The sequence below is a fragment of the Curtobacterium sp. NPDC088465 genome (assembly GCF_044753165.1).
Lineage (GTDB): Bacteria > Actinomycetota > Actinomycetes > Actinomycetales > Microbacteriaceae > Curtobacterium.
Genome location: NZ_JBIVMR010000001.1, coordinates 1,287,656 through 1,343,929, shown reverse-complemented (window position 1 = coordinate 1,343,929; position 56,274 = coordinate 1,287,656). Strand labels below are relative to the sequence as shown.

Below are 56,274 nucleotides of genomic sequence, written 5' to 3'. Positions count from 1 at the left end.
CGGCCTCGACGGCCCGGTCGAGTGCGAAGGTCGCACCCTTGTCGTGGAACGAGTCGGGCGTGCGGTTCACGATCGCCATGACGGCGATGCGGTGGTCGAAGTCGAAGGTGCGGCGCCCGATGGTGCGGACCGGGTCGCGCAGGGCCGGCACGACCCAGCCGGGTGCGGGTGTCACGGCCTGGAGGCCCGTGGTCGGCTGCTCGCTCGTCATGCGTCCGCCCCGTGGTCGTCACCAGCACCGGCACCGATGAGTGCGATCGCCTCGGCCCGCCCCGCCGCGTCGGCCAGGGAACCGGTCGCCGCGACGGTCACCGTCGACGAACCCGACTGCCGTTCGCCGCGAGCGGTCACGCACTGGTGCGTCGCGTCGAGCACGACGAGCACGCCGTCGGCGTCGAGCCCCTGGGCCACCGCCGATGCGACCTGCTCGCCGAGCCGCTCCTGCAGCTGCGGACGCGAGGCCACGGCGTCGAGCACGCGCGACAGGGTCCCGAGGCCGATGAGCTGCTCGCCCGGCGCGTACGCCAGGTGGGCGACGCCGATGAACGGCAGCAGGTGGTGCTCGCACATCGAACGGAACCGCACGTCGCGGACGACCACGAGCTGCCCGCGCTCCCCGTCCTCGGAGTGCACGGCGCCGGAGCGTGCGATCGCGGTGGCGTCGACCCCCATGCCGGCGAAGAACTCGGCGTACGAGTCGGCGACGCGTGCCGGGGTCCGTTCGAGCTCGGGGCGGTCAGGGTCGTCGCCGACGGCGAGGAGGAGCTCACGCACGGCGGCTTCGACCCGCGCGCGGTCCAGACGTTCGTTCACGCTCTCATCCAACACCGTCGGATGGCCGCAGAACGCGGCCGCCTGTCGGACGCACCGTCCCCCGGGTCGGTGACCCGCGCCTCCAGGCCGGTGCCCTGCAGCGACACACGAGCCGCTCGGACTCCCAGCGTTCTGTAAACTCGTTCGGTGAGCGCCCAGCAGACCGACACCCCGCCCCGGAACCGCTTCGCATCCGGCCTCGACCGCTTCTTCTCGATCACGCACCGCGGGTCGAGCATCCCCCGTGAGATCCGTGGTGGTCTCGTCTCCTTCGTGACGATGGCCTACATCGTCATCCTCAACCCGCTGATCCTCGGCGGGTTCAGTCAGGACCAGGCGCCGCAGGACGTCCTCGGCGGCTGGCTGCAGAACGCGCAGGTCGCCGCCGCGACCGGCCTCGTCGCCGGTGTGATGACGATCGCGATGGGCCTCGTCGCGAACCTGCCGTTCGGCATCGCCGCGGGCCTCGGGATCAACTCGTTCCTCGCCGTGAGCGTCGTGCACCAGGTCACCTGGGCCGAGGCGATGGGCCTCGTCGTCATCAACGGCGTGGTGATCGTGATCCTGGCGTTGACCGGCATCCGGACGATGATCTTCACGGCCGTGCCCGCGCAGCTCAAGGCCGCGATCACCGTCGGCATCGGTCTGTTCATCGCGTTCATCGGACTCGTCGACTCGGGGTTCGTCCGCACCACGAAGAACGCCTCGCCGCCGCTGCAGCTCGGTGAGGACGGCTCCGTCGCGGCCCTCCCCACGATCGTGTTCCTGATCGGCCTGGTCATCATCGGCACGCTCATGGCCCGCCGGGTGAAGGGCGCGCTGCTCATCGGCATCATCGGCACCACCGTGATCGCCATCATCCTGCAGGCGATCTTCAAGGTCCCCACCTCGGTCGACTCCCCCACCGGCTGGAACCTCAACGCCCCCGGCCTGCCGAACGCCCTCTTCGCGCTGCCGGACCTGTCGCTCGTCGGGCACGCCGACGTCTTCGGAGCGTTCACCCGCATCGGCCCGGTCGCCGCGTCGATGCTCGTCTTCACCCTCGTCTTCACGAACTTCTTCGACGCGATGGGCACGATGACCGGGCTCGCGAAGGCCGCCGGTGTCGCGAAGCCCGACGGCACCTTCCCCCGCCTGAAGTCGGCGCTCGTCGTCGAGGGTGCCGGCGCCATCGCCGGTGGTGGCGCCTCGGTGTCGTCGAACACGGTCTTCATCGACTCGGCGTCGGGCATCGGCGAGGGAGCCCGCACGGGCATGGCCTCGGTCGTGACGGGCCTGCTGTTCCTGGCGTCGATGTTCCTCACGCCCCTGACCCAGGTCGTCCCGCTCGAGGTCGCGGCCGCCGGACTCGTCGTCGTCGGTGCGCTCATGGTCGCGCAGGTGAAGGACATCGAGTGGAGTGACTTCGGTGCTGCGCTGCCGGCGTTCCTGACGATCGTCGTGATGCCGCTGACCTACTCGATCGCGAACGGCATCGGCGCCGGCTTCATCAGCTGGGTGCTCATCAAGCTGCTGTCCGGCCGCGGCCGCGAGGTCTCCTGGCTCCTCTACGTCGTGGCGGCGGGCTTCCTGCTGTACTTCGCGCGCGGGCCGCTCGAGGCGTTGCTCGGCGTCGGGTAGCGCGCTCCCGCTTCCGCGTCCCGCGCTTTCCAGGCGCAACGTGGGCGGTCCTTCGCAGCGACGTTCCGCTGTGAGGGACCGCCCACGGTGCGTTCCGCGAGAGTGCGTCCGGTACGTCCGGTAGGTCCGGCCGGGAGGCGCTGGGTCAGTCCCGCAGGTCGGCCGGCTTGGCCTCGTGGCGGCGTCGGCCCGGGGTGCGCCGGTCCTCCTTCATGCCCGCCTCGTACAGGTGGCGCTTGCCGCCGACGAGCTGGTCGCGGGCGGTCTGCTCGAGCTCCTTGGCGAGGGCGTAGTAGTTGTCGTCGTAGTCCTCGACGATCTGGAACGTCCACCGTCCGTCGATGACGTTGCGGCCGACCAGCTCGGTGTCGATCCGCTCGGCGAGCTCGGTGTGGCCGGCCTTCCGGAGCTGTTCGACGGCCTCGCCGAGGTTCAGGTCCGCGGTCCCGGTGAGTCGGTGGAACCCGTAGAGCAGGCCCCGTGCGTGCTCGAGCACCTCGAGTGCGGCCGACAGCGTGCCGAGCGCCTCGACCGTCGCCTCGGACACCCCCTCGGGCACCACGTGTGCGTCGTCCGGTCCCTGTCCGTCTGCTGCCTGGCCGTCTGCGTTGCGCTCGTCCGTCATGCTCCTCGTCTACCGGAGCGTCGCTCGGGTCGCTCCGAGCAAGTGCGGGACGGCTACTTCGTCGCATTCGGGTGGTGCGTGTGCACAGCGATCACGCCGACGGTGCGCTGGGACTCGTTGACGGTGAACCAGATCCTTGCCCCGCGCTTCAACTCGAGCTGCCGCCGCGTCCACTGCCGGCCGGAGTGCACGACGATCCCCAGTTCTCCGCGGAGTGCGTGACACGCCAGGTCCTCCGTGAGCGGATCCGTCGCCAGACGGTCCCATGCGTCCGCCACGGCGTTCCGCTGCGTCGCCACGAGATCGCGCCAGCCCACTTCCGCTGCCCGGGTCAGGAACACGATGGAGTACTCCGTGGTGCGCACCGGCCGTGGCACCGTCGTCCGTCGGCCCACGGCTCGGTCAGGGGCGCTCGACGGCGATCGGCTCGTCGAGCAGCTGCGGTTCCGAACGGCCCCACCCGGCAGCGAGCGCCTCGGCAGAGTTGCGCCACGCCTGCATCTCGAGCAGGAGCGTCCGCGGTTGGCGCAGCGAGAAGGAGCCGCGCGCGATCTCGGTGATCTCCTTGGCGAAGCGCACCTGGTCGTCAGCACTGAGGAGCTTCAACCACGGGTAGGGGATCGCAAGTCGGTCCTGCAGCGGGAGTTCGACGTTGACGGTCATGGCCGCGATCAGCTGCGCCGCGATGTCGAGGACCGCCTCATCATCGTCAGAGCGCTCCTTGGTCGTGAGGACGAGCGGTTTGCCGTCACGACGTGTCACCTCGAGCGGCTCGACCTCCGCCGCCGCGAACACGTCCTTCGCATGGCGGGACAGATCGGACGACTGGACCGAGCGGCGTCGACGAGTGGGAGCGAGGAGGGTCATGTCCCGAGCTTATTCAGAACGCGTTCTGAACACAAGGGCTCAGTGCGAGACAGCGGAACGCTCAGCGAGCTTCACCCCGGACGCGTCGGCGGCAGCCGGCTGCCGCTCCATGAGCCGCCAGGACCCACCGAGCAGCGGCGACAGCGTGACGATCGTGTAGACCACGGCCACGATCGCGAACGTCCCGGTCACGCCGATGCCGTCCGCAGCGATGCCCCCGAAGAGTCCGCCGAGCGGGATGCCCGCCCACGACCCCGCCGACAGGAGCCCGAACACCCGGGCCCGCATGTGTGACGGGATGCGCTCGAGCTCGACCGCCCCCAGGATCGGGTTGAGCGCGCCCGCCGCGAAGCCCGACAGCACGCACGCGCCGAGCACCCACGGCAGCCCGAGCCCGAGCGCCGGCACCGCGAGCGACGGCCCGCCGGCCAGGACGAAGCACACCACGAACGTGATCCGCCGGGGCACCCGGTGCGCCACGTACCCGAACGCGAGGGATCCGAGGAACGCCGCACCACCGAAGGTCCCGCTGACGATCCCGAGCGACTGCGCGCCGTCGAGCACTCGGTCGGCGTAGAGCGGGAGCAGCGCTGTCGAGCGCGCCGCGTCGAGCAGGTTCGTCACGAGCACGAGCGTGATGACGAGCCGGAAGAGCGGGTCGCGCACGCAGAAGCGCAGCCCGGCGCCGAGGTCGCGCCAGTACCCGGCGGACGGCTCGGCGGCGCCCGCGTCGGTCGCGGGAGCGACGACGACACCCCGCAGCGTGACGGCGGCGAGCACCGCTGCCGCCCCGAACACGGCGGCGGTCACGGCCAGTGCGGGCAACGGCCCGACGGCGCCCACGAGCAGTCCCGCCGCGGGGGCGCCGAGCAGCACCGAGAAGCGCACCGACGCCTCGAAGTGGCCCACGGCACGCTCGAGCGGGATCCCCGCCGCCGTCGCGAGTCCCGGCAGGAGCACCCGCCGGCCCGACTCCCCCGGGGTGTCGAACAGGCCGCCGAGGAACACGAGCACGAGCAGCGCCCAGGCCGGCAGCCCGACGGTCCACGCCAGGAGCGGGATCGCGACGAGCGTCGCGGCGCTGACCAGGTCGGACGCCACGCTCGACCGGACGAACCCGAAGCGCTCGACGAGCACGCCGCCGAAGGCCCCGCCGAGCACGATCGGGATCGTCGCCGCGAAGGCCGCGATGCCGACGTCCGTCGCCGACCCGCCGCGGGAGAGCACCACGAACGGCACCGCGATCGTCGTCGCGACGTTCCCGGTCCGCGAGACCACCTGGACGGCGAGCAGCGACCGCAGCCGCCAGTGCGCGTTCACGGGCGCGCCGACCGGTAGCTCTGGACGACCGCGGTGACCCGCTCGGCACCGTCGCCGGGTTCGTGCTCGGCGCTCCGCGCCTCCCACCGGTCGAGGACGCCCTGCAGCTCCGACCCGAGGGCACGCAGCTCGTCGACCGTCAGCCGGAGGGTCCGGTCACCGCTGTTCGACGCCGCGACCCACTCGCGCCCGAAGGCCGGGACGTGGTCGAGGAACGCCGTGTACTCGTCGGCGTACGCCTGCGCGACGGTCCGGTCGAGCGCAGTGCCGGCGACCATCCGGTCGGGGTCGTCGAAGCCGTCCGCGAGGTCCCACGACGTGTGCTGCGCGACCGCCCGCCACCAGCGCTCACGTCGGTCGGTGCCGAGCTCGGGTGCGGGCTCGATGAAGCCGGCGTCGGCCAGGCGCTTGCAGTGGTAGCTGATCGTCCCCGGTGCCTCGTCGACCTGCTCGCCGAGCATCGCCGCGGTCTGCGGGCCACCGGTCCGGAGCAGCCCGACGAGCCGCAGCCGGGTCGGGTGGGCGAGCGCGCGCATCTGCGCCGCGTCGTCGAGTCGCTGCACGTCCATGGCTCGACCATAGGTGCACAACACGTCTTGTGCAACGTTTCTTGCGCAATGGTCGTTGCGGATCAGTCGGGAGGCTCGCCCCACCGCCGCCGGGCAGGCTACGGTTCCGGCATGGCCAGGTGGGTCGCGCTGCTGCGTGGGGTGAACGTCAACGGGATCACGATCCGGAACGCCGAGCTCGCGGCGCTGTTCGGGGGTCTCGGGTACACCGACGTGCGGACGGTGCTCGCCTCGGGCAACGTCGTGTTCACGGCACCGGGCGACGCGTCGGCGGTGCAGACCGCCGTCGAGCAGGCCCTGCGGGACCGCTTCGGGTACGACGCCCGGATCGTCCTCGTCCCGCACGAGCGACTCGCCGAGGTGGTCGACGGCTTCCCGTTCGACTCCGCCCCCGACCGGCACGACCACGTCGTCTTCGGCTCCGACGACGCCGCCCTCGACGGCCTGGTCGCCGACCTGTCGCTCGACGACGGTGTCGAGCGGGTGGCCCGGGGCGTCGGTGTCGTCTACTGGTCCTGCCCGAAGGGCTCGAGCACCGACACCGCGTTCGCGAAGCGGGCCGCCGCCGCGCGCTTCCGGCGCACGACGACGACCCGCAACACGAACACCCTGCGCAAGCTGCTCTGAGCCGCGCGTCGGACGGTCAGGACTGCGCGGGCTGCCCGTTGCTCGCGGTCGTCCCGCCGTCGACCGGCAGGATCGCTCCCGTGATGTAGGACGCAGCGTCGCTGGCCAGGAACAGGACCGCTGCAGCGACCTCCTCCGAGCGCCCGCCGCGACCGAGCGAGACACGCTCCGCGAACGCGTGCTGGAGCTCCTCGTCCTCGGCCTGCTGCTGGGTCATGTCCGTCCAGATGAGGCCCGGCGCGACCGCGTTCACCCGGACACCGAACTGCCCGTTGTCGAGCGCCGCGGCCTTCGTGAAGTTCGAGACGCCGCCCTTCGCCGCGTTGTACGGGCTCATCCGCCAGTCGGCGTCCATCCCGGAGACCGATGACGTGTTCACGACCGACCCCTTGGTCTCCCGCAGGAACGGCAGCGCCGCCCGCGTGCCGTAGAACACGCTCGACAGATCGGTCTCGATGACCCGGTGCCACTCGTCGGGCTCGATGTCGGTGATGTCGCCGGAGGTGAAGGTGCCGGCGTTGTTCACGAGCACGTCGACGCGGTCCCACCGATCCACCGCGTTGGACACGATCGTCTCCCACGCCGCCGGGTCGGCCACGTCGGCCTGCAGCGCGACCGCACAACCGGTCGGCAGGCTGTCGGCGACGGCACGGACCTTGTCCTCGACACTGTCGACGAGCAGCACGGCAGCTCCCTCGCCGACGAACGCCCGCGCGGTGGCCTCGCCGATGCCCGACCCGGCTCCCGTGACGATCGCGACCTTGCCCTCGAACCGCTTGTCCATGTGTGTCTCCTCTCGATGCACTGCTCGTGCCGCAGGAGACGCCGTCGGCCCGGGGGCACGGACGACCACGGTGCCCGCACCCGCCTGGGCGCGTGTGCAGGCGGGACGGAGGCGGCACCGGTGCCGGTGTGGAGGGTACGGAGACGACGGGAGGCGCGGCGCGGGGCGGACCCGCACCGCGCCTCCCGGCCGGACGATCAGGCGGTGGTCTCGTCGAGGTCGAGGTTCCGGTCCAGCGAGATCATCGGGATCGACGCCGTGATGACGGAGCCGTCCGCCCGGAGCGTGCCCTGGATGTCGCTCGTGGTGGGCGCGTGCCCGCTCATCCGCGGCCCGTGGTGGGCGAGCGGCACGACCGTCGGCGCCCCCGCGGTGACGTCCCACTGCTGGTTGTGCACCCACGCGGTGAAGCCCTCGCCGGTCTCCACCGTGAAGGTCATCGCGTCCTCTTCCAGGTCGACCCGGACGCGCGAGCCGTGCACCTGGATGCGGTAGGTCAGGCGCTCCCAGTCCTTCGGCAGGCGCGGGTTGAACGTCATCCGGCCACCGTGGTCGCGCATGCCGCCGAAGCCGTTCACGAGCGCACCCCAGATGCCGCCCGTCGACGCGATGTGCACGCCGTCCGCGGTGTTGCCGTGCAGGTCGGCGAGGTCGACGTAGAGCGCCGTCAGGAAGTACTGCGCCGCCAGGTCGTGGTACCCGACCTCGGCCGCCATGATCGACTGGACCACGGCGGAGAGCGTCGAGTCACCGGTCGTCAGGGCGTCGTAGTAGTCGAAGTCGCGACGCTTCTCGGCCGCGGTGAACTCGTGGCCCTGCAGGAACAGCGCGAGCACGACGTCGGCCTGCTTGAGCACCTGGAACCGGTAGATCACCAGCGGGTGGTAGTGCAGCAGCAGCGGCCGCTTGGACTCGGGCGTGTTCTCGAGGTCCCAGAGCTCCTTGTCGAGGAACTGGGCGTCCTGCGGGTGGATGCCGCGGTGCGGGTCGAACGGGATCTCCATCGACTCGGCGGCGTGCTCCCACTCGGTGACCTCGTCGTCGACGAGCCCGGTGCGCCGGACCATGCGGCCGTACTCCTCCGGGTCGTCGGTCGCGAGCTGCCGGCAGGCGTTCACCGCGAACCACAGGTTGGCCCGCGCCATCACGTTCGTGTAGAGGTTGTCGTCGACGACCGTCGTGTACTCGTCGGGCCCGGTGACCCCGTCGATGTGGAACTTCCGGTCGCCGTTCGACCGCCAGAAGCCCAGGTCGGACCACAGGCGGGCGGTCTCGACCAGGATGTCGATCGCCCCGCGCTTCAGGAAGTCGGTGTCGCCCGAGGCCCGCACGTACTGCATGAGCGCATGGGCGATGTCCGCATCGATGTGGTACTGCGCGGTGCCGGCCGCGTAGTACGCGCTCGACTCCTCGCCGTTGATCGTCCGCCACGGGAAGAGCGCCCCGCGCTGGTTCAGCTCCCGCGCCCGCGACCGAGCGGCGTCGAGCATGTTGTAGCGGAAGCGCAGCGCGTTCCGCGCGACGATCGGCGCCGTGTACGACAGGAACGGCAGGACGTAGATCTCCATGTCCCAGAAGTAGTGACCGCCGTACCCGGAGCCCGTGACGCCCTTCGCCGCGATGCCGTGTCCGTCGGTGCGGGCGGTGGCCTGCGCGAGCATGAACAGGTTCCACCGGACCGCCTGCTGGATCGCGGGCTGCCCCGGGATCTCGACGTCGCTGCGCGTCCAGTAGTCGTCCATCCACGCACGCTGCTTGGCGAAGGTCTCCTCGACCGTCTCGGCGCGCGCACGGTCGAGCGTCCGCTCGCACCGGTCGGCGAGCTCCCGCGCCGGCACCCCGCGGGACGTGTGGTAGACCATGTGCTTCACGAGTCGGATCGGCACCCCGGCGCGGGCCTGCACGCGGTAGACGTGCTTCGCGAGGTCGTCCTCGATCGACGACGCCTCGTCCCACGAGTTCTCGGTCTCCAGGTGGTGCTCGACACCGACGCAGATCGTCATGCCCGAGCTCGACGCCTGGTAGCCGAGCAGCGAACGGCCGCCCGTGCTGCGCTTGAGCTTCGGCTCGAGCACCCGCTCGGTGAACGCCTCGGCCTTGCGGGGGTCGAAGGCGTTCGCCGCAGCCCGCATGCCCGCGTGGTACTCGTCCTGCACGTCCTGCCGGTTGAGGATCTGGCTGGACAGCAGGATCGAGGCGTCCCCGTCGAGCACGGTGACCTCGTAGTCGATGACGGCGAGGTGCCGGTCGGTGAACGACACGAGTCGACGGGCACGGATGAGCACCCGCTTGCCGGACGGCGTCGACCACTCCGTCTCGCGGTACAGGTAGCCGCCGCGGAACTCGAGCCGACGGGTGTGCCGCAGGATGTCGGCCTCGGCCAGGACCAGCGGCTCGTCGTCGACGTACAACCGGATGACCTTGGCGTCGGGCGCGTTGATGATCGTCTGCCCGGTCTTGGCGAAGCCGAAGGCGTCCTCGGCGTGCCGGATCGGCCAGGTCTCGTGGAAGCCGTTGACGTACGTGCCGTACTGCACGCCGCCGCGGCCCTCGTCGAGGTTGCCGCGCAGGCCGAGGTAGCCGTTGCCGACCGCGAAGTTCGTCTCCGCGACGCCCTGCTCGTCAGGGGCGTACTCGGTCTCGACGAGCGCCCACTCGTCGACCGGGTAGCGGACGCGGTCGAGGGGGTCGGAGGTGATGGGGTTCATGGCGTGTGCTCCGTGGGAGGGAGGAGTCGTGCGGTGGTCGGACGGTCTGGCCACGCCGTCGGGGCCGTTCCGGTGGGACGGGAGGCTAGCTGGTGCGCGGGGCCGGGAGCTGGTCGACGAGTTCGGCGAGGTCCTGGACGACGACGTCCGCGCCGTGCTCGCGCAGCGCGTCGGCTCCGGCGCCGCGGTCCACGCCGACGACGAGCCCGAAGGCACCGTTCCGACCGGCCTCGACCCCGCTCGTGGCGTCCTCGACGACGACGCACTCGGCCGGGGCCAGCCCGAAGCGCCCGGCGGCGTCGAGGTAGGTGTCCGGCGCGGGCTTGCCGGCGAGGCCGTCCTGACGCGCGACCAGGCCGTCGACGACCACCGGGAAGTGGTCGAGGATCCCCGCCGTCCGCAGGACCTGCGTCGCGTTCGCCGAGCTCGACACGACGGCGACCTGCATGCCGGCGGCGATCGCGGCGACGAGGAACCGGAGCGACCCCGGGTACGGCTCGACGCCGTGCTCGGTCAGCTCGGCCGTGAACTCGGCGTTCTTGCGGTTGCCGAGCGCGCACACGGTGTCGCTCCCGGGGGCGTCGTCCGGCGCGCCCTGCGGGAGCTCGATGCCCCGGGACGCCAGCAACGAACGGACCCCGTCGTAGCGGGGCTTGCCGTCGATGTGGTCGAAGTAGTCCTGCTCCGTGTACGGCGCAGCGCCGTGCTCGGACAGGAACGACGTGAACAGGCGGCTCCACGCGCGCATGTGCACGTCGGCGGTGGGCGTCAGCACGCCGTCCAGGTCGAACAGGAGTGCCCGCGTGTCGGCGAGTCGTGCGGGCGTGCGCCGGTCCGGCATCGTCATCGGAGTTCCTCTGGTCTCGGTGGTCGGTTCGGCTCCGATCGAGTCTAGGACCGCCCCGGCTCGGACGCTCAGGCTCGGGAGGACCCGTGTCGACCGCGCCGAGCGGACCTTCCGGGAGCGCTCGGACCGCTCCCCGTCGAGGTTGGGCGTGACGGAAGGCACCACATGAGCACCACCACGACGGCCCAGGACGGCTCGGGCTCGAAGCTCAAGCAGGCGATCACCGGCCCGCTCCTGTTCCTCTTCATCCTCGGCGACGTGCTCGGCGCCGGCATCTACGCCCTCATGGGCACCCTGTCGAAGGACGTCGGCGGCGCGCTCTGGGCACCGCTGGTCCTCGCGCTGCTCCTGGCCCTGCTGACCGCGGGCTCGTACGCCGAGCTCGTGACGAAGTACCCGAAGGCCGGTGGCGCCGCGGTGTTCGCCGAGCGGGCGTACAAGACGCCGATCGTGTCGTTCCTCGTCGGCTTCAGCATGCTCGCCGCCGGTGTCACGAGCGCCGCGGGGCTCTCGCTGGCGTTCGCGGGCGACTACCTCGGCACCTTCGTGGACCTGCCGCCGGTGCCGACGGCGATCGTGTTCCTCGCACTCGTCGCCTGCCTGAACGCCCGGGGCATCTCCGACTCGCTGCGCAGCAACGTCGTCATGACGATCATCGAGGTCTCCGGCCTGGTCATCGTCATCGTGGTCGTCGCGGTCATGCTGGGCGGTGGCGGCGGCGACGTCTCGCGCATCGGCGCCTTCCCCGCCGAGGCGAACCCCGCACTCGCGACCCTGAGCGCCGCGATCGTCGCCTACTACTCGTTCGTCGGCTTCGAGACCTCGGCGAACATCGCCGAGGAGGTCCGCGACGTCCGTCGCATCTACCCCCGCGCGCTGTTCGGCTCCCTCGCCACCGCCGGCGTCGTCTACGTGCTCGTCGCGCTCGCGAGCTCGATCACCCTGCCCGCCTCGGAGCTGTCCGGGTCGAGCGGCCCCCTGCTGGCCGTCGTGTCGGCGACCGGCGTGCCGATCCCCGACTGGGTGTTCAGCCTCATCGCCCTGGTCGCCGTCGCGAACGGCGCGCTCCTCACGATGATCATGGCGAGCCGCGTCACGTACGGCATGGCGGAGCAGCGGCTCCTGCCCGCCCTGCTCGCGAAGGTCCTGCCGAACCGGAAGACGCCGTGGGTCGCCATCGTCGCGACCACCGTCGTCGCGATGCTCCTGACGCTCGTCGGTGACGTCGGAACCCTCGCCGAGACCGTCGTGCTCCTGCTGCTGTTCGTGTTCATCAGCACGAACGTCGCCGTGCTGGTGCTGCGGAAGGACAGGGTCGAGCACGACCACTTCCGTGTGTGGACGTGGGTGCCGGTGCTCGGGGTGGCGTCCTGCATCCTGCTGCTCACGCAGCAGAGCGGGCAGGTCTGGCTGTACGCCGCCCTGCTGCTGGCCGTCGGCGTGGTGCTGTACTTCGTCGCCCGCGCGACGGGTCGCCGGACCGGTCGCGACCACGAGGCGGGCCGCATCCACTGATCACTCCCCGATCAGCCGACGGTCTGGAGGCTCGGTGCCGGCTGGCACCGAGCCTCCGGTCTGTCGTGTGGTCGCGTCAGCCCAGGGTGCGCACCCAGTCCTGGACGGCCGCGCTGATCTGCGCCCGCGCGTCCTCGCGTGAGATCGTCGCCGTGCGGTCGCCGGGCTGGTCGCCGTACGCGCCGAAGTCGGCGTGGTTCGCACCCTCGATCTCGACCATCCGCGCCGTGGAGGGGAGTTCGTCGCGGGCGGCGGCGACCTTGTCGGGCGTCGAGAGGCCGTCGCGGGAGCCGGAGACGCTGAGGACCTGGACGTACGAGCGAGCGATGTCGTCCGCGCAGTAGCTGCCGAGCAGCAGCAGACCGTCCGCGTCCTGCGCGAGCTGGCACGCGCGGACGCCGCCGAGCGAGTGGCCGCCGACCGCCCAGGTGCGGACACCGGGTGCGTGCGCCTCGAAGGTCGCCAACGGGCGGGTGTCGAAGAACGCCAGGTTCAGCGTCGGCTTCGTGATGACGACGGTGGTGCCCGAGGCGACGACCTGGCGGAAGGTCGCCAGGTACGCGAAGGGGTCGACCTTCGCGCCCGGGATGAAGACGATCCCCTTGCCGTCATCGCTGCCCGTCGGGGTCATCACGACGCTGTCGCCCACGTCGCGCACGGCCACACGATCATCCCGCCAGACCTGCAGCGCAGCGCTCCTGGTGCCCTGCATGACGATGTTCGCGTACACGAGGAAGACCACCGCGAGCAGCACCACCACGGTGACGACCCAGGCGGTCCATCGGAGTGCTCGGTTCACGGTCGGTCCTCCTCGTCGGGCTGGTCCTCCTCGGGCCGACGGGCCGTCACGGTCAGCCAGCGCTCCTCGGCGCCGGGGCGGGTGGTCTCACGGACCCGGACGTCGTGCCACCCGGCGGTCGTGACGGCTGCCGCGAGGGCGTCCTCGTCCCAGTAGGTGAACCAGCGGGGGTCGTCGAGCTTCCGGTCGCTCCAGCCGTCACCCTGGCCGTCACCGTCGCCCCGCTTCACCGTCGCCGCGAGGACGCCACCGGGGCGGACCGCCCGGCGCGCGCGCTCGAGCACGGCGGGGGTGTCCGACCGCGCGACGTGCAGGAGGACCGCGTTCGCGACGACGGCGTCGTACGGGCCGCCCCAGCCGTCGCGGCGGACGTCGAGCACGCGGGCCTCGTGGCCGGCGGCGCGGAGCCGGTCGACGAACGCCGTGGTGCCGTCGGTCCGGTCGACACGGAGGCCCGCTGCCTCGAGCGCGTCCGCGTCCCGACCTGGGCCGGAGCCGAGTTCCAGGACGTGGGCGCCGCCGGGCACGAGGCCGAGCAGGTCGTCGACGAGTCCCGCGCGGTGGTCGTCGGTCCGTTCCGTCCAGCGGTCAGCGCCGCGCTCGTACGCGAGGAGCGTGCGCTCGGCGCTGAGGTCGCGGCGCATCACGGTCTCGGTCCGGCCGTCCGGAAGCCGGTCACCGGGGGTGTCCGTCGCGCTGAACCCGATGCGCTCGTACGCCCGGCGAGCGCGGTCGTTGTCCGGCATCACCGAGAGCTCGAGGTGTTCGGTCCCCTGCACGACGAGCACGCGGGCGACCTCGTCGACGAGGCGTGCGACGAGTCCCCGACCGCGGGCGCCCGGCGCGACCCACATCGAGATCAGCTCGGCCAGCGCGGGGTCGTCCGGGTCGGGGACCCCGCTCGCCATCCCGACGGTGTCGCCCTCCTCGACCGCGAGCAGGTCGACCGCGCCCGGCAGCGACAACCGGGTGCGCCAGCGGTGTTCCGGAGCGTCCTGCCAGTCCTCGAGGCGGGAGCCGAACGCCTGCGGCGCGTCGGTGAGGGCGGCGAGGCGGACCGGGCGCCAGACGGCCCAGTCCTCGGCGGTCACCCGGCGCAGCTCGATGGTCACGGATCGACGGTACCGCCCGCTCGTGTCCGGGGGACGCGGGCGGTACCGGCGGTGTCCGTGGTCAGGACGCCGGCGTGAGGTCGTACATCGTCACGCCGTCGACCGTCGTCGGCTCGTAGTGCGCGGCGACCCACTCGGCGATCTCGGCTGCGGCGTCGCTCCCGCTGCTGCTGGTGCTGGTGCTGGTGCTGGTGCTGCCACCGACGAACCAGTGCACCTTCCCCGCGGCGACGAGTGTCCGGAACTCCGCCAGGGTCGGGGCCGGGTCGGTGCCGTTGTAGCCGCCGATCGCCATCACGGGGTCGCCCGTCGCGAGCTGGTACGTGGCGGCGCTGTTCGACCCGACGGTCGCGGCGGCCCAGGTGTACTCGTCGGCGTCCGCGGACAGCGCGGCGACGACCTCGTCGGACACCTCGGTCGAAGCGCCGAGCAGGTTCGTGCCGCCGCCGGGGGCGTTCGTGGCGCCGTCGGCGCCGCCCGCGGTCCCCGGGCCGTTCGCGTTCTGGCCGTTCGCGTTCTGGCCCGTCCCGTTCTGGCCGTTCGCGTTCTGGCCCGTCCCGTTCTGGCCGCCCGGTGCTCCGCCGGGGCCGCCCTGACCGCCGGGCGCTCCCTGACCGCCGGGCGCTCCCTGGCCGCCGGGGCCACCCTGACCACCGGGCGCGCCGCCGCGACCCCCGCCGAACCCGCTCGTCGTGACGCTCGGCCCGGCCGACGGGAGCGCACCCGTGTGCCCGACCGTGGTGGTCTGCACCGAGAACGCCGTCGGCCCGAGCAGCGCCGCGACGAGCACGGTCGCCACCGTCGCCCCCGCGAGGCCCCGACCGCGCGGCGGCAGCAGGACGAGGACGGTCCCGACGACGGCCGCGACGAGGACCACCCACCGGATCCACGGTTGCCACGACGACGCCTGGGACAGCAGCGCGGACGACCACGCTCCGGAGAGTGCGACGACGCCGGCGGCGACGGTGCGCCAGGCGAGCACCGCGCGGCGCTGCCACAGGAGCCCGGTGCCGATGCCGACCACGCCCGCGATGTACGGCGCGAGCGCCACCGTGTAGTACGGGTGGAAGATCCCGCCCATGAAGCTGAAGACCAGCCCGGTGACGAGCAACGAGCCGCCGAGCACTAGCACGGTCGCGAGCCGCGGGTCACGGCGGCGACGGACCCCGAGCGCCACGAGGGACACGACGAGCAGCACGAGCGCGGTCGGCAGCAGCCAGGTCACCTGCGTGCCGAACTCCGAGCCGAACAGCCGGGTCAGGCCGGTCGAGCCCCACGACCCCGCCCCGGTCGTCCCGCCGGGCACGACGCTCCCCGTCTCGTCGCCCGTGACCCGGCCGAGCCCGTTGTAGCCGAAGGTCAGCTCGAGGAAGCTGTTCGTCTGCGACCCGCCGACGTACGGCCGAGCCGAGGCCGGCACGAGTTCGACGATCGCGACCCACCACCCGGCGGAGACCACCACGGCGAGCGCCGCCGCGGACAGGTGCCCGATCCGCCGGAGCACCGGGCGGGGCGACGCGAGGAGGTACACCCCGACCAGGGGCGGCAGCACGAGGAACGCCTGCAGCTGCTTCGTCAGGAAGCCGAGCCCGACGAGCACGCCGGCCCAGACGACCCACCGCATCCGCCCGGACTCGATCCCGCGCAGCGTCAGGGCGATCGCCCCGACGGTGAGCAGCACGAGCAGGGCGTCCGGGTTGTCGTAGCGGAACATGAGGGTCGCGACCGGGGTCGTGGCCAGGACCGCACCCGCGGTCAGGGCGGCACCGGCCGGGAACCGGCGCCGGACGATCCGGTACAGGACCGCCACCGACGCGACGCCCATCAACGCCTGCGGCACGAGGATCGACCACGAGTTCAGCCCGAACAACCGGACGGAGATGCCGATCACCCAGAGGAACGCCGGCGGCTTGTCGACCGTGATCGCGTTCGCTGCGTCGGAGGAGCCGTAGAAGAACGCCTCCCAGCTCTGGCTCCCCGCCTGCACCGCTGCCGAGTAGAACGCGTTCGCCCAGCCGTTCACGCCGAGGTTCACGACGTAGAGGACAGCGGTCACCAGCAGCAGCCCGAGGAACGCGGGGCGCTCCCACCGCGCGGTGTCCGCACGGCCGCGGACGAGACCGACCAGGCGGTCGCGGACGCCGTGCGGACGGATGGGTGGCGGGAGCAGGCGCGGGCGCTCGGCGGGGATCGTCTGGGTCATGCCCCCGAGGGTGCGATCCCGACGTGCGCGGATCGTCGGCGCAGCCTTGGACGCCCCTAAGGGACCGGTACGGGCGGGACCAGCAGCCGGCTCCACGCGACCTCGTCCCCGAGCTGCCCGGTTGCGCGGAACAGCTCGACCTGCGTCGTGCCGGCGAGCACGGTCGCGAGCTCCGCGCGATCGGCCGGCGCGAAGCCGAGGCCCTGCCAGAACGGCCCGGACCGCCGACTGAACAACCACGCCCGTCGCGCCCCGCCCGCCGTCGCCTCCGCCATCGCGAACCGAGCGAGCGCCGCACCGCGACCCGAGCCGCGCAGCGCCGGTCCGACGGCGACGCTGCGGAGGAGGGCGTGCCTCCCGTCCGGCCCGGTCTCGTACCCGGTGGTACCGACGACGGCGCCGCCCGGACCACGGAGCGCCCAGAGCCGGACGCCCGGGTCCGACAGCCCCGCGACCGTCAGATCGCACGCCGACAGGAAGGCGTGCACCTCGTCGACGTCGTCCGGCCCGACGCGGACCGGCGTCGGCTCAGCGAGCGGCACGGACCGGCACGCTTGTCGCCGACGACAGCGGCCAGCGCCGGTCGAGCCAGGGGCCGAGCACCGAGTCGAGCAGGAACCGTCCGGCCAGCCGCCCGACCACCCAGTACGCCCCGACGAGCAGGAACACCAGCGAGGACCACACGTGCAGGACGAGGAGCAGGACCGTGACGATCCCGAAGGCGATCCCGACCGCGGAGTACAGCGACCAGAACCCGCCGACGAACCGGTCACGCGCGGCCTGCTCCGACGCAGCTGCAGCCGCGGCGGCCTCGGTCCGCTCGTCGAGCCCGCGCACGCCCGGCTCCAGCTCCGCGGGGTCGTCCTGCGCGAAGAGCTCCCGCACCGGGACCTCGAGTGCACGGGCGATCGCGGACAGGGTCTCGAGGCTCGCGTCGTTCCCGCCCTCGAGTCGTTGCACGGTCCGGACGGCCACGCCGCTCGCCTCGGCCAGCCGTTCCTGGGTCCAGCCGCGCTCACGTCGGAGGGTGGCGATCCGCATCTCGTTCATGGTGCCGAGCCTAGGAACGCCCGGGGCGACAGCACCACGACACGGACACGACACGCACCCGCCAGTGCCCCGTCACGGCCCGTCAGACCCCGCTCGGGTCGAACCGGTACCCCATGCCCGACTCGGTCACGAGGAACCGCGGGTGCGACGGCTCAGGCTCGAGCTTCCGCCGCAGCTGCGCCATGTAGAGCCGCAGGTACCCGGAGTCGTTGCCGTGCGTCGGACCCCACACCTCGGTCAGGAGCATCTCGCGGGTCATCAGCCGCCCGGGGTTCGTGACGAGGACCTCGAGCAGCCGCCACTCGGTCGGGGTGAGCCGGATCGCGGGGCCGGTCGGCGGGGTGACCTGCTTCGCGACGAGGTCGACGACCAGGTCGCCGATCGTCACCGTCGGCGTGACCCCCGCGGTCGCCGCGGCCGACGCCTGCCGCCGTCCGAGGGCTCGGAGTCGGGCGAGCAGCTCGTCCATCTGGAACGGCTTCGTGACGTAGTCGTCCGCTCCGGCGTCGAGCGCGTCGACCTTGTCCGACGAGTCGGTCCGCCCAGAGAGCACGAGCACCGGCACCTGCGACCACGCGCGGATGCCCTCGAGCACCCCGATGCCGTCGAGTCGGGGCATGCCGAGGTCGAGCATGACGATGTCGGGGCGCTCGGTGATCACGGCGTCGATGGCGGCCCGACCGTCACGGGCGGTGGCGACGTCGTACCCGCGCGCGGCGAGCGTGACGGACAGGGCGCGGACGAGCTGTGCGTCGTCGTCGGCGATGAGGACCTTCGTGCTCACTTGACATCCACTCCCAGGTGTCCGGCGATCGGCAGCCGCACGACGACGGTGAGCCCGCCGCCCGGGGTGTCGTCGACCTCGATGGTGCCGCCCATGCCCTCGGTGAACCCGCGGGCGAGGGCCAGCCCGAGGCCGAGGCCGGTCTCGTTGTCGGTGTCCCCGAGCCGCTGGAAGGGCTGGAACACCTCGCCGCGGCGGTCCTCGGGGATGCCGGGTCCGTGGTCGGCGACACGCAGCTCGACCCCGCCGCCGAAGGCGCTGGCGGCGACCCGGACCCGGGTGCCCTCCGGCGCGTAGCGCTGCGCGTTCGCGAGCAGGTTGACGACGACGCGCTGCAGGAGCACCGGGTCGGCGAGGACCGGCGGCAGGTCGGCGGGCAGGTCGAGGTCGACGTCGTCCGGCCCGAGTTCGAGCTCGTCGAGCGCGGGGGCGACGACCGTCTCGAGCGCGGTGGGCAGCGGGGTGACGGCGAGCACCCCGGCCTGGACCCGGCTGACGTCGAGCAGGTCGGCCAGCAGGACCGCCAGCTGACCGAGGCTCTCGTCGGCGGTGGCGAGCAGTGCCTCCCGGTCGGGTGCCGACAGCTGGATGTCGGACGCCCGCAGCGTCTGCACGGCGGCGGAGGCCGCCGCGATCGGCCGGCGCACGTCGTGGCCGACGGCCGCGAGGATGGCGCTCCGCACGCGGTCGGCCGCCGCGATCCGCTCGGCGTCGACCGCGGTGCGGGTGAGTCGGCGGTGCTCGACCGCGGCGTCGAGCTGCTGCTCGACGACGCGCAGCAGCCGGCGCTGGGTCGGGTCGTCGGGAGCGCCGGAGAACTCCAGGACGGCGCCGGACGGGAGGCTCGTGGTCGCGTCCGGCCCGTCGGCGAACGTCCCCGACGTGGCCGGGACCTCCTCGCCCTGCCGGATCCGCACGCCGGTGAACCCGAACGCCTCGCGGGTGCGGTCGAGCAGCGCCTGCAGGGCGTCGTCGCCGCGGAGGACGCTGCCGGCGATCCCGACGAGCAGCCCGGACTCGGCCGCCGCGCGACGGGCGGCTCGACTGCGGCGGGCGGACCGGTCGACCACGAAGCTGACCAGGACGGCACTGATCACGTACATCACGAGGGCCACCAGGTGCCACGGTTGCTGGACGGTGACCATGTAGAGGGGTTGCACGAAGAAGTAGTCGAGGCTCAGGCCGGAGAGCACCGCGGTGAAGACCGCCGGCCACATCCCGCCGGTCAGGGCGACGACGAGCACGAGCAGTTGGTACGACAGCACGTCGACCGTGATCGAGTCGGGGTCGCTGCCGAGCGACAGCAGCCAGGTCAGCAGCGGGCCGAGCAGCAGCGAGACCGCGAACGCCGCGGCGATCCGGCCGCGCGAGAGGCTGCCGCCGAGCTTCGGCAGGGCGAACCCGCCGCCGGCGCGCTCGTGCGTGACGACGTGCACGTCGATGTCGCCGGACTCACGGACCACCGTGTTGCCGATGCCCGGCCCGGTCAGTGCGGCGGCGAGGCGGCTGCGACGGCTGACGCCGATCACGATCTGGGTCGCGTCGACCGACTTCGCGAAGCGCACGAGGGTGCTCGGCACGTCGTCGCCGACCACCTGGTGGTACGTCCCGCCGAGCTGCTCGAGCAGGGCGCGCTGCTTGCCGAGCGCGCCGGGGTGGCGCTCGCGCAGCCCGTCGTTCGTCGTGACGTGCACGGCCGCGAGCTCTCCACCGGCACTGCGGGCGGCGATGCGGGCACCGCGGCGCAGCAGGGTCTCGCCCTCGGGACCGCCGGTCAACGCGACGAGCACGCGCTCCCGGGTCTCCCACCGGTGGTCGATGCCGTGCTCGGCGCGGTAGGCCTTGAGCGCGTCGTCGACCTCGTCGGCGAGCCAGAGCAGTGCGATCTCGCGGAGCGCGGTGAGGTTGCCGAGGCGGAAGTAGTTCGAGAGCGCCGCGTCGATGCGAGCGGCCGGGTAGACCAGCCCGTCCGAGAGCCGTTCGCGCAGGGACGCCGGCGACAGGTCGACGACCTCGATCTGGTCGGCGGCGCGGACCACGGTGTCGGGGACGGTCTCGCGCTGCACCGTGCCGGTGATCTCGCGGACGACGTCGCCGAGGGACTGCATGTGCTGGATGTTCACGGTCGAGATGACGCTGATGCCGGCGGCGAGGAGCTCCTCGACGTCCTGCCAGCGCTTCTCGTTCGGGCTGCCCGGGGCGTTCGTGTGCGCGAGTTCGTCGACGAGGGCGACGTCGGGTGCCCGTGCCACGACCGCGTCGAGGTCCATGTCGTCGAGTGCGACGCCGCGGTGCTCGACGACGCGGCGGGGCACGAGCTCGAGACCGTCGACCAGGGCTGCGGTGGCGGCTCGCTCGTGGGTCTCGACGACGGCGACGACGACGTCCCGGCCCTCGGCACGCAGCCGGTGGCCCTCCTCGAGCATCGTGTACGTCTTGCCGACACCCGGAGCGGCGCCGAGCAGCACTCGGAGTTTCCCGCGCTTCACGTGCTCATCCTCCCGCGGTTCGGTGTGGTGTGGTGGTGGTGGTGCGTGGTGCGACGTGCTGCCGAACAACCGGAAGCACGTCGCACCACGCGGTTCCGCGGCGCGAGGTGCTTCCGGTTGTGCTGGCGGCTCCGCCCTCGGGCCGGACCGGGCCGGCCACGGCCAGGCCGAGCCAGACCGGCCGGACCGGCCGGCCGGCCGGCGTCAGCGTTCGGCGGCCAGGGCCAGGTTCAGCTCGAGGACGTTCACGACCGGCTCGCCGAGGAACCCGACCTGCCGGGACTCGGTGTGCTGCTCGACGAGCGTGCGGACCGTCGACTCCGACAGACCCCGGGCGTCGGCCACCCGGGCCGCCTGCTGCAGCGCGTACTCCGGGCTGATGTCCGGGTCGAGCCCCGAGCCCGAGGCGGTGACCGCGTCGGCGGGCACGTCGGCAGCGCTGACCCCGTCGGCCTCCGCCACGGCGGCCCGCCGCTCCTCGATGCTCTTGAGCAGGTCGGGGTTGTTCGGCCCGAGGTTCGAGCCGGACGAGGCGTTCGCGTCGTAGCCGTCCTCGCCCGCGGCACTCGGACGCGACTGGAACCAGCGGTCGGCCCGGGCCCCCGCGAAGGACTGCCCGATCAGGGACGAGCCGACGACCTTCCCGGAGGAGTCGGTGACCATCGAGCCGTTCGCCTGGTCGTGGAAGGCCGCCTGCCCGACGCCCCACACCGCGAGCGGGTAGGCGACGCCGAGGACGACGGTGGACAGCAGGGCGAGACGGATCGCCACACCGGTGGAACGGAGGAAGGAGCGTGATGAGGAAGCCATGGTCTAGAACCCCGGGATGAGACCGACCACGAGGTCGATCAGCTTGATACCGATGAAGGGGACGATGACGCCGCCCAGCCCGTACACGAGCAGGTTGCGTCCGAGGACGGACGATGCCGAGGCGGCGCGGTAGCGCACACCCCGCAGCGAGAGCGGGATGAGCGCCACGATGACGAGCGCGTTGAACACGACGGCCGACAGGATCGCCGACGCCGGGCTGTGCAGCCCCATGACGTTGAGCGCCGCGAGGCCGGGGAACGCCGCCTGGAACATCGCCGGGATGATCGCGAAGTACTTCGCGACGTCGTTGGCGATCGAGAACGTGGTGAGCGCCCCGCGGGTGATGAGCAGCTGCTTGCCGATCCGGACGACGTCGATGAGCTTCGTCGGGTCGGAGTCGAGGTCGACCATGTTGCCGGCCTCCTTCGCAGCGGTCGTGCCGGTGTTCATCGCGACGCCGACGTCGGCCTGAGCCAGGGCGGGGGCGTCGTTCGTGCCGTCACCGGTCATCGCGACGAGGTTCCCGCCCTCCTGTTCCTTCCGGATGTAGGCGAGCTTGTCCTCGGGCGTGGCCTCGGCGAGGAAGTCGTCGACGCCGGCCTCGGCGGCGATCGCGGCCGCGGTGCGGGGGTTGTCGCCGGTGATCATCACCGTGCGGATGCCCATCGACCGCAGCTCCGCGAAGCGCTCGGCCATGCCGTCCTTCACGACGTCCTTCAGGTGCACGACCCCGAGCAGGTCGACGGCGCCCGAGGCCGAGCGACGGCCGACGACGAGCGGCGTCCCGCCCTGGTCGGAGATCTCGGCGACCGCGGTGTCGACCGCGGCGACCACGGCGGCGTCGGCAGACCCCGCCCAGGCGAGCACGGCGGCCGCTGCACCCTTGCGGATCTGCGATCCGTCGGCCAGGTCGAGCCCGGACATGCGGGTCTGCGCGGTGAAGGGCACCTCGAGCGCACCCGCCGGGGTGCCGGGCGTGATGCCGTCCTGCTCGGCGAGCGTGACGATGGAGCGGCCCTCCGGCGTGCTGTCCGCGGCGCTCGACAGGGCTGCGGCCTCCATGAGCGTCGCGACCGTGACGCCCGGGACGGGCACCACGCGCGATGCCTGCCGGTTGCCGTACGTGATCGTGCCGGTCTTGTCGAGGAGCAGCGTGGTGATGTCCCCGGCCGCCTCGACCGCGCGCCCGGACATCGCGAGCACGTTGTGCTGCACGAGCCGGTCCATGCCGGCGATGCCGATCGCCGAGAGCAGCGCGCCGATGGTGGTCGGGATGAGGCAGACGAGCAGGGCGATGAGCACCGGCACGCTGACGGTCGCACCGACGAGGCCGGCGATGGGCTGCATCGTCAGGCAGACGATCACGAAGACGATCGACAGCGACGCCAGCAGGATGTTCAGCGCGATCTCGTTCGGCGTCTTCTGCCGCGCGGCACCCTCGACGAGCCGGATCATCCGGTCGATGAAGGTCTCGCCGGGCGTCGAGGTGATGCGCACGACGATCCGGTCGGACAGCACCCGCGTCCCACCGGTGACGGCGCTGCGGTCGCCACCGGACTCGCGGATGACGGGCGCCGACTCGCCCGTGACCGCGGACTCGTCGACGCTGGCGATGCCCTCGACCACGTCACCGTCGCCGGGGATGACCTCGCCGGCGACGACCACCACGACGTCGCCCTTCGCGAGGTCCACTGAGGCGACCTCCTCGGTGTCGTTCGACAGCGCGGCGGCGTCGGACGCATCCCATCGCAGCACCCGGCGGGCGCTGGTCGTCGAGCGGGTCTTCCGCAGGGTGTCGGCCTGCGCCTTGCCCCGGCCCTCGGCGACGGCCTCGGCCAGGTTCGCGAAGACGACGGTCAGCCAGAGCCACACCGCGATCGCGGCGGTGAACACCGACGGCTCGACGAACGCGGTCACGGTGGTGAGCGCGGCGCCGACCTCGACGATGAACATGACGGGGTTGCGCCACATCAGGCGCGGGTCGAGCTTGCGGAGGGCGCCCGGGAGGCCCGCCGCCAGTTGACGGGGACCGAACGCGGACGATCGGGCGACCGGCCGGGAGGCACTGCTCGCCTCCGGCGCGCTGGTCACGGTGGACGAGGGGGTCGGGGTGGACACGGGTTCGGTTCCCATCAGGAGAGGGCCTCCGCGAGCGGGCCCAGGGCGAGCACGGGGAAGTAGGTGAGTGCGGTGACGATCACGGCGACGGCACCGAGCAGGCCGATGAACAGCGGCCGGTGCGTCGGCAGGGTGCCGACGGTCGCGGGCACCTTGTCCTGTGCGGCCAGGGACCCGGCGAGCGCCAGCACGAGCGCGATCGGGATGAACCGGCCGAGCAGCATCACGACGCCGAGCGCCGAGTTCATCCACGTGGTGTTCGCGGTGAGACCGCCGAACGCCGAGCCGTTGTTGTTCGCGCCGGAGGTGAAGGCGTAGAGCAGCTCGGACAGCCCGTGGTTGCCGGGGTTGAAGATGCTCGTGCCGAGGACCTGCTCACGGACACCCGGGATCACCAGGGACAGTCCGGTGCCGAGCAGCACCAGGGTCGGCGTGACGAGGATGTACAGCGCCGCGAAGGTCATCTCACGGGCGCGGATCTTCTTGCCGAGGTACTCCGGGGTCCGGCCGACGAGCAGTCCGCCGATGAACACCGTGATCACGGCGAGCACGAGCATGCCGTACAGGCCGGAGCCGACGCCGCCGGGGCTGATCTCGCCGAGCATCATGTTGAGGAGCGCCATCATCCCGCCGATCGGCGTGAAGCTGTCGAACATGCCGTTCACGGCGCCCGTCGACGTGGCGGTCGAGGTCGTGCCGAAGAGCGTCGTGCCGAGGATGCCGAAGCGCATCTCCTTGCCCTCCATCGCCGCACCGGCCGCCTGCGTGGCGCTGCCGCCGCCCGCGAGCTCGGCGATCGACATCACCGAGAGCGACACGAGGAAGATCGCGCCCATCACGGCGAGGATCGCGTACCCCTGGCGGTCGTCACCGACGAGCCGCCCGAACGTGCGGGGCAGCGAGAACGGGATGACGAGCATGAGGAAGACCTCGACGAGGTTCGTCCACGCCTGCGGGTTCTCGAACGGGTGCGCCGAGTTCGCGTTGAAGTAGCCGCCGCCGTTCGTGCCGAGCTCCTTGATCGCCTCCTGCGACGCGACGAAGCCGTCGGGGATGTGCTGGGTGCCACCCGCGAGCGTGGCGATGTCCGTGCCGCTGCCCCACGACTGCACGACGCCGCCGGCGACCAGGACGATCGCGAAGACGAACGCCCCGGGGAGCAGGAGCCGGCCGGTGCCGCGGACGACGTCGACCCAGACGTTGCCGAGCGTGCCGCTCCTCCGCCGTGCGAACCCGCGCACCAGGGCCACGGCGACCGCGAGCCCGACCGCGGCGGACAGGAAGTTCTGCACCGCGAGCCCTGCCATCTGCACGGAGTACCCCACGGTGGCCTCGGGCGAGTACGACTGCCAGTTGGTGTTCGCGACGAAGGACGCGGCGGTGTTGAACGCGAGCGACGGGCCGACGTTCGGCAGCCCGAGGTCACCGGGCAGCACGACCTGGATGCGCTGCAGCAGGTAGACGAGCAGCACGCCGACGGCGCTGAAGAGCAGCACGCCGCGCAGGTACGCGGGCCAGGACTGCTCGGCGTCGGGGTCCACACCGATCACGCGGTAGACGCCGCGCTCGATGCGGGCGTGCTCCGTGGGCGTGTAGACACGCGCCATCCAGTCACCGACCGGGCGGTACGCGACCACGAGGAGCAGGACGAGGGTGGCGACCTGGGCGATCCCGGCCCAGGTGTCGGCAGCGCTCATCAGAACCGCTCCGGGTGCACGAGCGCCCACACGAGGTAGACGACCGAGGCGATGCCGAGGACGGCGGCGGCGATGGTGACGACGATCACAGCCGCTCCACCCCCTTGGCGATGAGTGCCACGACACCGAACACGGCGAGGACACCGGCGACGACGAAGACGTCGAACACGAAGGACTCCGTTGGTTGCTGCGGGTCCGACGCCGGGCGGCGCGGACCGCACCACGTGTGGTGCGGTACTGATGCTGGTTCCGGCCGTGTGCCTCCAGGCCGGTCCTCACGGAATCCTCACGCCGTCCTGACGGACGCGTGCACCGCCCTAACGCGCAGGGCACGAGGGAGCTTCACCGTTGCCCGCCGTGGACGGCTCGGCTATCCTCGGAGCATCACGATCGGCCCGCTCGCCTCACGGCTCGGGCCGATTTTCTCGTCTCGGGGTGGGAGGACGAGGTGTCGTACGCGAAACCGTGGCTGTCGATCGACGAGCAGATCGCGTTGCTGCGCGAGCGGGGTCTGTCCATCGAGGACCACGACCGCGCGGCAGCAGCGCTTCGCGAGAGCGGCTACTACCGCCTGAGCGGCTACCTCCACCCGTTCCGTGTCTCCGGAACGGAGATCGACGAGAGCGGACGCCACACCACCGTCGTGCTCGAGCAGTACCGTCCCGGTGCCGACCTGGACGCAGCCTGCGAGCTGCTCACCTTCGATCGGTCACTGCGCCTGCTCGTCCTCGAGGCGGTCGAGCGCTTCGAGGTCGCCTTCCGGACGTGTCTTGCACACGTCCTCGGGGCGGTGTCTCCGTTCGCCCACGAAGATCCAGCGATCTTCAACACGGCCTTCTGCGCACCGCGGAACGGGGACGACCCGAGGAGCGAGCACGCTCGGTGGCTCGACCGCCTGGAGGACCGGAAGACCCGGTCGGACGAGTCGTTCGTCGCGCACTTCCGCGAACACTACGACGGTCGGATGCCCATCTGGGTGATCGTCGAGCTGCTCGAGCTCGGTCAGGTGTCACGCCTGTACGGAGGACTGCGGAACGACCTCGCGACGGAGGTCGCTGCATCCTTCGCCGTCCCGACGAAGCAGCTGATGCGGAGTTGGCTCGCCTCGGTCAACTACGTCCGCAACGTCGCGGCCCACCATTCGCGACTCTTCAACCGCAAGCTCGTCACCGCACCGAAGCGGGCGAGCGCAGAGCAGGTCCCAGCGCTCGCACATCTCGTGGTCGGCCGGGCACCGAAACGCTTCGGCGTGTACGAGGTCCTGGCAGTCCTGGCGTACCTGCTCGATTCCGTGCCGTCGAACGTCGACTGGCAGGTCCGTACCGCAGAACTCCTGTCCGCGTTCCCGGCGGTCGACGGGATCGACGTCGGTTCGATGGGTCTCGTCCCCGCCTGGCTCGACGAGCCGATCTGGAGCCGACGCCTGAGGGAGGACGGTCCGGTCAGTCCCTGAACGATCGGCGCAGTCGGGTGGCGAGCGCGTCGACAGCGGCGCGGAGTTCCTCCGGCCCCTCGACCACGAACGGCACCGTCAACCCGGCGATCGCGCCGGCGAGACCGTCCCACGACCAGGACCCGAGCGTCAGCCGTCGACGGTCGTCGTCGGCATCCTCGAGCACGGCGCCCTCCGGCAGGAACGGGGCGACCCGCGCGGCGTCGGCAGCGGTCAGCGAGACCGACCCCGTGCACGGCCACGCGTCGTCGCGGTCGGACCCCTTGAAGCGGGCCGCCACGAAGGCTGCCACGTCCCCACCGGGTACGGGTCGCTGCACGAACGGGAGCCGCGTCCGCATCCGCGGGGCGATCCGGTCCACCCGGTAGGTCCGCCAGTCGTCGTGCTCGGGCTCCCACGCCAGCAGGTACCACCGACCGTGCCGGGCGACCACCGCGTGCGGTTCGACCCTGCGGGGACGGTCGTCCGTGCCGTACCCGAACCGGAACACCTCGTGGCGCTGCACGGCCTCGCTGACGGCCACCAGCACGTCCGGATCGACCCGCGGGGCGGACGATCCCACGACGGCATCCACCAGGTCCACCCGGTTCCGGAGCCGTTCGGGCATGACCTGTCGCACCGTCGCGAGCGCGCGGGTGGCGGCCTCGGCGATGTCGGCACCCGATGCCGGCGCCACCGCGAGGGCGAGGGCGATCGCCACCGCCTGGTCGTCGTCGAACAGCAGCGGCGGCAGGTCCGATCCGGCGGCGAGTCGGTAGCCGCCGGCCGGACCGCGGACGGAGTCGATGCGGTAGCCGAGGTCCCGGAGGCGATCGACGTCGCGGCGGAGGGTGCGCGGACTCACGGTCAGGCGACCGGCGAGCTCGTCGCCCGTCCACTCCCGGTGCACCTGCAGCAGGGAGAGCAGCGCGAGCATGCGCGAGGAGGGTCCGGACACGTCGTCCATCCTCGTCGGAGAAGCGGTCACGATCTGACCGCAACGCTCGCGACACTCGATCCATGAGCATCGAGACCATGACCCACCTCAACTTCGACGGACAGGCCCGCGAGGCCCTGGACCACTACGCATCCGCGTTCGGCGGCACCGTGACCGCCGCCACCTACGGCCAGATGGGCGCGTCCCAGGACCCCGCCTGGGCGGACCGCATCGTGTTCGGTCAGGTCAACACCGAGGCCGGCTTCCGGATCATGGCGTTCGACGTCTGGCCGGACCAGCCGTACGACCAGGGCACGAACGCCTGCTACGTCTTCGTGCACGGCGACGACGCGGACGAGGTCACCCGGTACTGGGAGGCGCTGTCCGAGGGTGCCGAGGTGCGACAGCCGCTCGCGCCCTCGCCGTGGGCCCCGCTCGCCGGGCAGCTGCGCGACCGGTTCGGCGTCGTGTGGCAGTTCGACGTGGCGGTGCCGCAGGGCTGACACCCGACCCCGGCACGTGGACGGCCGACGGCAGCGCCTCAGTGCTGCCTGGCGACCGTCCACGTGCTCACGGTCACCGCGGCCGTCACGGCCGTCGGCGCGAACACCCGGTCCGGATCGACGTGGTGGTGGCTCGGGCCCATGTGCACCACGTCGTGCACGTCCTCCGCGGACAGCTCCATCGTCCACGTGAGGTCCTCGGACCCCTGCAGCGCGAACGTCGGCTCGAGCGACTCCCGCAGCCGCCGCTCCTTCTCCGGGTCGACCGCGATGGTCGCCTCGGCGAGCTCCGCCAGGTGTCCGGTCCGTGGCGTCACGACGACGAGCACGCCGTCCGGGTGGAGCACCCGCGCGTACTCCCGCTGGTTGCGCGGGGCGAAGACGTCCAGCACGACGGCCGCCGCGTCGTCGACGACCGGGAGGCGCTCGGTCACGTCCCCGACGACGGCGCCGGCCCGCGGGTGGACGCGTGCCGCCCGCCGGATGGCGACGGGTGACAGGTCCAGCGCGACCCCGAGGCGGGCAGCGACGGGGCCTGCCGGGGCCGAGCCGGGCCTCCCGGCCGACGCAGTCTCGTCCGGTCCGTCCGCGTCCAGCACGTGCGCGAGGTAGGTGCCGGGGCCGGAGCCGACGTCGAGGACGACGCCCGGCGCCTCCGTGGCGGCGACCACCGCGGCGAGCGCCCGCTCGACCGGTGCGTAGTGCCCCCGCCCGAGGAACCGGATCCGCGCGTCGACCATGTCCGGGGTGTCCGCGGTCAGGGCGCGGCGCTTTGCGGGCAGGAGCGTGAGGTGGCCCTGCTTCGCCTCGTCGAACCGGTGGCCGCCGGCGCAGCCGACCTGCCCGCCGTCGACACGGGCGAGGGGCTCGGCGCAGACGGGGCAGGCGAGCACGGGGAGCAGGTCGTCGCGCACCGACCCAGCGTACGGGCGTCGGTAGCCTGGCCCGATGGCACTGGAGCAGCTCTTCGGCCTCGACGGACGCCGTGCACTGGTCACCGGGGGCAGCTCCGGCATCGGTCGGGCGATCGCGCTCGCCCTCGCGGACGCGGGTGCCCACGTGCTGGTCGCCGCGCGCACGCGGGAGGCGATCGACGAGACCGTCGCGACGATCACCGCCGACGGCGGATCGGCCGCCGGTGTCGTCGCGGACCTGTCGACCCGGGCGGGCGCCCACGCGCTCGCGGACGCCGTCGGCGAGGTGGACGTCCTCGTCAACTCGGCCGGCATCAACCTGCGACCGCCGATGCCGGACCTCGACGAGGGCACGTGGGACGCGACGATGGCCGTCAACCTCGACGCACCCTTCATGCTCGGCCAGCGGCTCGCGCCCGGCATGGCCGCACGCGGGTACGGCCGGATCATCGGCATCAGTTCGCAGCAGGCCCACCGCCCCTTCGCCGCGAGCGGCGCGTACGGGGTGTCGAAGGCCGGCCTGGAGGCACTGGCACGCTCCCAGGCGGAGGCCTGGTCGGGCAGCGGCGTCACCTCGAACGTCCTGGTCCCCGGCTTCGTGCAGACCGCGCTCAACAGGCGACTGTCCGCCGACCCCGAGCGGGTCGCGGCGCTCGCCGCGCGCACGCTCGTCGGACGCAACGGCGAGCCGTCGGACTTCGCGGCCGTGGCGGTGTTCCTGGCCGGACCGGGGTCCGCGTACGTCACGGGCCAGTCGATCGCGGTCGACGGCGGCTTCTCGGTGCACTGACCCCGTGCACTGACCTCCGCGCCCTGACCTCCGCGCCCTGACCGCCGGGCACTGACCGCCGTGCGGCGGGCCGACGGTGGAAGCCGAGGTCTGCTCGGTAGCGTCGGTGCATGGCCGTCATCCACCGCGCAGAACTCCGACCGTCCAAGGCCGAGGCCCTCGCCGCCTGGCTGCCAGCGCAGCCGTGGAGCGGCCTCACCGCCGGTGCCGCCGTCGAGATCGTCACCCGCTTCCGGTTCGACGACCCCGAGGGCGAGGTCGGTGTCGAGGAGATCGTCGTGCGGACGCCCGAGGGACGGCTCCTGCACACGCCGCTGACCTACCGCGGCGCTCCGCTCGACGGCGCCCGGGGCTCCCTGGTGTGCGAGATGCACCACTCCGTGCTCGGGCAGCGCTGGGTGTACGACGCCGTCGCGGATCCGGTGTACGCCGACGTCCTGCGTCGTGCGATCGCCACCGGCGGGCACGAGGCGGAGCTCGAGCGCGCCGACGGCTCCGGACGGTTCGACAAGGAGGGCACGGCGGTCGGCAGCGGGTCGGCGCCGGACTCCCCCACGGTGACGTCGGCCACGGCCAGCACCGACGGGACCGAGACGACGGTGCGCACCGACCACGGCGACCTCGTCGTGCTGCGGGTGATCGGGCTGCCCGTGCCGGACGGCGAGACGCTGACCGCGACCTGGAACGACCGCTCCGCCGTCGTCGCGGTCCTGCCCGCCTGACGGACCCGGTCGCGGCCGCTCCGCGACGTGCCCCGTCCGGGGGACTCGGAGCTTCCGGGCGTCTGATTGCAATGTGCAACTTCAAGGCGGGACCGACTGGGTGGGGCTGCTCCCCGCCTCGGTGGTCGCCGCCGCTGCCGACCACGACCTGAGCGGCCCCCTCGCCGACGAGGAACGCGCGGCGATCGCCCGTGCCGTCCCGGCGCGGCGTGCCGAGTTCCGGACCGGCCGCCTGCTCGCCCGCCGCGCCCTGACGGCGATCGGCACCCCGGTGACGGCACTGCCCGTGGGTCGGAGCGGGGCTCCCCGCTGGCCCGAGGGCGTGGTCGGCACGATCACCCACTGCCCCGGCCTGCGCGCCTGCGCCGTCGCCCGGCGCGACGACCACGCCGGCATCGGCATCGATGCCACGCCGGCACGTCCCCTGCCGCCGGGAGTGCTCCGACGCATCGCGGACGTCACGGACGACCGTGTCGCGCGGGGTCTCACCGCACTCCGGCGAACCGGGGTTGAGAGTCCGGACAGCGTCCTGCTCGCCGCGACCGAGGCCGTCGCCAAGGCCCGCTCGGCCGCGCACGACGGCTGGTTCGGCATCGACGGTGCCCACGTGGAGCTGCGCCCGGACGGGACCTTCACGGCGAGCGAGCGTCGCGGCCCGGCGTTCGCGGCGACGGGACGGTGGGCAGTGGACCGGGGGACGGCGCGTGCGGGCATCGTGCTCGCCGCGCGCTGAGAGGCCGCGCGCGGGGGCGCGTCGGACGAACGAGGAAGGGAACCACCATGGTGCAGCAGGACGAGGACACCTCCGTCGAGGCGGTGTTCGACCGGTACGCCGACCGAACGGCGATCCGACAGCGGGACGGCGAGGTCGTCACCGACACGAGCTTCCAGGAGCTCCGGGACCGTGCGCGGGCCCTCGCGGCGGTGCTCGGCGAGTCCGTGGCCCCGGGTGACCGGATCGCGGTGCTCGGTCCGCCGAGCGCCGACGTCGTGACCCTCGAGCTCGCGTGCTCGGTGCTCGGCGCGGTGAGCGTGCCGCTGCAGACCAGCGCGGCCGTCGAGCAGCTCCGTGCGATCGTCGACGAGACGACGCCGGTGTGGCTGGGCGTCACCGCCGACCAGGCCGCGACGGCCCGGGCGGTCACCGACGCGGCCGCCGCCGAGGTGCACACCGTCCTGCTCGACACGACGGGTGCGGCCGGCGCGGCGACCGGGGCCGAGGGCACCGACGGTGCGGCGGCGCTGCCGACGCTCGCCGACCTCGTGGCACGGGGCCGCGAACTGCCCCAGCCGACCCCGTGGCGACCGGCGCCCGACGAGGACCCGCTCACCCTGCTGCTGTACACCTCGGGCAGCACCGGGACCCCGAAGGGCGCGATGTACACGCGGTCCATGGTCGAGCGGCTCTGGCACGCCCTCCCGCCGGACCACCCGGACGCCGTGACCGTCGGCTACGCCTACCTGCCGCTGAGCCACCTGACCGGTCGCGCGGCGCTGCTCGCCACGCTCGGCCGCGGCGGCACCGTGGCGCTCGCGACCTCGACCGACCTGTCGGCCCTCTTCGAGGACCTGCGGGTCTACGCACCGACCGAGCTCGTGCTCGTCCCGCGGATCGCCGAGATGGTCCGCCAGGAGGGCGCCCGAGAGGAGCAGCGCCGACTCGCGGCCGGAGCCACCGACGCCCCGGCCGTGCGTGCTCAGGTGCAGGACGACCTCCGGACACGTGCCTTCGGTGGTCGCGTCGGGCAGGCCGTCTGCGCCAGCGCCCCGCTCACGCCCGAGCTCCGCACGTACCTCGAGGAGTGCCTCGGCGTCCCGCTGCACGACCTGTACGGCTCGACCGAGGCGGGCAGCATCCTGCGCGACGGCGTGGTGCAGCAGCCACCGGTCACCGAGCACAAGCTGGTGGACGTCCCCGAGCTCGGCTACCGCACCACCGACCGACCGCACCCGCGCGGCGAGCTGCTCGTGAGGAGCACCGCGGTGATCCCCGGGTACTTCCGCCGCCCGGACGTCACCGCCGCGGTGTTCGACGAGGACGGGTTCTACCGGACCGGCGACGTGATGGCGCAGACCGGTCCGGACACGTACGAGTACCTCGACCGCCGGAACAACGTCATCAAGCTCTCGCAGGGCGAGTTCGTCGCGGTCTCGGCCCTCGAGGCGACCTTCGGTGGGACGCCGGAGGTCCGGCAGATCGCCCTGCACGGGGACAGCAGGCACGCGTTCCTCGTCGCGGTCGTCGTGCCCGTCGACCCGGACGCCACGGAGGGCGACCTGCTCGCCGCCCTGCAGCGCACCGCCCGCGCCCACGGACTCGCCCCGTACGAGGTGCCGCGAGCGATCGTGGTCGAACCGGACCCCTTCACGGTCGACAACGGCATGCTCTCCGATGCCCGCAAGCTCCTCCGCCCCCGGGTCACCGTCCGCTACGGGGACCGGTTCGCGGCGCTCTACGACGCGGTCGCCGAGCAGCAGAGCGGCACCCTCGTCGCGACGCTGCGCGAGCACGTGGGTGACGAACCGACCATCGACACCGTCGTCCGTGCCGCCCGTGACCTGCTCGGTGCCGAGGTCAGCACGGAGACCGCCTCGGCCGCCCGGTTCTCGGACCTCGGCGGTGACTCGCTGTCGGCCCTGACGTTCTCCGGGGTCCTCGAGGACGTCTTCGAGACCGAGGTGCCCGTCGGTGTCATCACCGACCCGACGAACGACCTCGCGGCCGTGGCCGCGTACGTCGAGCGTTCGGCCGCCGACGACCGGCCGACCGTCGCCCGCGTGCACGGCGCCGACCCGACGGTGCTGCGGGCGTCGGACCTGCGGGTGGACGACCTGCTCGGTGCGGTCCCCGCGCCGGTGGCACGCGCACCCCGCCCCACCTCGGACGGGCCGCGCACCGTCCTGCTCACCGGCGCGAACGGCTACCTCGGCCGCTTCACCGCGATGGACTGGCTCGAGCGGCTCGCACCGGTCGGCGGCACGCTGGTCTGCGTCGTGCGCGGGTCGGACGACGCCGCTGCCCGCCGTCGACTGGACGCCGCCTTCGCGGCCGATCCCGCGTTCGCCGACCGGTTCGCCGAGCTCTCGGGGTCGCTCGAGGTGGTCGCCGGGGACGTCAGCGAGCACCTGCTCGGCCTCGAGGGACCGCGGTGGGAGGACCTCGCCGCGCGGGTCGACCTCGTCGCGCACGCCGCCGCCCTGGTGAACCACGTCCTGCCGTACACCGCGCTGTTCGGGCCCAACGTCGTCGGCACCGCCGAGGTCGTCCGGCTCGCGATCGCCGCCGGGAGCGTCCCCGTCACCTTCGTGTCGAGCGTCGCCGTCGCCGGTGGAGCCCGCCCGAGCGCAACCGAGGACGTCGCCCCCGACGCCCCTGCGGCACTCGACGAGCGAGCGGACCTCCGGTCGACGATCCCCGAGTGGACGATCGCCGACGAGTACGCGAACGGGTACGGCGCGAGCAAGTGGGCGAGCGAGGTGCTGCTCCGCGAGGCGCACGAGCAGCACGGCGTCCCCGTCGCGGTGTTCCGCTCCGACATGGTGCTGGCGCACCCGCGCTGGCGCGGCCAGGTGAACCTGCCCGACGTGTTCACCCGTCTGGTCTGGAGCGTGCTCGCGACCGGGCTGGCACCCGTGTCCTTCGTGCAGCGGACCCCGGACGGCCGGGTGCAGCGCTCGCACTACGACGGCCTGCCCGCCGACTTCACGGCCGCCGCGATCGACGCCATCGGCGCGTCGGTGGTCGACGGCCACCGGACGTTCAACGTCGTCAACCCGCACGACGACGGCGTCTCGCTGGACACCTTCGTCGACTGGCTGGTCGAGGACGGGTACGCGATCGAGCGGGTCGCGGACCACGCCGAGTGGGTCGAGCGCTTCCGGTCCGCACTCGAGGCGCTGCCGGACGAGGACCGTGCACGCTCGGTGCTGCCGCTGCTGCACGCGTTCGCGACCCCGGAGGTGCCGCACGCCGGGTCCGCGATCCCCGCGGACGCGTTCGCGGCCGCGGTCCGCTCGGTGCGTCCGCTCGGCTCACCGGACATCCCGTCGCTCGACCACGCGCTCGTCACCAAGGTGGCGGACGACCTGACGTTCCTCGGTCTGCTCGGCCCGGCCGCGTCGCCCATGCGCTGAGCACCGGACGGGAGGCGCGGTGCCGGTCCGGCACCGCGCCTCCCGTCCGTCACCCGGTCGCATCGGGCGTGACTGCCGGGCGCGGCCCGACGGGCACCGGCAGGGCCTCTCTGCGCACGGCGAGCTGCTGGCAGGATCGAGCGCGTGAAGACACTGGAGTTGCCACAGACCGACCTCACCGCGTCCGACGTCGTCGTCGGCCTCATGCGGATCAACGACATGAGCGACGAGGACATCCGCGAGCTGTACACCGCCTCGCGCGACGCCGGCGTCACGATGTTCGACCACGCCGCCGTGTACGGCGTCTGGCACGGGTGCGAGCAGCGCTTCGGTTCCGCCGTCACCCTGTCGCCGTCCGAGCGCGCCGACATCCAGCTGCAGACCAAGGTCGGCATCCGCCCGACGCCGGACGGCGCGTACTTCGACTTCTCGTACGAGCACATCATCGAGTCCGTGCACGAGTCCCTCGAGGCGCTGCGGACCGACTACGTGGACGTGCTGCTCCTGCACCGTCCCGACGCCCTCGTCGAGCCCGAGGAGGTCGCCCGGGCGTTCGACGAGCTGCACGCCGCCGGCAAGGTGCACCACTTCGGCGTCTCGAACCACACCCCCGGTCAGGTCGAGCTGCTGAAGCGGTCGGTGCGGCAGCCGCTCGCGTTCAACCAGGTGCAGCTGAGCATCACGCACGCCAACGTGATCACGCAGGGCCTGACGGCGAACATGGCCGGGCTCGACCAGTCGATCGACCGCGACAACGACATCCTCAACCACGCCCGCCTGAACGACGTCACGCTGCAGGCCTGGTCGCCGTTCCAGAAGGGCTTCTTCGACGGCGTCTTCCTCGGCGACCGCGAGCAGTACGCCGAGCTCAACGACGTGCTCGAGGAGCTCGCCTCGGCACACGGCGTCACCCCGACGGGGATCGCGGTCGCGTGGATCACCCGACACCCCGCGCACTTCCAGGTCGTCCTGGGCACGACGAACCCGCAGCGGGTGCGGGACTCGGCCGCGGGTTCCGACGTCCGGCTCTCGCGCGAGGAGTGGTACCGCGTCCTGACGGCGGCGGGGCACACCGTCCCCTGACCGGGCTGCGGGGCTGGCCCTGAGCGTGCCGCGCTCCGGGGCTGGGCCCTGACCGTGCCGGGCTCCGGGGCTGGGCCCTGACCGTGCCGCGCTCAGCACAACGGGGAGCACGTCGCGCCACGGAAGTCCGTGGTGTCGCGTGCTCCCCGTTGTGCTGACGCACGTCGTGCCCCCAGGCTGCTCGGCTCGGCTCGGCTCGGCTCGGGCGGGATTGGGCGGGCGGTCAGTCGTCGGTGGTCGGTGCGCTCGGCACGCGCACGTCGACGGGTGAGACCCGTGACGGGTCGGCCGACGCGCCGCCGACGACGTCGAACGAGATGCCGAGCTCGGCGGCGGTGTCCTCGTCGAGCTCGAGTCCGTCCTCGGTGACCTGGTCCTCTGGGATGGCGCGACCCTTCGACGGGTCCCACGCGTTCGCGAACGACATGCGCACGAGCTTGCCGTCCCCGACCGACAGGACGCCGTGAGCGCCGTCGGCGGCACCGGCACCCCCTCCCCAGAGCGGGGGACACGCCTGACATTTCATCGTATCCGCATTACGATCCTCCTCGGTTTCGGAACGCAACACAGAGGAGTCCTGATTGGACGAGCGGCAGGGCAGCCGAGCAGCAGGACTCCGCGGACGGTCCGAGGAGGTCAGGGGCGGCCCCGGCGCACCCGTGGTCGTCTCCGTGCGGGACGTGTCGAAGCGGTTCACGATCCGCAAGGACAACTCGCTCAAGGAGCGGGTGGTCACCTTCGGCCGTGCAGGCCGCCGGCACAGCGAGGACTTCTGGGCGCTCCAGGGGGTCGACCTCGAGATCCCGGCCGGCAGCACGGTCGGCCTCATCGGACCGAACGGTTCCGGCAAGTCGACGCTGCTGAAGATGATCGGCGGCATCCTCGAGCCCACGACCGGCGTCGTCGAGCGCCGCGGTCGCCTCGCCGCCCTCATCGAGCTCGGCGCCGGGATGCACCCCGACCTGACCGGCCGCGAGAACGTCTACCTGAACGCCTCGGTGCTCGGCATCCCCCGCGACGAGGTCGACGCCCGGTTCGAGGCGATCCTCCAGTTCTCCGGCATCGGTGACTTCATCGACACGCAGGTGAAGTTCTACTCGTCGGGCATGTACGTCCGGCTCGCCTTCGCCGTCGCGATCAACACCGACCCCGACGTGCTGCTGGTGGACGAGGTGCTGGCCGTCGGCGACGAGCAGTTCCAGAAGAAGTGCATCGACAAGATCAAGGAGTTCCAGGCGCAGGGCCGCACGATCGTGCTCGTGTCGCACTCGCTCGGCCAGGTCCAGGAACTCTGCGACACCGCGGTCGTCCTCCACCACGGTGAGGTCAAGTACCACGGGCCCGCCCGCGAGGCGGTGCAGAACTTCCGCGAGATCCTCGAGGGCCGCCGACTCGCCGAGGCCGAGGCCGAGGACCCCGACCAGGACCCCACGCCGGGCAGGGTCACGGACGTCGACGTCCGCGTCCCAGGACGCGAGCCGCAGGAGATCGTCCGCCCGGGAGACCCGCTGCGCATCACGGTCCGCTACGAGCACGCGACGCCGCTCGACCGCTGGAACGCCGGGTTCCTCATCGAGAACTCGCTCGGCAACCTCGTGTACGGCACCGACACGGGTCGCGTGGAGAAGGTCCTCTCGCCGCTCGACGGCTCCGCGACGGTCAGGTTCGACCTGGACGCCGTCGTGTTCGGGAACGGACCGCACTTCGTGCACGCCTTCCTGTCGGACGAGCGCGGTGAGTACATCGCCCTCCGACGCGACGCCGCCCGGTTCGTCATGGAGGACGACCCGACCCACCTCGGCACCCACCGCATCCCGACCCTGATCAGCGAGGACCACACCGCATGACCCGACCGATGGTGACCATCCAGTCGGTGCTCTACCACTCCGACACGGAGCGGGTGGAGCGCGCACTCGAGAGCCTCGACAACGCCGCACGCTGGGCACGGTTCGACGACCGCGTCGCCGGGGTCCGCGTGCGCTACGGCGACTGCTCACCGGCGGCGACCGTCGACCCGGCCCTGCTCGAGCGCTGGCGCCGGGCGACGCCGAACCTCGCCTCGCTCGACTACGTGTCCTTCGGCGAGAACCTCGGGCACGGCGGCGCGCAGAACCGCCTCGCGGCCGAGGACGACTCCGAGCTGCGCATCATGGCGAACCCCGACGTGATCATCACCGGGGACACGCTCAGCCAGTTGGTCGAGCGCATGGACGACACCACGATCGGCGCGGTCGAGGCGAAGCAGCTCCCCCTCGAGCACCCCAAGGACTACGACGTCCGGAGCGGCATCACCTCGTGGGTCGCCGGTGCCTTCTGCATGGTCCGCTCCGCGCTCTTCGACGAGCTCGGCGGGTACGACCACGAGTCGTTCTTCATGTACTGCGACGACGTCGACCTGTCCTGGCGCATCCGGGAGCGCGGCTTCGGCGTGGCGATCGTCCCCGCAGCCCTCGCGTTCCACGACAAGCGCATCGGGTCGACGAGCGGCGTCCTCGAGCCGACGTCCGCCGAACGGTACTACTCCGTGGAGTCCGCCCTGCTGCTCGCCGACAAGTGGTCCCGGCCCGACATCAGCGAGGACATCCTGCGGTTCTTCGACGCGAACCCGGAGCCGGAGGCCACGCGTGCGTGCGCCGAGTACCGGCGCCGGCGCGACGACGGTCTGCTCGCGGACCGCCACGACCCCGACCACACGACCGCCGAATTCACCGGCGGCAACTACGCGGAACACCGGTACGGACTGTGAACGACGAGGCACGCTACGACAACGCCTACTCCGAGGAGAACACCTACGGGGCCGTCCTCCGCCTCCTGCGACGCTCCGTGGTCACGTCGGGCGAGCCGGCGGTCCTCCTCGACCTCGCCTGCGGCTACGGGGCCATCGCCGCGGCGGTCGAGGACCAGCTCGGCGCGACGTACGTCGGGGTCGACGTCGACGCGGACGCCGTGACGGCGCTGCGCGACGGTGGCTTCGAGGCCCACGTCGGCGACGTCGGCGATCCCGAGGCGGTGCGCGTGCTGCTGCGCGACGTCGTCGGCGACCGCCGCGTGCTCGGGGTCACCATGCTCGACGGGCTCGAGCACCTGCCCGCCGGACGGGCCGTGCTCGCCGAGGTGTCGACGTTCCTCCGCGACCACAGCGCTCCGCTCGTGCTCAGCGTGCCGAACAACACCCACCGCGACGTCGGGTTCAAGCTGGCGTTCGGCGCATGGGAGTACACCGACACCGGGCTGCTGGACGACACCCACGTCCACCTCTACAGCGAGCCCGAGCTCGAGCGCACGCTCCGTGCCGCCGGTCTGCACCGCACGGACCGCGAGGACTTCCTGCTGAGCAAGAGCGACCAGCACTTCCCGCTCGACCACCCGGCGCTCATGCGTGGCACCACCGTCAACCAGTGGATGAACGCGCTGCGCGACCAGGCCGCGCCGAACGCCCGCGTGAACCAGTTCGTCTGGGCCTGCCTGCCCGGGCCGGTCCCCGCCGCCGCGGTCACCCGGACGTCGACCGAGGACGACCCGTTCCTCACGGTCGTGATCCGGACGCAGGGGCGTCGTCCGCAGCAGCTCGCCGAGGTGTTCTCCTGCCTGGCGGGCCAGACGGACCAGGACTTCGAGGTGCTCATCATCGGCCACCACGTCGACGTCGCGACGCAGATCGTGCTCGAGCGGTTGATCGAACGCCAGCCGCCGTCGATCGCCGGCCGCACGCGCTTCGTCAAGGTCGACCACGGCTCGCGCGCCACGCTCCTCAACGAGGGCTTCCGACTGGCGACCGGGCAGTACGTCGTGGCGCTGGACGACGACGACCTGGTCTTCGCGCACTGGGTCTCGGCCTTCCGGGACGTGCACCGCAAGCACCCGGGGATGGTGCTCCGCAGCGTCGGGTCCCTGCAGGCGGCCGACGTCGTCAGCACGAGCGGCCACTGGGGCGTCCGTACCGAGGGGCCGATCACCCGGCCCTACGACGCCGAGTTCTCGATGGTGAAGCACCTCGTGCTGAACCAGACGCCGTTCATGACGGCGGCGTTCCCCCGCGGGCTCTTCACGAACCTCGGACTGCGCTTCGACGAATCGCTGACCACGACCGAGGACTGGGACTACCTGCTCCGTGCCGCGTCGCTCGTCGGTGTCGCGGACTCCCTGCAGCTCACCGCGATCTACCACACGTGGGTGTCGCAGGACGGCTCGCGCACCGACCACGACATCGCGGAGTGGCTGCTGAACCAGTACTCCGTCGACCGCAAGATCGACGCCCTGCCGATCCTGCTGCCGGCCGGCGAGACGCGGCGCATCCGCGAGCTGGTGAAGCTCGCCGAGCAGCCGGCTCCGCCCCCCGCACCCGTGGCGCAGGAGTCGGCCGTCGACCACGGTGAGCGCTTCGCACTGGCGCAGCGACTCATCTCCCTGCTGGAGTCGCGGTCGTGGCGCGTGAGCGCTCCGCTCCGAGCCGTCTCACGCCTCCGCGGGACGAGCGGCCCCGTGCGGGCATCGGCCTTCGTCGACCCGGCCACCGACGAGCAGATCCTGCGCGACGCGATCGACGCGGTGCTGCGGTCGCGGTCGTGGCGGTCGACCCGTTGGCTCCGGCGCGGCGGCGTCTGAGCCGCAGCACCACGACGGGCCGCCCCTGGATCGTCCGGGGGTAGCCCGTCGTCGCGTCAGCGGTCGTCAGCGGGCCCCAGTGGGCCGTCCGGGCGAGGTCGGTCAGCCGTCTCGGGTCACCGGGCGACCGGGCCCCCACCGGCCTCGTCTTCGTCCTCGTGCGGGGCCGGCGAGACCGACGGGTCGACCGAGTCCGGGCCGACGTCGGCGCCGCGGTCCTCCTCGACCTCGATCTCGGTCTGGTCGTCGCCGTCCACGGGGAGGTCGGCGCCGGGCTGCTGCGGATCGAACGGTGTGCTCATCGACATGCTCCGAGCGTGCTCCCGCGACGGTGGGCGTCGGCTCGACGCTGTCCGTCCACCGCGCCGGGGTCAGCAGCGACCGCGTCAGCCGCGGCCGGGGCCCGTCGCCGGCCCCTGGGTGAGCGACCCGACGGTGGTGTCGACCGTCGTGTCCGCCGCACCGGATCCCTTGCCCTTGCCGCTGTTGCTCCCGGGACCGTTGCCGTTGCCGTTGTTGCCCGCGCCGCCCTGCGGGGCCTCGACGGGGTTGGACGCCGGACCGCCCGGTCGGGGGCCGACGCTCGGGTCGTCGGCGGGCTGGCTCGGTTCCTGCGCGGGCTCGCTCGGCTGCTGCTGCTCCTGGCTGGGCTCCTGCGCCGGCTCGCTCGGCTCCTGCGCGGGTTCGCTCGGCTGCTGCTCCTCCTGGCTGGGCTGCTGCTCCGGCTCGCTCGTCTGCTGCTCCGTCGGCGACGAGGGCTCGCTGGAGTCGGTCGGCGCGGGCGTCGAGTCGTCTCCTCCGCCCAGCGCGATCAGCGCGACGCCGATCCCCGCGAGGACGAGGATCCCGACGACCACCGCGGTGATGATCCCCGCACGCCGTCGCTTCGGTCCGTCCGTACCGGGACCGCCCCGTCCTGCAGCCCCCGCTGGACCACCGGCTCCTCGCGACGCGGCACCACCGGCCACCGCACCACCGCCAGCAGCAGCGGCGGCGCCCGCTCCACCGGCGCCCCGCTGCGCACCGAGGACCGTCGTCGCGACGTCGTCCTGCGCACCCGTCCGGTCGTACGCCCGGGTCGCGGCGTCGGCACCGCCGGCGGTCGGCATCGCCCGCGTGGCCTGGTCGCCGTCCGCAGCGCCCGGCACGGCCCGGGTGGCCTGGTCGGCGTGGGCTGCGTCCGGTCCCCCGGCACCGAGCGCGGCACCGGCGAGACCGGCTCCGGCACCGGCCGCTCCGCCGGCAGCACGGGTGAGCGTGCCGGGTCCGCCCGGGAGCAGCTGGGTCGCCGGTGCCGTCCCGTCGCGTTCGAGGGCACGGAGACGTCGGGCCGCCTCGGCCGCGGTCGGGCGCTCGGCCGGGTCCTGCGCCGTCATCACGTGCAGCAGCGTCCGCCACGCGGTGGGCAGGTGCTGGTCGATGTCGGGGCCCCGCGTGAGCCGCGCGGTGGCGGACTCGACGGCGGTGCCGGGGAACGGACGTGCACCCGTCAGGCACTGCAGCAGGACGAGCCCGAGGGCGTAGACGTCGGCCTGACCGGTGACCTCGCGCCCGAGGACCTGCTCCGGCGAGATGTAGGCGGCGGTGCCGATGACGGTGCCGGTCCCGGTCACGCGGGCGGCGTCCCGGAGCAGCGCGATGCCGAAGTCGGCGAGCTTGACGTGCTGGCCGTCGCTCTCGAGCAGCACGTTGGCGGGCTTCACGTCACGGTGCACGATGCCCTGCGCGTGCACGGCGGCGAGTCCCTCGGCGACCTGGGCGCCGGTGCGCGCGGTCGTCGTGGTGTCGAGCGGGCCCTCGCGCAGCCGGGTGTCCAGGTCGCTGCCGGGGACGAGCTCCATCACGAGGTACGAGTCGCCGTTGCCGTCGTCGAGTGCGGCATCGTAGAGCGTGACGAGCGAGGGGCTGCGGAGCGCGGCCAGCGTGTGCATCTCGGCCTCGGCGCGCGCACGTTCGCCGTGGTCGACCGCGCCGATCCGGAAGACCTTGACGGCCACCTCGCGGCCGAGCTGCTCGTCGACGGCGCGGTAGACGGAGGCCATGCCGCCGTGACCGAGCGTGCCGGTGACGCGGTACCTGCCGCCGAAGACCCGTTCTTCCATGCGGGTGAACCTACCGTGACGACCTGACCGGGCGTGCCGGTCCGCGGCCGCGCACGACCGGGTCGGCACCCCGGTGGAGGGCGGTCAGGTACAGCCGGTGCGCCGTGATCACGAGCGCCAGCCACGCCAGACCGAGGGCCCACGCGGCGAGCACGTCCGTCGTCCAGTGGTGGCCCAGGAACACCCGCGAGACGCCGATCGACAGCACGAAGAGCGTGCCGATGACGATCGTCCACACCCGGGTGACCGTGCGTGACTGCCGCAGGATGAGCAGGTACACGATCGTGCCGACGACGACCGTGGCGTTGAGCGTGTGGCCGGACGGGAACGACGGCGAGTGCTCGTACGGCGGCACCGCGTCGGACAGCGGCGGTCGGGCACGGCCGATCAGGTCCTTGCCTGCGATGGTCATGAGGAGCGAGCCGCCGCTCGCCGCGACGAGCAGCACGAGCGGGGTCCAGGCGCGGCGCTGCACCGTGAAGCCGATCAGGAAGCAGACGGCGACGATCGGCATCCCGATCGTCCCGGCGATGTCGGTCCACCACGTGACCGCCTGGTCGGCGAACGGGGAGCGCAGGGTGAGCATCCAGTCGAGGACGGGGCGGTCGAGCACCGCGACGTCGTCGGACGCCCGCACGGCGTCGTACACCTCCGATGCCGCCCAGGTCGCGGTCGCGGCGATGCCGACACCGACGGCCAGCGTCAGGACGAGCAGGGGGAGGGCGCCGTAGCGGCGGCCGAGTGCCGCCCAGCCCTCGGCGACCGTGTGGCCGGCCCGGGACCGCCACGTCGTGAGGTCGAGGTCGCCGACGCGCCGGTCCTCGACGACCGCCGCCTGCTCCGCACGGTCGACCCGACCGGTAGCCGAGGGGTCCTCGTCGTGGTGTCGCTCCATCGACCCACCCTGCCCGTCCCAGGCTGCGAGCGCGCACGCGCCGGCCCGGACGCAGTCCTCACCACGGGCGAGCACCCGCCCGTGCCGGACCGGGCTCAGTCCTTCGCTGCCCCGTAGTCGCGCACCGTCGACACCGTCAGGGGGAAGACCACCGGGAAGTCCCGGAAGAGCAGCCGTCCGGCGTCGACCGCCGCGGCCCGGACCTGCTCCGCCACGAACGCGGCGTGCTCGACGGGCGTGTGCACCACGATCTCGTCGTGCACGAAGAACACCAGGTGCGGCCCGGCCGTCAGCGGGCCGGGGAACCGGGTCGCGAGCCGGGTCCGGAGCGATCCCATCCACGCCAGTGCCCACTCGGCCGCGGTGCCCTGCACCACGAAGTTCCGCGTGAAGCGCCCCCAGCTGCGGGCACGCCCCTCGACCGCCCGCTGCTGCGCCGGCGTGCCGTCCACCGACCAGGCGCGGTTGCGCGCGGCGAACCAGGCCTCGTCGGGGACGGGCGACGTCCGGCCGAGCAGCGTCGTCACGGGCTCGCCGCGCTCGCCCGCCCGGGCCGCCCGGTCGACGAGCCCCAGCGCCGCCGGGAACGCCCTCGCCAGCCGCGGGACGAGCCGTCCAGCGTCACCCTGGGTCGCGCCGTACATCGCGCCGAGCATCGCGCCCTTCGCCTGCTGCCGCGTCTCGACCGCGCCCGAGGCGACCACCCCGTCGTACAGGTCCCGCCCGTCGCCCGCGGTCGCCATCGCCCGGTCGCCGGCCATCGCCGCGAGCACCCGCGGTTCGAGCTGCGCCGCGTCCGCCACCACGAAGGCCCAGCCGTCGTCGGCGACCACCGCACTGCGGACCGTCCTCGGCAGCTGCATGGCACCGCCGCCGTCCGCCGCCCAGCGCCCGGTGACGACCCCGCCGACGACGTACTTCGGGTGGAAACGCCCGTCCTGCACCCACTCGTCGAGCCATGCCCAGCCGTTCGCGGTGAGCAGGCGGGACAGGCGCTTGTACTCGAGCAGCGGCGCGATGACCGGGTGCTCGAGCTCCTGCAGCTCCCACTTGCGCGTCGACGTCACCATCAGCCCGACCGCCCGGAGCGACCGCAGGACGTCGGCGGGCGAGTCGGGGTTGAGTGCGGGGTCGCCGAGGTGGGCGCGGATCTCCCCCGCGAGCTCCTCGAGCCGGCGCGGCCGTACCCCGGCGGGCACCCGGGGGCCGAGTTCCTCCTCGAGCAGGCGCTCGTGCACGTCCGGACGCCAGGGCAGACCCGCGGACAGGATCTCGGCCGCGACGAGGGCTCCCGCCGACTCGGCGGTGGTGAGCAGGCGCAGTGCGCCCGGCGTCGTCGACGTGGCGACCGCGTCGAGCTGGCGGCGGAACTCGGCGACCGGATCGGCTGCGTCGTCGGCCGGTGCGACGGTGAAGAGCGCGTCGTCGAACAGCCGGGCCTGCGTCGGGCGGGTGGGGCGGGCCTCCTGGCCGGGGTCGTCCCACGTGTCAGGTGGTGCCGTCGCGAGGGCCGTCCCCCGTGCGGCGAGCGCGCCGCGCAGGATGCGACGGCACAGGCGGAGGTCGACGCAGCGGCCGACGCGTCCTCCGGCCGCCAGGACGGCCGGGTACCAGCGGGCGGTGTCGTCCCAGACCCAGCGCACGTCGGGTGCGTCGTGCGCGGCGACGAAGGCCGGGAGGCCCGGCTCGTCCAGGCGCGTCGGCTCGCCGGCCGGCTCCCCCGCGTCGGTCAGGGGCGTCGCGGTGACGCCGCCGTCGACGCGGTGGAGGACGAGGTGCACCCGACGATCATCCTCCTTCCCGCGGGACGCACCGTCGGCGGGTGCTCGCAGCGGTACCGCGGTGCGAGGTGTCGCCGGGGTCGCGTCGTGCGAGGGAGGGCTCAGTCGGCGGGGTGGGGGTCCTGCGTCGCGTCGGTCCGGGGGTCGGTGCCGTCGGCGTCCCCCGGGCGGACGGCCGCGGAGTCCGCGACGTCGATGCGCACGTCCCCGTCCTCGGCGCGGGAGACCTCGACGCGCGGATCGGCGTCGTGCTCGTCCGACCCGGACATCCTGCGGAGGGTGTCCTGTCGGCGTTCCTCGAAGGACATGTCGACGCCGTCGCCGAGGTGGTCGTGGTCCGTGTCGCTCATGCGTCCGACCGTACCCGCGGCGGCCGGAGTGCCTCCCGGCAGTGCACGTGAGCAGCGTTCAGCGATTTGGTGCGCGAATCGGACAGACGCCATGGTGGAGTGATGGAGGTGGAGTGATGGAGACGGAGCGCGCACGAGCACCACGGTGGCGACCGGTCCCCGCCGACGACGTCCCGATCCACGCGGTGGTCCGCTACCGCGACCGCGGGCGACTCGTCGCCGGGACGGCGGTGGACGTCCTCGACACTCCGGGGCGTCCCGCACTCATCGTCCGCACCGACGACGGGCAGCACCACGTCGCACCGCGCGCGATCCCGCTGGAGATGCAGGTCCACTGACCGGCCCGGGCGGTCGTACCGGGGCCGTCGCCACGACGCAGCGCGCTGCGGCCGCTCAGCAGAGGGGGACGTTGACCGCCAGTCCGCCCATCGCGGTCTCCTTGTACTTCGTCGACATGTCCGCACCGGTCTGCCGCATCGTCTCGACGACCTGGTCGAGGGACACGTGGTGCACACCGTCCCCGCGCAGCGCCATCCGGGCCGCGTTGATCGCCTTGTTCGCCGCGATCGCGTTCCGCTCGATGCAGGGGATCTGCACGAGGCCGCCGATCGGGTCGCAGGTCAGCCCGAGGTTGTGCTCCATCGCGATCTCGGCGGCGTTCTCGACCTGTTCGGGGGTCCCACCGAGGACCTCGGCCAACCCGGCCGCCGCCATCGACGCGGCGGAGCCGACCTCGCCCTGGCAGCCGACCTCGGCGCCCGAGATCGACGCCCGCTCCTTGTAGATCGAGCCGATGGCCCCGGCCGTGAGCAGGAAGCGGACCACGGCGTCGTCGCGGTCCTCCGGGAGGACCTCGGAGACGTAGGTCAGGGCGTAGTACAGCACCGCGGGGATGATCCCGGCGGCACCGTTCGTGGGGGCGGTGACGACCCGGCCACCCGTGGCGTTCTCCTCGTTGACCGCCATCGCGGTGAGGTTCACCCACTCCATCGCGAAGAGCGGGTCGTGGTGCGGGTCGTCGCGGGTGAGCTGCTCGTGCCAGTTCGCCGCGCGACGCCGGACCGTCAGGCCGCCGGGCAGCGTGCCGGTGCGGCGGATGCTGCGGTCGACGCTCTCGCGCATGACGTCGTGCACGTGCAGGAGTCCGGCGCGGACCTCGGCACCGGTCCGTGTCGCGGTCTCGTTCGCCATCGCGACGCCGCTGACGGGCAGGCCGGTCGCGGCGCACGCGGCGAGGAGTTCGGCGCCGCTCGAGAACGGGTGCGGGACGGCGTCGTCGACGGGGATCGCGGCCTCGGCCACGGCACCCTCGGTGTCGCTCGTGATGAACCCGCCACCGATCGAGTAGTAGGTCTCCTCGGCGAGGACCGCCCCCGAGGCACCGGTCGCCCGCAGCCGCATCGCGTTCGGGTGGCGGGGCAGCATGGTGAGCGGGTGCAGCACGATGTCGGCCTGGCGGAACGGCACCGTCGCCCCGCCCGCGAGCCGCAGCACACCGGTGCGTTCGAGGTCGTCCAGGGCCGCTGCCATCGCGTCCGGGTCGACCGTCTCGGGGTCGGAGCCCATCAGCCCGGCGAGCACCGCACCGAGCGTGCCGTGTCCCTGCCCGGTCGAGGCGAGCGAGCCGTACAGGTGGACGTCGAGCCCGGTCACGGGGGCGTCGGCGAGCCCGGCCGCGAAGGCCGCGCCGGCACGCATGGGCCCGACGGTGTGGGAACTCGACGGGCCGATCCCGACGCTGAACAGATCGAAGACGGAGACCGGCATCCCGCCACACTAACCCGTCCGGACGGCACTGCTGTCGGGTACCGGGAGTGGACCGCTCCATCGGCACGGGCGTGGGAGACTCGTGCCATGCCCATCCTCCACAAGGACATGCAGGTCTGCATCTCGCTCGCGGCCCGACCGAGCAACATCGGCACGCGCTTCCACAACTTCCTCTACGACGAGCTCGGGCTGGACTTCGTCTACAAGGCGTTCACCACGACCGACCTGCCCGGCGCGGTCACCGGGATCCGCGCGCTCGGCATCCGGGGCTGCTCGGTGTCGATGCCCTTCAAGGAGGCGATCATCCCCCTCGTCGACGTGGTCGAGGAGTCCGCGGCCGCCATCCGGTCGATCAACACCGTGGTGAACGACGACGGTGTGCTCACCGCGTCGAACACCGACTACGAAGCCGTCGCGTCCCTGCTCCGCACGCACGACGTCGACCCGACGGCCCGCGTGGTGCTCCGTGGCTCCGGCGGGATGGCCAAGGCGGTCACGGCGGCGTTCCGCGGTGCGGGCTTCGAGCAGCTCACCGTCGTCGCGCGCAACGCGGAGACCGGTCCTGCCCTGGCCGAGCAGTACGGCTTCGACTGGGTCGCGAGCGTGCAGGAGGCGCCCGAGGCCGACGTCCTGGTCAACGTCACCCCGCTCGGCATGCGCGGTGCGGACGAGGACGCCCTCGCCTTCGCGCAGGACCGTGTCGAGGCCGCGTCGACCGTCTTCGACGTGGTCGCGTTCCCCGCCGAGACCCCGCTGGTCCGCGCCGGTCGCGCCGCGGGTGCGCACGTGATCACCGGCGCCGAGGTCATCGCACTGCAGGCAGCCCGCCAGTTCGAGCGGTACACGGGCGTCGCCCTGACGGACGACCAGGTGCGTCGAGCGAGCGAGTTCAGTCGCGCGGAGTGACCAGGTGGCGGCACGGAGGCTCGTGGCGGTGCCGCCACGAGCCTCCAGACCGTCTACTGGGCGCCCGCGCGCCCCTCCGCGACCCAGCGGAGCCGCCGGATGCTCTCGTTGTTGCGGATCCAGATGCCGGGCTGCGCGATGAACCCGGGCACGAGTGATCCGGGACCCCGGACGGGGTTCTCGCGGAGCGTCACCCGGCTCCCCCGCGGGTGCGGTTCCACCTCGACCTCGACCCGGGCCTCGCCGACCGGCCAGCCCTTCGCCTGGATGACGAGCCGCCGGGGCTCGTCGACCTCGAGCGAGATCGTCGTGTCGTTGATCAGGAACGGCCAGATGCCGAACGAGTGGTGCAGCTCCGTACCGACGGCGGGCCACCCCGGGTCCTGACCGCGCATGCGCGAGGCGCCGACCACCCAGGTCGGGTAGAGCCAGCCGTCCCGGAGCACGTCGAAGACGGCCTCCGGGCTGCAGTGCACGATGCGGACGTTCTTCGCCATGGTTCAGTCCTCCGGTGCGAGGTCGACGTGCTCGGACAGGCCGAAGGTGTGCCGCAGGGCGCTGCGGGCCGCGTGCCAGCCCGCCATGCCGTGCACACCCGGGCCGGGCGCGGACGCCTCCGAGCACAGGTACATGCCGCCGCCCATCCGCCACGGATCGGACGACAGGACGGGCCGCTTGACGAGCTGCCAGAAGCTCGCGGCCCCGGCGGCGATGTCGCCGCCGACGTAGTTCGGGTTGTACTCGCCCATCTGGACGGCCGTGCGGCTGCTCGACTGCAGGACGGTGTCGCGGAACCCGGGCGCGAAGCGCTCGACCTGCCGGACGATCGCGTCGGTCGGGTCGACGTCGGAGCCCGCGGGCACGTGTGCGTACGCCCAGAAGACGTGCTTGCCGCGCGGGGCCCGGCTCGGGTCGACCACGGTCGGCTCGCTCCCGAGGACGTACGGGCGTTCGGCGTGCCGACCCTGTGCCACGGCGTGCTCGGCCTCGGCGATCTCCGCACGGGTGCCGCCGATGTGCACGGTGCCGGCCTTCCGCAGCTCGGTGTTCGTCCACGGCACCGGGTCGGACAGCGCGAAGTCGACCTTCGCCGCCGCGTTGCCGAACCGGAAGCGGCGCAGCGCCCCGCGCTTCGGGGTGGGGATCTGCTTCCCGGCGATGTGCAGCATGCCCGGGACGCTCGTGTCGAAGAGGACGGCCTTCGCCGGGGTCAGGTCGGCGAGGGACCGGACCTCGCGCCCGGTCTCGATGGTGCCGCCGTGGGCGACGAGGTCGGCGGCGAGCGCGTCGACGATCGCCTGGCTGCCCCCGATCGGCACGGGCCAACCGCGGGCGTGGGCGTAGGAGCCGAGCGACAGCGCGGCCGCGGCGGTCGACAGGGACGGCATGTGCTGGATCGAGTGCGCCGCGACGCCGGAGACCATCGCCGGTGCGACCTCGTCGCGGAACCGGGCGTTCCAGGCGGCGCTGCCCTGCTCGAGGGCGCGGAGACCGAACCGCAGGACGGTGAGCGGGTGTCGCGGGACGTGCAGCAACGCGTCGGTGGCGAAGTCCGCGACCCGGTCGGCGCTGCCGGACAGGGGCGCCATGAGGTTCCGGAAGGCGCGGCCGTCGATGCCCAGGCCCTCGGCGGTGCGCTCGAGGTCGCGGTAGGCGATGCCGGCGCGGCCACGGTCGAGGGGGTGGCCGTACTGCACCTCGGGCAGCCGGAGCTCGATACGGTCCTCCATGCGGAAGAGCCGGAAGAACTCGGACTGCAGCGCCATGGGGTGCACCGCGGAGCAGACGTCGTGGTGGAACCCGGGCAGCGTGAGCTGTGCCGTGCGGGCGCCACCGCCGATCGTGTCGTTCCGCTCGACGACCTCGACCGACAGCCCGGCCCGCGCGAGCGTCACCGCCGCCGCGAGTCCGTTCGGTCCGGCACCGACGACCACCGCATCAACCATGTACCCGAGCCTAGGGACGCGCGCCCCCGCGGGCGGTCAGCCGTGCCCGGCTCCCGCACTTGCCCGCCCGCACGCGCCCGTTCCTTCCCATCACGCGCGCTGTCCCTGGCGGGAACGGGCGTACCGGGTGGTCCGGCGGGACCAGGTACGCCCGATCCCGCCCGGTACGCCCGGAACGACCAGGCACCTGCAGGACCTCGCAGGGTCCGTCGTCAGGGGCGTGCGGTGTCCGCGTCGGCGGGATCCGTACCGTCCTCGGCGGCGTCGCCCTCGTCGGGCTCGTCCGCATCGGCCGGCGTCGCGACCGGGGCCTCGGCGCCCGCCGGGTGCTCCGCGAGCAGCGCCGCGAAGTCCTCGTCGAGCATCTGCTGCAGACGTTCGTCGCGGCCGATCTCGTAGTCCTCGGTCGGGCGCTGCGCCCACCCGAGACGTCCGACGACGGTCGTGCCGATGTCATCCCACGCCCGGGCACGGGCCTGCAGCACGATGCGGTCGACGAAGCCCTGGTCGTCGCGCCGCCGGTCGAGCATGGCGGCGAGCTGCTCGTAGGTGGCCTCGCGCGTGCGGAGCTTCAGGTCGTCGCCGCGCTTGTAGTCGTGCTGGTGCTGCGAGCGCCCCCGCTTGTTGCTCGACGTGGACCGGATCTCCCGCATGCGGGCGGCGTCCCCGCGCTGCTCCTCGGCCATGCGGTGCAGTTCCTCGCGGGTGGCCTCGGCGATGACGGCGTGGTCGAAGTACCCCTGGTCGCGGAGGGCGTTCGTGATGATCCGGTTCGCCACCGCGACGGTGACGGCGGCCCTGGCGATGAGGAAGCCCTCGTCGACGGCCCGCTTCAGCTCCACCTGGCTGACCGGGCGGTCGCGAACGTCGTTCCTGGGGCGTCGTCCGAACAGGGCCATGCTCCGACGATACCGGCGTGCGGCCGTCCGTCCGCAGGAGATCCGTCCCCGGGAGGACCCGCGGTCACACCACCGGGGGACGCGCCGCGGCAGCAGGACCCCGTAGCGTCGGGGACATGACCACCGTGCAGCACACCCCTCGGACCGGCCTCGGCACCGCGAGCCTCGTGCTCGGGGTCTGCTCGCTGCTCGCCGGGTGGACCTTCTTCGCCCCCGTCGTCGGCCTGTGCCTCGGGATCGCCTCCCGCAGTCGTGAGCCGATGGCCCGTGGCCGAGCGGGGTGGGGCATCCTCCTCAACCTCGTCGCGCTGGCGGTCTGGATCGTGGTCGGCGTGCTGCTCCTGCTCGGCGGCGCGTTCGCCGTGTGGGCGGGCGTGTCCCAGGGCCGCTGAGGCAGCGTTCGTCCCGCCGGGGGCCCGGCGGAGCGCCGCCGAGGACCGTCAGGTCAACAGCCCGTACACCGCCACGTCGACCCGTCGGGGCCCGAGCGGGAGCGCGCTGCGCAGCGTCCCCTCGTGCACGAACCCGAGCCGCTCGGCCAGCGCCCGGCTCCGGGCGTTGTCGACGCCGGTGCGGACCTCCACCCGGGCACTCCCCCGCTCGCGCGCGACCTCGAGCAGTGCAGAAGCGGCCCGTCGGACGATGCCGCGCCCCTCGTACCGCTCGTCGATCCAGTAGCCGAGCGACGCCTGGCCCAGGTACGGGTCGAGCGCGAGCGACACCGAGCCGACGATGCTCCCGTCCACCCGGACGACGCACGGCACCGCCCGGTCCATCGCGTACTGCCCGAGCAGCTGCTCCGTGTGCAGGACGAGCGAGTCCCGGGAGACCGGCGCCCAGGCCCACGGTTCCGCGGCCCGGAGGCGTGCGAGGTTGGCCTGCACCAGGTCGTGGACGGCGTCGACGGTGCTCAGGTCGCGCAGCGTGAGCGTGCACCCGTCGCCGAGGTCCCGTCCCGAAGCCGCCACGTGTCCGAGACTATGCACGCGGCGTGCGCGCCGTCCGGAGCCGGCCGCGCGGACACGCAGACACGCGAACACGCAGCGACGCGGCCACGCGGCCACGCGGCCACGCGGCCACGCGGCCACGCGGCCACGCGGCCACGCGCTCGACGCGATGCAGCCCGTCCGGAGCTCGGGAGCAGCGACGCGACCCCGCGGACGACGGGAGGCGCGGTGCCCACCGGCACCGCGCCTCCCGTCCGACAGGTCACCCGGTTCGCCCGGACGACCGAGTCACCCGTCAGGGCGCCGTGATGAAGCCCTTGTCCACCATCCAGTCGAAGGCGACGTCCGCCGGCTCGCGGCCCTCGACGTCGACCTGGCGGTTCAGCTCCTGCAGCGCCTCGTCGGTGAGCTCCGGCGAGATCTGGTCGTACACGTCACGGAGCTGCGGGTACTCCTCGAGCGTCTCGGAGTCGATCACGGGTGCGACGTTGTACGCCGGGAAGAACCCGCGGTCGTCCTCGAGCACGGTCAGGCCGAGCGACTTGATGCGGCCGTCGGTCGTGAAGACCTCGCCGAAGTTGCACTTGCCCCGGTCGGTCGCGGTGTAGACCGTGCCGGTGTCGAGGATGCTGACGTTCGACGTCGGCACGCCGTTCTCGCCGGACCCGCCGAGCTCCAGGCCGTACTTCTCGAGCATCGGCTTGAAGCCGTCCGCACGCGAGTTGAACTCCGACTCGACGCAGAACGTCCGCTGGTCGACCGGCAGCTTCGTGATGTCCGACAGCGTCTTCACGTCGTCGAGCTCGGACACCGCCTCGTCGCGCACGGCGAACGCGTAGGTGTTGTTCATCGGCGCCGGTTCGAGCCAGGTCAGCCCGTTGCCGGCGTCCTCGTCCTTGACCGCCTGCCACTGCTCGGTCTTGTCGGGGATCCCCTGCTCGTGCGCCATGAACGTGAGCCAGGCGGTGCCCGTGTACTCGTACGTGAAGTCCGCGCCGTGCGAGGTCATCAGCTCGCGCACCGCGACGGACCCCGGCACGTTCGTCTCGTCGGTGACGTCGAACCCCGCCGCCTTGGCGGCGAGGACGGCGATCTTGCCGAGGACGAGCTGCTCCGTGAAGTTCTTCGACGTCACGGTCAGCTTCGCGTCGTCCGGCAGGTCGTCGATCCGCTGGATCGATCCCGGCGCGGCACCCGGCACGAAGGACGCGGCCGGCTGCAGGCCGCAGCCGGTCAGGACGAGGGCACTCGCCCCCGCGACGGCGGCGGCGGCCACCCAGCGGCGACCGGTGGACGGACGGGAGGCGCGGCGGGCGCCCGTCCCGTCGGTGCGGCGGGCGCGACGTGCGCCCTGCTCGCGGGTCGTCTCGTCGGCGTGCGTCGTGTCGTCGGGCGTCATCGGAGTCCCTTCGGTCGTGCGACCGTCTCGACCACGCGGCCGATCCAGTCGATGGTCAGGGCGAGGAGCGCCACCAGGAGCGCCCCGGAGACGAGCACCTTCGGCAGGAACAGGGTCACGCCCGTGGTGATGAGGAGGCCGAGGCCGCCCGCGCCGACGAAGGTCGCCAGGCTCGCGGTGCCGACGAGCAGCACCAGGGCCGTCCGGATGCCGGAGAGCATGACCGGGACCGCCAGCGGCAGTTCGACCTTGAGCAGCACGCTGAGGGCGCTCATGCCCATGCCGCGGCCGGCCTCGACGAGCCGGTCGTCGACGCTCTGCACACCGAGCATGGTGTTCCGGAGCACCGGCAGGATCGCGTAGAGCACGAGGGCGACGACCGCCGACCAGCTGTTCAGGCCGAGCCAGGCCGCGAGCAGCACGATGAGCCCGACCGCGGGGGCCGCCTGTCCGAAGTTCGCGACGGCGATGACCGTGGTGCTCGCCCGCCGGAAGGGCCCGCGGGTGAGCAGGACCCCGAGCGGGATGCCGATCACGAGCACGAGCACGGTGGCCTGGAGCGTCAGGACGAGGTGCTGTCCGGTGAGCTCGAGGATGCCCGACGGGTTGAGGGTCGAACGCTCGGTGGCACTGAGGTCCGCGGTGTTCAGCCAGAGGACCCAGGCGGCCAGGACCACCAGGATCGTGATCGGCTGGACGAGCAGGCCCTTCCAGGGGGTGCGCTGCGCGGTGCCCGGGCCGGCTGCGGCGGGCGCGTCGGTCGCGACGGCGGTCACAGGTCCTCCCCGGACGTCGCGACCGTCGGGGCCACGGGCGAGGACGGCAGGGTCTCGATCGGGTTCGTGTTCGTACCGACCGGCGTGTACGCCTGCTCGTCCGCGGCAGCCGCACGGGACCGGGTGATGGCCTCCATGACGGTCTCGACGGTGATGACGCCGCGGAAGGCGTCACGGCGCCCCGTGACGAGCGCGGCACCGGCGCTCGAGACGAGCATGGTGTCGAGCGCGTCGTTGAGCGTCGCCCCCTCGCCCACGACGGGCAGGGCGGGGTCGATGCCCTCCGGGATGCGGTCGAGGCGTTCGAGCTGCCGCCGGGACGGCCACCCGATCGGGCGCTGACGGCGGTCGACCACGACGGCGTGCCCGTGCCGTCCGGCCTCGTCCATGCGCTGCAGGACGGCCTTCGCCTCCTCGCCCGGCGAGCAGGTCACGGCGTCGACGACGTCGACGTCCCGCACGCGGTTGAGGGTCAGCTGCTTGAGGCCGGCGCCGGAGCCGATGAAGTTCTCCACGAACTCGTTCGCCGGTTCGGCCAGGATCCGCTCCGGGGTGTCGTACTGCACGATGTGCGCACCCTCGGTGAAGATCACGATCCAGTCGCCCAGCTTCACGGCCTCGTCGAAGTCGTGGCTGACGATGACGATCGTCTTGTGCAGTTCCTCCTGGATGCGCAGCAGCTCGTCCTGCAGGCGCTGCCGGGTGATCGGGTCGACGGCGCCGAACGGCTCGTCCATGAGCAGGACGGGCGGGTCCGCGGCGAGCGCCCGGGCGACACCGACGCGCTGCTGCTGGCCGCCGGAGAGCTCGCGGGGGAAGCGGTCGCGGTAGGTGGCCGGGTCGAGCGAGACCAGGTCGAGGAGCTCGTCGACGCGGGCGGCGATCTTCTCCTTCGACCAGCCGAGCATCTTCGGGACGATCCCGATGTTCGCCGCGACGGTCATGTGCGGGAAGAGGCCGCCGGCCTGGATGACGTAGCCCATGCGTCGGCGGAGCTCGTCGGCGTCGATGCCGGTGACGTCCTCGTCCCCGACGACGATGCGGCCCTCGGTGGGTTCGATGAGCCGGTTGATCATCTTCAGCGTGGTGGTCTTGCCGCAGCCGGACGGGCCGACGAGCATGACGATCTTGCCGGCCGGGATCTCGAGCGTGATGCCGTCGACGGCGGGCTTCTGCTGGCCCGGGTACCGCTTGGTGACCTCGTCGAGCAGGATGCTGCGGCCGGTGACGTCGCCCTCGGGGGCGGTGGTGGTGGCGGAGTCAGTGCTGGACACGGATACCTCTCGGGGTGGTCAGGCGGCCGAGGCCGATGAGGAGCAGGTCGAGGACGAAGGCGAGCAGGACGACCCCGACCACCCCGACGACGACGGAGTTCAGGGCGTTGGCGCCGCCGAGGCGGGACAGGCCGGAGAAGATGAAGCCACCGAGGCCGGGGCCGAGCGCGTAGGCGGCGATCGCGGCGATGCCCATCACCATCTGCGCGGACACCCGCACGCCGCTCAGGATGATCGGCCACGCCATCGGCAGTTCGACCTGCAGCAGGGTGCGCATCCGGCTCATGCCGATCCCCCGCGCCGACTCGACGACCGTCGGCGGGATCTCGGCGAGGCCGACCACCGCGTTCCGCAGGATCGGCAGCGTGGCGAAGAACACGACCGTGACGACGGAAGGCACGACGCCGAACCCGAGCGGCACGATGAGCAGACCGATCACGGCGAACGACGGCAGGGTCAGCCCGACGGCGGACACCCCGTTCGCGATCGAGGTCAGCTGCGGACTGCGGTAGACGAGTGCTGCGAGCACCACGGCGATGAGCGTGGCGAGCACGGTGCACTGGACGACCAGTGAGAAGTGCTGCCACGACGAGAACCAGATCTGGTCCCATCGCTCCACGACGTACTGGAACACGGTTGGGCGCCCCTCCCTGGTCGGCCGAACGCCCCACCGGACGGGGCACGAACTCGACCGACCGTACGCAGGGGTCGGGGTACTTGACCAACGGCAAACGTCCGATCCGTGCAGTTCCTGC

Annotated in this window: 54 protein-coding genes (1 of these 54 running past the window's edge); 16 read left to right on the top strand and 38 right to left on the bottom strand. The window is 72.6% G+C overall.

Features of this window, described 5'->3' with window-relative positions; translation table 11 throughout:
* Both folP and folE read right to left on the bottom strand, forming a co-directional pair.
* Positions 1 to 211, bottom strand: the 5' portion of a protein-coding gene (folP, locus tag ACIP6W_RS06365) for a dihydropteroate synthase (protein WP_066657176.1). It extends 728 nt beyond the left edge of the window; the window shows 211 of its 939 coding nt (coding positions 1–211); the start codon lies at positions 209 to 211; the stop codon falls past the left edge of the window.
* Complete coding sequence (gene folE / locus ACIP6W_RS06360) at positions 208 to 813, bottom strand: GTP cyclohydrolase I (protein WP_400428721.1); 606 nt, start codon at positions 811 to 813, stop codon at positions 208 to 210. Before folE ends, folP begins: the two co-directional genes overlap by 4 nt.
* A 147-nt stretch (positions 814 to 960) precedes the next feature.
* Here folE and ACIP6W_RS06355 point away from each other — a divergent pair, with 147 nt between their 5' ends.
* Positions 961 to 2,433 (top strand): NCS2 family permease, encoded by a 1,473-nt coding sequence (locus ACIP6W_RS06355; RefSeq protein ID WP_311205587.1) that lies wholly within the window; start codon positions 961 to 963, stop codon positions 2,431 to 2,433.
* Positions 2,434 to 2,578: 145 nt separating this feature from the next.
* Here the strand turns inward: ACIP6W_RS06355 and ACIP6W_RS06350 are convergent, their stop codons facing one another.
* Genes ACIP6W_RS06350 through ACIP6W_RS06330 form a run of 5 tightly spaced genes read right to left on the bottom strand, consistent with a single transcriptional unit; the run spans position 2,579 to position 5,814 of the window.
* Positions 2,579 to 3,058 (bottom strand): hypothetical protein, encoded by a 480-nt coding sequence (locus ACIP6W_RS06350; RefSeq protein ID WP_066657180.1) that lies wholly within the window; start codon positions 3,056 to 3,058, stop codon positions 2,579 to 2,581.
* Positions 3,059 to 3,111: 53 nt separating this feature from the next.
* The gene (locus tag ACIP6W_RS06345) at positions 3,112 to 3,423 is read right to left on the bottom strand and encodes a hypothetical protein (RefSeq protein WP_400428719.1); all 312 of its coding nucleotides are present in this window, start codon (positions 3,421 to 3,423) and stop codon (positions 3,112 to 3,114) included.
* Between the two features lie 37 nt (positions 3,424 to 3,460).
* Complete coding sequence (locus ACIP6W_RS06340; protein ID WP_400428717.1) at positions 3,461 to 3,925, bottom strand: prevent-host-death protein; 465 nt, start codon at positions 3,923 to 3,925, stop codon at positions 3,461 to 3,463.
* Between the two features lie 39 nt (positions 3,926 to 3,964).
* Positions 3,965 to 5,245 carry an MFS transporter gene (locus ACIP6W_RS06335; protein ID WP_400428715.1) on the bottom strand — a complete coding sequence of 427 codons (1,281 nt, stop codon included), beginning with the start codon at positions 5,243 to 5,245 and terminating at the stop codon, positions 3,965 to 3,967.
* Positions 5,242 to 5,814, bottom strand: a complete 573-nt coding sequence (locus ACIP6W_RS06330; protein WP_251155169.1) for a transcriptional regulator — start codon at positions 5,812 to 5,814, stop codon at positions 5,242 to 5,244. The genes ACIP6W_RS06335 and ACIP6W_RS06330 overlap by 4 nt, the downstream gene beginning before the upstream one ends.
* 111 nt (positions 5,815 to 5,925) lie before the next feature.
* Between ACIP6W_RS06330 and ACIP6W_RS06325 the strand changes: the two genes are divergently transcribed.
* The gene (locus ACIP6W_RS06325; RefSeq protein ID WP_400428713.1) at positions 5,926 to 6,441 is read left to right on the top strand and encodes a DUF1697 domain-containing protein; all 516 of its coding nucleotides are present in this window, start codon (positions 5,926 to 5,928) and stop codon (positions 6,439 to 6,441) included.
* Positions 6,442 to 6,457: 16 nt separating this feature from the next.
* On the opposite strand, the gene ACIP6W_RS06320 is transcribed toward ACIP6W_RS06325, so the two are convergent.
* The 3 genes from ACIP6W_RS06320 to ACIP6W_RS06310 form a co-directional block, all read right to left on the bottom strand.
* A complete protein-coding gene (locus ACIP6W_RS06320) occupies positions 6,458 to 7,225 on the bottom strand; it encodes an SDR family NAD(P)-dependent oxidoreductase (protein ID WP_400428711.1) in 768 nt (255 codons plus the stop codon).
* A gap of 197 nt (positions 7,226 to 7,422) precedes the next feature.
* On the bottom strand, positions 7,423 to 9,933 hold the full coding sequence (locus ACIP6W_RS06315) for a glycoside hydrolase family 65 protein (RefSeq protein WP_066657193.1): 2,511 nt from the start codon (positions 9,931 to 9,933) through the stop codon (positions 7,423 to 7,425).
* Between the two features lie 85 nt (positions 9,934 to 10,018).
* Positions 10,019 to 10,780, bottom strand: coding sequence for an HAD family phosphatase (locus ACIP6W_RS06310; protein ID WP_081985144.1), 762 nt, complete (start codon positions 10,778 to 10,780; stop codon positions 10,019 to 10,021).
* 165 nt (positions 10,781 to 10,945) lie between these two features.
* On the opposite strand from ACIP6W_RS06310, the gene ACIP6W_RS06305 reads away from it, so the two are divergent.
* Positions 10,946 to 12,295: an APC family permease gene (locus ACIP6W_RS06305; RefSeq protein WP_400428708.1), complete on the top strand. Its 1,350-nt coding sequence runs from the start codon at positions 10,946 to 10,948 to the stop codon at positions 12,293 to 12,295.
* Positions 12,296 to 12,371: 76 nt separating this feature from the next.
* Here the strand turns inward: ACIP6W_RS06305 and ACIP6W_RS06300 are convergent, their stop codons facing one another.
* The 11 genes from ACIP6W_RS06300 to ACIP6W_RS06250 form a co-directional block, all read right to left on the bottom strand.
* On the bottom strand, positions 12,372 to 13,094 hold the full coding sequence (locus tag ACIP6W_RS06300) for an alpha/beta hydrolase (protein WP_311205591.1): 723 nt from the start codon (positions 13,092 to 13,094) through the stop codon (positions 12,372 to 12,374).
* Positions 13,091 to 14,206 (bottom strand): bifunctional GNAT family N-acetyltransferase/class I SAM-dependent methyltransferase, encoded by a 1,116-nt coding sequence (locus tag ACIP6W_RS06295; RefSeq protein WP_081985146.1) that lies wholly within the window; start codon positions 14,204 to 14,206, stop codon positions 13,091 to 13,093. Before ACIP6W_RS06295 ends, ACIP6W_RS06300 begins: the two co-directional genes overlap by 4 nt.
* A gap of 61 nt (positions 14,207 to 14,267) precedes the next feature.
* Positions 14,268 to 16,409, bottom strand: coding sequence for an ArnT family glycosyltransferase (locus ACIP6W_RS06290; protein ID WP_400428705.1), 2,142 nt, complete (start codon positions 16,407 to 16,409; stop codon positions 14,268 to 14,270).
* Between the two features lie 56 nt (positions 16,410 to 16,465).
* Complete coding sequence (locus ACIP6W_RS06285; RefSeq protein WP_209684862.1) at positions 16,466 to 16,951, bottom strand: GNAT family N-acetyltransferase; 486 nt, start codon at positions 16,949 to 16,951, stop codon at positions 16,466 to 16,468.
* Positions 16,938 to 17,459, bottom strand: coding sequence for a helix-turn-helix domain-containing protein (locus ACIP6W_RS06280; RefSeq protein WP_400428703.1), 522 nt, complete (start codon positions 17,457 to 17,459; stop codon positions 16,938 to 16,940). The genes ACIP6W_RS06285 and ACIP6W_RS06280 overlap by 14 nt, the downstream gene beginning before the upstream one ends.
* A gap of 82 nt (positions 17,460 to 17,541) precedes the next feature.
* A complete protein-coding gene (locus tag ACIP6W_RS06275) occupies positions 17,542 to 18,243 on the bottom strand; it encodes a response regulator transcription factor (RefSeq protein ID WP_209684860.1) in 702 nt (233 codons plus the stop codon).
* A complete protein-coding gene (locus ACIP6W_RS06270) occupies positions 18,240 to 20,732 on the bottom strand; it encodes an ATP-binding protein (protein ID WP_066657223.1) in 2,493 nt (830 codons plus the stop codon). Before ACIP6W_RS06270 ends, ACIP6W_RS06275 begins: the two co-directional genes overlap by 4 nt.
* A gap of 204 nt (positions 20,733 to 20,936) precedes the next feature.
* Complete coding sequence (kdpC, locus tag ACIP6W_RS06265; RefSeq protein ID WP_251160673.1) at positions 20,937 to 21,542, bottom strand: potassium-transporting ATPase subunit KdpC; 606 nt, start codon at positions 21,540 to 21,542, stop codon at positions 20,937 to 20,939.
* 3 nt (positions 21,543 to 21,545) lie between these two features.
* Entirely contained in the window at positions 21,546 to 23,675 is a 2,130-nt protein-coding gene (kdpB, locus tag ACIP6W_RS06260; protein ID WP_400428700.1) for a potassium-transporting ATPase subunit KdpB, read from the bottom strand.
* On the bottom strand, positions 23,675 to 25,357 hold the full coding sequence (gene kdpA / locus ACIP6W_RS06255) for a potassium-transporting ATPase subunit KdpA (protein WP_311205597.1): 1,683 nt from the start codon (positions 25,355 to 25,357) through the stop codon (positions 23,675 to 23,677). The genes kdpB and kdpA overlap by 1 nt, the downstream gene beginning before the upstream one ends.
* Complete coding sequence (locus ACIP6W_RS06250) at positions 25,357 to 25,446, bottom strand: potassium-transporting ATPase subunit F (RefSeq protein ID WP_058729515.1); 90 nt, start codon at positions 25,444 to 25,446, stop codon at positions 25,357 to 25,359. Before ACIP6W_RS06250 ends, kdpA begins: the two co-directional genes overlap by 1 nt.
* Before the next feature lie 359 nt (positions 25,447 to 25,805).
* Between ACIP6W_RS06250 and ACIP6W_RS06245 the strand changes: the two genes are divergently transcribed.
* Entirely contained in the window at positions 25,806 to 26,810 is a 1,005-nt protein-coding gene (locus tag ACIP6W_RS06245) for an Abi family protein (RefSeq protein WP_251155159.1), read from the top strand.
* Here ACIP6W_RS06245 and ACIP6W_RS06240 read toward each other — a convergent pair.
* Positions 26,800 to 27,747, bottom strand: coding sequence for a helix-turn-helix transcriptional regulator (locus tag ACIP6W_RS06240; protein WP_374109581.1), 948 nt, complete (start codon positions 27,745 to 27,747; stop codon positions 26,800 to 26,802). The two genes, ACIP6W_RS06245 and ACIP6W_RS06240, sit on opposite strands and share 11 nt — an antisense overlap.
* 62 nt (positions 27,748 to 27,809) lie before the next feature.
* On the opposite strand from ACIP6W_RS06240, the gene ACIP6W_RS06235 reads away from it, so the two are divergent.
* Entirely contained in the window at positions 27,810 to 28,229 is a 420-nt protein-coding gene (locus tag ACIP6W_RS06235) for a VOC family protein (RefSeq protein ID WP_400428697.1), read from the top strand.
* Positions 28,230 to 28,267: 38 nt separating this feature from the next.
* Here ACIP6W_RS06235 and ACIP6W_RS06230 read toward each other — a convergent pair whose 3' ends face one another.
* Positions 28,268 to 29,143 carry a putative RNA methyltransferase gene (locus tag ACIP6W_RS06230; protein ID WP_326495907.1) on the bottom strand — a complete coding sequence of 292 codons (876 nt, stop codon included), beginning with the start codon at positions 29,141 to 29,143 and terminating at the stop codon, positions 28,268 to 28,270.
* A gap of 34 nt (positions 29,144 to 29,177) precedes the next feature.
* Between ACIP6W_RS06230 and ACIP6W_RS06225 the strand changes: the two genes are divergently transcribed.
* From ACIP6W_RS06225 to ACIP6W_RS06205, 5 genes are all read left to right on the top strand, one after another.
* A complete protein-coding gene (locus tag ACIP6W_RS06225) occupies positions 29,178 to 29,933 on the top strand; it encodes an SDR family NAD(P)-dependent oxidoreductase (protein ID WP_400428695.1) in 756 nt (251 codons plus the stop codon).
* A 110-nt stretch (positions 29,934 to 30,043) separates the two neighbouring features.
* Complete coding sequence (locus tag ACIP6W_RS06220) at positions 30,044 to 30,655, top strand: CG0192-related protein (protein ID WP_209684851.1); 612 nt, start codon at positions 30,044 to 30,046, stop codon at positions 30,653 to 30,655.
* 73 nt (positions 30,656 to 30,728) lie between these two features.
* Complete coding sequence (locus ACIP6W_RS06215; RefSeq protein ID WP_400428693.1) at positions 30,729 to 31,388, top strand: 4'-phosphopantetheinyl transferase; 660 nt, start codon at positions 30,729 to 30,731, stop codon at positions 31,386 to 31,388.
* Between the two features lie 47 nt (positions 31,389 to 31,435).
* Complete coding sequence (car, locus tag ACIP6W_RS06210) at positions 31,436 to 34,789, top strand: carboxylic acid reductase (protein WP_400428691.1); 3,354 nt, start codon at positions 31,436 to 31,438, stop codon at positions 34,787 to 34,789.
* 144 nt (positions 34,790 to 34,933) lie between these two features.
* Positions 34,934 to 35,872, top strand: a complete 939-nt coding sequence (locus ACIP6W_RS06205) for an aldo/keto reductase family oxidoreductase (protein ID WP_209684849.1) — start codon at positions 34,934 to 34,936, stop codon at positions 35,870 to 35,872.
* Between the two features lie 223 nt (positions 35,873 to 36,095).
* Here ACIP6W_RS06205 and ACIP6W_RS06200 read toward each other — a convergent pair whose 3' ends face one another.
* Positions 36,096 to 36,299 carry a hypothetical protein gene (locus ACIP6W_RS06200; RefSeq protein ID WP_066657251.1) on the bottom strand — a complete coding sequence of 68 codons (204 nt, stop codon included), beginning with the start codon at positions 36,297 to 36,299 and terminating at the stop codon, positions 36,096 to 36,098.
* Positions 36,300 to 36,453: 154 nt separating this feature from the next.
* On the opposite strand from ACIP6W_RS06200, the gene ACIP6W_RS06195 reads away from it, so the two are divergent.
* Genes ACIP6W_RS06195 through ACIP6W_RS06185 form a run of 3 tightly spaced genes read left to right on the top strand, consistent with a single transcriptional unit; the run spans position 36,454 to position 40,477 of the window.
* Positions 36,454 to 37,719 (top strand): ABC transporter ATP-binding protein, encoded by a 1,266-nt coding sequence (locus tag ACIP6W_RS06195; protein WP_251155583.1) that lies wholly within the window; start codon positions 36,454 to 36,456, stop codon positions 37,717 to 37,719.
* Positions 37,716 to 38,618, top strand: a complete 903-nt coding sequence (locus ACIP6W_RS06190) for a hypothetical protein (RefSeq protein ID WP_209684848.1) — start codon at positions 37,716 to 37,718, stop codon at positions 38,616 to 38,618. The genes ACIP6W_RS06195 and ACIP6W_RS06190 overlap by 4 nt, the downstream gene beginning before the upstream one ends.
* A complete protein-coding gene (locus ACIP6W_RS06185) occupies positions 38,615 to 40,477 on the top strand; it encodes a methyltransferase domain-containing protein (protein ID WP_251160682.1) in 1,863 nt (620 codons plus the stop codon). Before ACIP6W_RS06190 ends, ACIP6W_RS06185 begins: the two co-directional genes overlap by 4 nt.
* Positions 40,478 to 40,593: 116 nt before the next feature.
* Here ACIP6W_RS06185 and ACIP6W_RS06180 read toward each other — a convergent pair whose 3' ends face one another.
* From ACIP6W_RS06180 to ACIP6W_RS06160, 5 genes are all read right to left on the bottom strand, one after another.
* A complete protein-coding gene (locus tag ACIP6W_RS06180) occupies positions 40,594 to 40,779 on the bottom strand; it encodes a hypothetical protein (protein WP_158407777.1) in 186 nt (61 codons plus the stop codon).
* Positions 40,780 to 40,863: 84 nt separating this feature from the next.
* Positions 40,864 to 42,579 (bottom strand): serine/threonine-protein kinase, encoded by a 1,716-nt coding sequence (locus ACIP6W_RS06175; RefSeq protein WP_400428688.1) that lies wholly within the window; start codon positions 42,577 to 42,579, stop codon positions 40,864 to 40,866.
* A 10-nt stretch (positions 42,580 to 42,589) separates the two neighbouring features.
* Complete coding sequence (locus ACIP6W_RS06170; protein ID WP_400428686.1) at positions 42,590 to 43,474, bottom strand: phosphatase PAP2 family protein; 885 nt, start codon at positions 43,472 to 43,474, stop codon at positions 42,590 to 42,592.
* A gap of 95 nt (positions 43,475 to 43,569) precedes the next feature.
* Complete coding sequence (locus ACIP6W_RS06165) at positions 43,570 to 45,255, bottom strand: bifunctional 3'-5' exonuclease/DNA polymerase (protein ID WP_066657263.1); 1,686 nt, start codon at positions 45,253 to 45,255, stop codon at positions 43,570 to 43,572.
* 101 nt (positions 45,256 to 45,356) lie between these two features.
* Positions 45,357 to 45,605 carry a hypothetical protein gene (locus ACIP6W_RS06160; protein WP_245172042.1) on the bottom strand — a complete coding sequence of 83 codons (249 nt, stop codon included), beginning with the start codon at positions 45,603 to 45,605 and terminating at the stop codon, positions 45,357 to 45,359.
* 116 nt (positions 45,606 to 45,721) lie between these two features.
* On the opposite strand from ACIP6W_RS06160, the gene ACIP6W_RS06155 reads away from it, so the two are divergent.
* Positions 45,722 to 45,943 carry a hypothetical protein gene (locus ACIP6W_RS06155; RefSeq protein ID WP_066657269.1) on the top strand — a complete coding sequence of 74 codons (222 nt, stop codon included), beginning with the start codon at positions 45,722 to 45,724 and terminating at the stop codon, positions 45,941 to 45,943.
* A 55-nt stretch (positions 45,944 to 45,998) separates the two neighbouring features.
* On the opposite strand, the gene ACIP6W_RS06150 is transcribed toward ACIP6W_RS06155, so the two are convergent.
* The gene (locus ACIP6W_RS06150; RefSeq protein WP_066657280.1) at positions 45,999 to 47,372 is read right to left on the bottom strand and encodes an L-serine ammonia-lyase; all 1,374 of its coding nucleotides are present in this window, start codon (positions 47,370 to 47,372) and stop codon (positions 45,999 to 46,001) included.
* Between the two features lie 87 nt (positions 47,373 to 47,459).
* Between ACIP6W_RS06150 and ACIP6W_RS06145 the strand changes: the two genes are divergently transcribed.
* Complete coding sequence (locus ACIP6W_RS06145; RefSeq protein WP_251160685.1) at positions 47,460 to 48,278, top strand: shikimate 5-dehydrogenase; 819 nt, start codon at positions 47,460 to 47,462, stop codon at positions 48,276 to 48,278.
* Between the two features lie 53 nt (positions 48,279 to 48,331).
* Here ACIP6W_RS06145 and ACIP6W_RS06140 read toward each other — a convergent pair whose 3' ends face one another.
* From ACIP6W_RS06140 to ACIP6W_RS06130, 3 genes are all read right to left on the bottom strand, one after another.
* Entirely contained in the window at positions 48,332 to 48,775 is a 444-nt protein-coding gene (locus ACIP6W_RS06140; RefSeq protein ID WP_066657286.1) for an SRPBCC family protein, read from the bottom strand.
* Positions 48,776 to 48,778: 3 nt separating this feature from the next.
* Positions 48,779 to 50,224: an NAD(P)/FAD-dependent oxidoreductase gene (locus ACIP6W_RS06135; protein ID WP_251160686.1), complete on the bottom strand. Its 1,446-nt coding sequence runs from the start codon at positions 50,222 to 50,224 to the stop codon at positions 48,779 to 48,781.
* 212 nt (positions 50,225 to 50,436) lie between these two features.
* A complete protein-coding gene (locus ACIP6W_RS06130) occupies positions 50,437 to 51,123 on the bottom strand; it encodes a hypothetical protein (protein WP_066657291.1) in 687 nt (228 codons plus the stop codon).
* A gap of 116 nt (positions 51,124 to 51,239) precedes the next feature.
* Here ACIP6W_RS06130 and ACIP6W_RS06125 point away from each other — a divergent pair, with 116 nt between their 5' ends.
* Positions 51,240 to 51,515, top strand: a complete 276-nt coding sequence (locus ACIP6W_RS06125; RefSeq protein WP_209684843.1) for a hypothetical protein — start codon at positions 51,240 to 51,242, stop codon at positions 51,513 to 51,515.
* Positions 51,516 to 51,563: 48 nt separating this feature from the next.
* Here the strand turns inward: ACIP6W_RS06125 and ACIP6W_RS06120 are convergent, their stop codons facing one another.
* The 5 genes from ACIP6W_RS06120 to ACIP6W_RS06100 form a co-directional block, all read right to left on the bottom strand.
* Positions 51,564 to 52,091, bottom strand: coding sequence for a GNAT family N-acetyltransferase (locus ACIP6W_RS06120; protein WP_066657295.1), 528 nt, complete (start codon positions 52,089 to 52,091; stop codon positions 51,564 to 51,566).
* 274 nt (positions 52,092 to 52,365) lie between these two features.
* Positions 52,366 to 53,469 (bottom strand): glycine betaine ABC transporter substrate-binding protein, encoded by a 1,104-nt coding sequence (locus ACIP6W_RS06115; protein ID WP_251160687.1) that lies wholly within the window; start codon positions 53,467 to 53,469, stop codon positions 52,366 to 52,368.
* A complete protein-coding gene (locus ACIP6W_RS06110; RefSeq protein WP_400428682.1) occupies positions 53,466 to 54,245 on the bottom strand; it encodes an ABC transporter permease in 780 nt (259 codons plus the stop codon). Before ACIP6W_RS06110 ends, ACIP6W_RS06115 begins: the two co-directional genes overlap by 4 nt.
* Positions 54,242 to 55,519: an ATP-binding cassette domain-containing protein gene (locus tag ACIP6W_RS06105; protein WP_066657297.1), complete on the bottom strand. Its 1,278-nt coding sequence runs from the start codon at positions 55,517 to 55,519 to the stop codon at positions 54,242 to 54,244. The genes ACIP6W_RS06110 and ACIP6W_RS06105 overlap by 4 nt, the downstream gene beginning before the upstream one ends.
* The gene (locus tag ACIP6W_RS06100) at positions 55,506 to 56,153 is read right to left on the bottom strand and encodes an ABC transporter permease (protein WP_251155594.1); all 648 of its coding nucleotides are present in this window, start codon (positions 56,151 to 56,153) and stop codon (positions 55,506 to 55,508) included. The genes ACIP6W_RS06105 and ACIP6W_RS06100 overlap by 14 nt, the downstream gene beginning before the upstream one ends.
* Positions 56,154 to 56,274 lie beyond the last annotated feature (121 nt).

Coding starts and splice junctions, on each gene's coding strand:
- ACIP6W_RS06170 (WP_400428686.1), bottom strand. CDS start 43,474: ATGGAGCGACACCACGACGAGGACCCCTCGGCTACCGGTCGGGTCGAC.
- ACIP6W_RS06155 (WP_066657269.1), top strand. CDS start 45,722: ATGGAGACGGAGCGCGCACGAGCACCACGGTGGCGACCGGTCCCCGCC.
- ACIP6W_RS06135 (WP_251160686.1), bottom strand. CDS start 50,224: ATGGTTGATGCGGTGGTCGTCGGTGCCGGACCGAACGGACTCGCGGCG.
- ACIP6W_RS06175 (WP_400428688.1), bottom strand. CDS start 42,579: ATGGAAGAACGGGTCTTCGGCGGCAGGTACCGCGTCACCGGCACGCTC.
- ACIP6W_RS06125 (WP_209684843.1), top strand. CDS start 51,240: ATGACCACCGTGCAGCACACCCCTCGGACCGGCCTCGGCACCGCGAGC.
- ACIP6W_RS06235 (WP_400428697.1), top strand. CDS start 27,810: ATGAGCATCGAGACCATGACCCACCTCAACTTCGACGGACAGGCCCGC.
- ACIP6W_RS06145 (WP_251160685.1), top strand. CDS start 47,460: ATGCCCATCCTCCACAAGGACATGCAGGTCTGCATCTCGCTCGCGGCC.
- ACIP6W_RS06150 (WP_066657280.1), bottom strand. CDS start 47,372: ATGCCGGTCTCCGTCTTCGATCTGTTCAGCGTCGGGATCGGCCCGTCG.
- ACIP6W_RS06130 (WP_066657291.1), bottom strand. CDS start 51,123: ATGGCCCTGTTCGGACGACGCCCCAGGAACGACGTTCGCGACCGCCCG.
- ACIP6W_RS06115 (WP_251160687.1), bottom strand. CDS start 53,469: ATGACGCCCGACGACACGACGCACGCCGACGAGACGACCCGCGAGCAG.
- car (WP_400428691.1), top strand. CDS start 31,436: ATGGTGCAGCAGGACGAGGACACCTCCGTCGAGGCGGTGTTCGACCGG.
- ACIP6W_RS06315 (WP_066657193.1), bottom strand. CDS start 9,933: ATGAACCCCATCACCTCCGACCCCCTCGACCGCGTCCGCTACCCGGTC.
- ACIP6W_RS06225 (WP_400428695.1), top strand. CDS start 29,178: ATGGCACTGGAGCAGCTCTTCGGCCTCGACGGACGCCGTGCACTGGTC.
- ACIP6W_RS06200 (WP_066657251.1), bottom strand. CDS start 36,299: ATGTCGTTCGCGAACGCGTGGGACCCGTCGAAGGGTCGCGCCATCCCA.
- kdpB (WP_400428700.1), bottom strand. CDS start 23,675: ATGGGAACCGAACCCGTGTCCACCCCGACCCCCTCGTCCACCGTGACC.
- ACIP6W_RS06310 (WP_081985144.1), bottom strand. CDS start 10,780: ATGACGATGCCGGACCGGCGCACGCCCGCACGACTCGCCGACACGCGG.
- kdpA (WP_311205597.1), bottom strand. CDS start 25,357: ATGAGCGCTGCCGACACCTGGGCCGGGATCGCCCAGGTCGCCACCCTC.
- ACIP6W_RS06340 (WP_400428717.1), bottom strand. CDS start 3,925: ATGACCCTCCTCGCTCCCACTCGTCGACGCCGCTCGGTCCAGTCGTCC.
- ACIP6W_RS06325 (WP_400428713.1), top strand. CDS start 5,926: ATGGCCAGGTGGGTCGCGCTGCTGCGTGGGGTGAACGTCAACGGGATC.
- ACIP6W_RS06330 (WP_251155169.1), bottom strand. CDS start 5,814: ATGGACGTGCAGCGACTCGACGACGCGGCGCAGATGCGCGCGCTCGCC.
- ACIP6W_RS06350 (WP_066657180.1), bottom strand. CDS start 3,058: ATGACGGACGAGCGCAACGCAGACGGCCAGGCAGCAGACGGACAGGGA.
- ACIP6W_RS06180 (WP_158407777.1), bottom strand. CDS start 40,779: ATGAGCACACCGTTCGATCCGCAGCAGCCCGGCGCCGACCTCCCCGTG.
- ACIP6W_RS06220 (WP_209684851.1), top strand. CDS start 30,044: ATGGCCGTCATCCACCGCGCAGAACTCCGACCGTCCAAGGCCGAGGCC.
- ACIP6W_RS06320 (WP_400428711.1), bottom strand. CDS start 7,225: ATGGACAAGCGGTTCGAGGGCAAGGTCGCGATCGTCACGGGAGCCGGG.
- ACIP6W_RS06290 (WP_400428705.1), bottom strand. CDS start 16,409: ATGACCCAGACGATCCCCGCCGAGCGCCCGCGCCTGCTCCCGCCACCC.
- ACIP6W_RS06160 (WP_245172042.1), bottom strand. CDS start 45,605: ATGAGCGACACGGACCACGACCACCTCGGCGACGGCGTCGACATGTCC.
- kdpC (WP_251160673.1), bottom strand. CDS start 21,542: ATGGCTTCCTCATCACGCTCCTTCCTCCGTTCCACCGGTGTGGCGATC.
- ACIP6W_RS06140 (WP_066657286.1), bottom strand. CDS start 48,775: ATGGCGAAGAACGTCCGCATCGTGCACTGCAGCCCGGAGGCCGTCTTC.
- ACIP6W_RS06280 (WP_400428703.1), bottom strand. CDS start 17,459: ATGAACGAGATGCGGATCGCCACCCTCCGACGTGAGCGCGGCTGGACC.
- ACIP6W_RS06190 (WP_209684848.1), top strand. CDS start 37,716: ATGACCCGACCGATGGTGACCATCCAGTCGGTGCTCTACCACTCCGAC.
- ACIP6W_RS06305 (WP_400428708.1), top strand. CDS start 10,946: ATGAGCACCACCACGACGGCCCAGGACGGCTCGGGCTCGAAGCTCAAG.